The sequence below is a fragment of the Arthrobacter sp. AIWTK1 genome, assembly GCF_056680535.1.
Genome location: NZ_CM155287.1, coordinates 4,145,771 through 4,203,441 on the forward strand (window position 1 = coordinate 4,145,771; position 57,671 = coordinate 4,203,441).

At 66.5% G+C, this 57,671-nt stretch carries 47 protein-coding genes (2 of these 47 running past the window's edge); 21 read left to right on the forward strand and 26 right to left on the reverse strand.

Annotation, left to right across the window (positions count from 1 at the left end):
• On the reverse strand, window positions 1–393 hold the 5' end (the start) of the coding sequence (locus AC1MDG_RS19015; RefSeq protein ID WP_209752099.1) for a LysR family transcriptional regulator. 540 nt of this gene lie to the left of the window's left edge; only the first 393 of its 933 coding nucleotides appear in the window; the start codon lies at window positions 391–393; its stop codon lies beyond the left edge, outside the window.
• Window positions 394–550: 157 nt separating this feature from the next.
• Between AC1MDG_RS19015 and AC1MDG_RS19020 the strand changes: the two genes are divergently transcribed.
• From AC1MDG_RS19020 to AC1MDG_RS19040, 5 genes are all read left to right on the forward strand, one after another.
• On the forward strand, window positions 551–1,855 hold the full coding sequence (locus AC1MDG_RS19020; protein ID WP_479806038.1) for an aromatic ring-hydroxylating oxygenase subunit alpha: 1,305 nt from the start codon (window positions 551–553) through the stop codon (window positions 1,853–1,855).
• Window positions 1,852–3,267 carry a ferredoxin reductase gene (locus AC1MDG_RS19025; RefSeq protein ID WP_479806040.1) on the forward strand — a complete coding sequence of 472 codons (1,416 nt, stop codon included), beginning with the start codon at window positions 1,852–1,854 and terminating at the stop codon, window positions 3,265–3,267. The genes AC1MDG_RS19020 and AC1MDG_RS19025 overlap by 4 nt, the downstream gene beginning before the upstream one ends.
• A gap of 260 nt (window positions 3,268–3,527) precedes the next feature.
• Window positions 3,528–5,444, forward strand: coding sequence for a BCCT family transporter (locus tag AC1MDG_RS19030; protein WP_479806041.1), 1,917 nt, complete (start codon window positions 3,528–3,530; stop codon window positions 5,442–5,444).
• A gap of 9 nt (window positions 5,445–5,453) precedes the next feature.
• Complete coding sequence (purU, locus tag AC1MDG_RS19035; RefSeq protein WP_479806043.1) at window positions 5,454–6,383, forward strand: formyltetrahydrofolate deformylase; 930 nt, start codon at window positions 5,454–5,456, stop codon at window positions 6,381–6,383.
• 38 nt (window positions 6,384–6,421) lie between these two features.
• Complete coding sequence (locus AC1MDG_RS19040; protein WP_479806044.1) at window positions 6,422–8,929, forward strand: GcvT family protein; 2,508 nt, start codon at window positions 6,422–6,424, stop codon at window positions 8,927–8,929.
• A 126-nt stretch (window positions 8,930–9,055) separates the two neighbouring features.
• Here AC1MDG_RS19040 and AC1MDG_RS19045 read toward each other — a convergent pair whose 3' ends face one another.
• The gene (locus AC1MDG_RS19045) at window positions 9,056–9,343 is read right to left on the reverse strand and encodes a hypothetical protein (protein WP_479806045.1); all 288 of its coding nucleotides are present in this window, start codon (window positions 9,341–9,343) and stop codon (window positions 9,056–9,058) included.
• 166 nt (window positions 9,344–9,509) lie between these two features.
• On the opposite strand from AC1MDG_RS19045, the gene AC1MDG_RS19050 reads away from it, so the two are divergent.
• Entirely contained in the window at window positions 9,510–10,943 is a 1,434-nt protein-coding gene (locus AC1MDG_RS19050) for an alpha-amylase family protein (RefSeq protein ID WP_479806047.1), read from the forward strand.
• 37 nt (window positions 10,944–10,980) lie between these two features.
• Here AC1MDG_RS19050 and AC1MDG_RS19055 read toward each other — a convergent pair whose 3' ends face one another.
• The 6 genes from AC1MDG_RS19055 to betA all read right to left on the reverse strand — a co-directional run bounded on the left by AC1MDG_RS19055 (window position 10,981) and on the right by betA (window position 20,213).
• Window positions 10,981–13,380 carry an FdhF/YdeP family oxidoreductase gene (locus AC1MDG_RS19055; RefSeq protein WP_479806049.1) on the reverse strand — a complete coding sequence of 800 codons (2,400 nt, stop codon included), beginning with the start codon at window positions 13,378–13,380 and terminating at the stop codon, window positions 10,981–10,983.
• Window positions 13,377–13,997, reverse strand: a complete 621-nt coding sequence (locus AC1MDG_RS19060; RefSeq protein WP_479806050.1) for an MBL fold metallo-hydrolase — start codon at window positions 13,995–13,997, stop codon at window positions 13,377–13,379. Before AC1MDG_RS19060 ends, AC1MDG_RS19055 begins: the two co-directional genes overlap by 4 nt.
• Entirely contained in the window at window positions 13,994–15,130 is a 1,137-nt protein-coding gene (locus AC1MDG_RS19065) for an S-(hydroxymethyl)mycothiol dehydrogenase (protein ID WP_479806051.1), read from the reverse strand. Before AC1MDG_RS19065 ends, AC1MDG_RS19060 begins: the two co-directional genes overlap by 4 nt.
• A gap of 60 nt (window positions 15,131–15,190) precedes the next feature.
• Window positions 15,191–16,882: an APC family permease gene (locus AC1MDG_RS19070; protein ID WP_479806053.1), complete on the reverse strand. Its 1,692-nt coding sequence runs from the start codon at window positions 16,880–16,882 to the stop codon at window positions 15,191–15,193.
• Window positions 16,883–17,000: 118 nt separating this feature from the next.
• A complete protein-coding gene (locus AC1MDG_RS19075; protein WP_479806055.1) occupies window positions 17,001–18,500 on the reverse strand; it encodes an aldehyde dehydrogenase family protein in 1,500 nt (499 codons plus the stop codon).
• Window positions 18,501–18,509: 9 nt separating this feature from the next.
• Window positions 18,510–20,213, reverse strand: a complete 1,704-nt coding sequence (gene betA / locus AC1MDG_RS19080; RefSeq protein ID WP_479806056.1) for a choline dehydrogenase — start codon at window positions 20,211–20,213, stop codon at window positions 18,510–18,512.
• A 407-nt stretch (window positions 20,214–20,620) separates the two neighbouring features.
• On the opposite strand from betA, the gene AC1MDG_RS19085 reads away from it, so the two are divergent.
• The 3 genes from AC1MDG_RS19085 (at window position 20,621) to AC1MDG_RS19095 (ending at window position 24,230) form a co-directional block, all read left to right on the forward strand.
• Window positions 20,621–22,024, forward strand: a complete 1,404-nt coding sequence (locus tag AC1MDG_RS19085) for an MFS transporter (protein ID WP_479806058.1) — start codon at window positions 20,621–20,623, stop codon at window positions 22,022–22,024.
• A gap of 54 nt (window positions 22,025–22,078) precedes the next feature.
• Window positions 22,079–23,335: an aminopeptidase P family protein gene (locus tag AC1MDG_RS19090; protein ID WP_479806059.1), complete on the forward strand. Its 1,257-nt coding sequence runs from the start codon at window positions 22,079–22,081 to the stop codon at window positions 23,333–23,335.
• An 88-nt stretch (window positions 23,336–23,423) separates the two neighbouring features.
• Window positions 23,424–24,230: an IclR family transcriptional regulator gene (locus AC1MDG_RS19095; protein WP_479806061.1), complete on the forward strand. Its 807-nt coding sequence runs from the start codon at window positions 23,424–23,426 to the stop codon at window positions 24,228–24,230.
• Window positions 24,231–24,343: 113 nt separating this feature from the next.
• On the opposite strand, the gene AC1MDG_RS19100 is transcribed toward AC1MDG_RS19095, so the two are convergent.
• The 3 genes from AC1MDG_RS19100 to AC1MDG_RS19110 all read right to left on the reverse strand — a co-directional run bounded on the left by AC1MDG_RS19100 (window position 24,344) and on the right by AC1MDG_RS19110 (window position 29,543).
• Entirely contained in the window at window positions 24,344–25,552 is a 1,209-nt protein-coding gene (locus AC1MDG_RS19100) for an IS110 family RNA-guided transposase (RefSeq protein ID WP_479805105.1), read from the reverse strand.
• Between the two features lie 249 nt (window positions 25,553–25,801).
• Window positions 25,802–28,321 carry an OpgC domain-containing protein gene (gene opgC, locus AC1MDG_RS19105; RefSeq protein WP_479806063.1) on the reverse strand — a complete coding sequence of 840 codons (2,520 nt, stop codon included), beginning with the start codon at window positions 28,319–28,321 and terminating at the stop codon, window positions 25,802–25,804.
• Entirely contained in the window at window positions 28,308–29,543 is a 1,236-nt protein-coding gene (locus AC1MDG_RS19110; RefSeq protein WP_479806066.1) for a GAF domain-containing sensor histidine kinase, read from the reverse strand. The genes opgC and AC1MDG_RS19110 overlap by 14 nt, the downstream gene beginning before the upstream one ends.
• A gap of 281 nt (window positions 29,544–29,824) precedes the next feature.
• Here AC1MDG_RS19110 and uraD point away from each other — a divergent pair, with 281 nt between their 5' ends.
• From uraD to purM, 5 genes are read left to right on the forward strand one after another with little or no spacing between them, the layout of a single operon-like run.
• Window positions 29,825–30,322 carry a 2-oxo-4-hydroxy-4-carboxy-5-ureidoimidazoline decarboxylase gene (gene uraD / locus AC1MDG_RS19115; RefSeq protein ID WP_043484549.1) on the forward strand — a complete coding sequence of 166 codons (498 nt, stop codon included), beginning with the start codon at window positions 29,825–29,827 and terminating at the stop codon, window positions 30,320–30,322.
• Window positions 30,319–30,660 (forward strand): hydroxyisourate hydrolase, encoded by a 342-nt coding sequence (uraH, locus tag AC1MDG_RS19120; protein WP_479806068.1) that lies wholly within the window; start codon window positions 30,319–30,321, stop codon window positions 30,658–30,660. Before uraD ends, uraH begins: the two co-directional genes overlap by 4 nt.
• Before the next feature lie 51 nt (window positions 30,661–30,711).
• Window positions 30,712–31,062 carry a hypothetical protein gene (locus tag AC1MDG_RS19125; protein WP_479806070.1) on the forward strand — a complete coding sequence of 117 codons (351 nt, stop codon included), beginning with the start codon at window positions 30,712–30,714 and terminating at the stop codon, window positions 31,060–31,062.
• Window positions 31,063–31,109: 47 nt separating this feature from the next.
• On the forward strand, window positions 31,110–32,768 hold the full coding sequence (purF, locus tag AC1MDG_RS19130) for an amidophosphoribosyltransferase (protein WP_479806072.1): 1,659 nt from the start codon (window positions 31,110–31,112) through the stop codon (window positions 32,766–32,768).
• Complete coding sequence (gene purM / locus AC1MDG_RS19135) at window positions 32,765–33,922, forward strand: phosphoribosylformylglycinamidine cyclo-ligase (RefSeq protein WP_479806074.1); 1,158 nt, start codon at window positions 32,765–32,767, stop codon at window positions 33,920–33,922. Before purF ends, purM begins: the two co-directional genes overlap by 4 nt.
• A gap of 70 nt (window positions 33,923–33,992) precedes the next feature.
• On the opposite strand, the gene AC1MDG_RS19140 is transcribed toward purM, so the two are convergent.
• Together AC1MDG_RS19140 and AC1MDG_RS19145 are read right to left on the reverse strand one after the other, a co-directional pair.
• On the reverse strand, window positions 33,993–34,811 hold the full coding sequence (locus AC1MDG_RS19140; protein WP_479806076.1) for a VOC family protein: 819 nt from the start codon (window positions 34,809–34,811) through the stop codon (window positions 33,993–33,995).
• A gap of 215 nt (window positions 34,812–35,026) precedes the next feature.
• Complete coding sequence (locus AC1MDG_RS19145; protein ID WP_479809142.1) at window positions 35,027–35,260, reverse strand: DUF3073 domain-containing protein; 234 nt, start codon at window positions 35,258–35,260, stop codon at window positions 35,027–35,029.
• 292 nt (window positions 35,261–35,552) lie between these two features.
• On the opposite strand from AC1MDG_RS19145, the gene AC1MDG_RS19150 reads away from it, so the two are divergent.
• Window positions 35,553–36,245 carry a septum formation family protein gene (locus AC1MDG_RS19150; RefSeq protein WP_479806078.1) on the forward strand — a complete coding sequence of 231 codons (693 nt, stop codon included), beginning with the start codon at window positions 35,553–35,555 and terminating at the stop codon, window positions 36,243–36,245.
• 28 nt (window positions 36,246–36,273) lie between these two features.
• On the opposite strand, the gene clpB is transcribed toward AC1MDG_RS19150, so the two are convergent.
• Both clpB and AC1MDG_RS19160 read right to left on the reverse strand, forming a co-directional pair.
• Window positions 36,274–38,943: an ATP-dependent chaperone ClpB gene (clpB, locus tag AC1MDG_RS19155; RefSeq protein ID WP_479806080.1), complete on the reverse strand. Its 2,670-nt coding sequence runs from the start codon at window positions 38,941–38,943 to the stop codon at window positions 36,274–36,276.
• Window positions 38,944–39,111: 168 nt separating this feature from the next.
• Window positions 39,112–39,927 carry a S1 family peptidase gene (locus AC1MDG_RS19160; RefSeq protein ID WP_479806082.1) on the reverse strand — a complete coding sequence of 272 codons (816 nt, stop codon included), beginning with the start codon at window positions 39,925–39,927 and terminating at the stop codon, window positions 39,112–39,114.
• 261 nt (window positions 39,928–40,188) lie between these two features.
• Here AC1MDG_RS19160 and AC1MDG_RS19165 point away from each other — a divergent pair, with 261 nt between their 5' ends.
• Window positions 40,189–40,698, forward strand: a complete 510-nt coding sequence (locus AC1MDG_RS19165) for a carboxymuconolactone decarboxylase family protein (protein WP_043484796.1) — start codon at window positions 40,189–40,191, stop codon at window positions 40,696–40,698.
• On the opposite strand, the gene AC1MDG_RS19170 is transcribed toward AC1MDG_RS19165, so the two are convergent.
• The 7 genes from AC1MDG_RS19170 to AC1MDG_RS19200 all read right to left on the reverse strand — a co-directional run bounded on the left by AC1MDG_RS19170 (window position 40,695) and on the right by AC1MDG_RS19200 (window position 49,315).
• Window positions 40,695–42,278, reverse strand: coding sequence for a GMC family oxidoreductase (locus tag AC1MDG_RS19170; RefSeq protein ID WP_479806084.1), 1,584 nt, complete (start codon window positions 42,276–42,278; stop codon window positions 40,695–40,697). The genes AC1MDG_RS19165 and AC1MDG_RS19170 overlap by 4 nt on opposite strands.
• Window positions 42,279–42,282: 4 nt before the next feature.
• Entirely contained in the window at window positions 42,283–43,773 is a 1,491-nt protein-coding gene (locus AC1MDG_RS19175) for an aldehyde dehydrogenase family protein (RefSeq protein WP_479806086.1), read from the reverse strand.
• Window positions 43,770–45,953 (reverse strand): choline BCCT transporter BetT, encoded by a 2,184-nt coding sequence (gene betT, locus AC1MDG_RS19180; RefSeq protein WP_479806087.1) that lies wholly within the window; start codon window positions 45,951–45,953, stop codon window positions 43,770–43,772. Before betT ends, AC1MDG_RS19175 begins: the two co-directional genes overlap by 4 nt.
• A gap of 197 nt (window positions 45,954–46,150) precedes the next feature.
• The gene (locus tag AC1MDG_RS19185; RefSeq protein WP_479806089.1) at window positions 46,151–47,227 is read right to left on the reverse strand and encodes a sulfate/molybdate ABC transporter ATP-binding protein; all 1,077 of its coding nucleotides are present in this window, start codon (window positions 47,225–47,227) and stop codon (window positions 46,151–46,153) included.
• Window positions 47,224–48,093 (reverse strand): ABC transporter permease, encoded by an 870-nt coding sequence (locus AC1MDG_RS19190; protein WP_479806091.1) that lies wholly within the window; start codon window positions 48,091–48,093, stop codon window positions 47,224–47,226. The genes AC1MDG_RS19185 and AC1MDG_RS19190 overlap by 4 nt, the downstream gene beginning before the upstream one ends.
• A gap of 2 nt (window positions 48,094–48,095) precedes the next feature.
• Entirely contained in the window at window positions 48,096–48,908 is an 813-nt protein-coding gene (modA, locus tag AC1MDG_RS19195) for a molybdate ABC transporter substrate-binding protein (RefSeq protein WP_479806093.1), read from the reverse strand.
• Window positions 48,905–49,315 carry a TOBE domain-containing protein gene (locus AC1MDG_RS19200; protein ID WP_479806095.1) on the reverse strand — a complete coding sequence of 137 codons (411 nt, stop codon included), beginning with the start codon at window positions 49,313–49,315 and terminating at the stop codon, window positions 48,905–48,907. Before AC1MDG_RS19200 ends, modA begins: the two co-directional genes overlap by 4 nt.
• A gap of 169 nt (window positions 49,316–49,484) precedes the next feature.
• Between AC1MDG_RS19200 and AC1MDG_RS19205 the strand changes: the two genes are divergently transcribed.
• Window positions 49,485–50,819: an FAD-binding oxidoreductase gene (locus AC1MDG_RS19205; protein WP_479806096.1), complete on the forward strand. Its 1,335-nt coding sequence runs from the start codon at window positions 49,485–49,487 to the stop codon at window positions 50,817–50,819.
• A 42-nt stretch (window positions 50,820–50,861) separates the two neighbouring features.
• Here AC1MDG_RS19205 and AC1MDG_RS19210 read toward each other — a convergent pair whose 3' ends face one another.
• Both AC1MDG_RS19210 and AC1MDG_RS19215 read right to left on the reverse strand, forming a co-directional pair.
• Complete coding sequence (locus AC1MDG_RS19210) at window positions 50,862–51,224, reverse strand: HNH endonuclease (RefSeq protein WP_479809143.1); 363 nt, start codon at window positions 51,222–51,224, stop codon at window positions 50,862–50,864.
• Window positions 51,225–51,295: 71 nt separating this feature from the next.
• Window positions 51,296–52,066 carry a DUF222 domain-containing protein gene (locus AC1MDG_RS19215; RefSeq protein ID WP_479806098.1) on the reverse strand — a complete coding sequence of 257 codons (771 nt, stop codon included), beginning with the start codon at window positions 52,064–52,066 and terminating at the stop codon, window positions 51,296–51,298.
• A 671-nt stretch (window positions 52,067–52,737) separates the two neighbouring features.
• Between AC1MDG_RS19215 and AC1MDG_RS19220 the strand changes: the two genes are divergently transcribed.
• Together AC1MDG_RS19220 and AC1MDG_RS19225 are read left to right on the forward strand one after the other, a co-directional pair.
• Window positions 52,738–53,607, forward strand: coding sequence for a DUF4031 domain-containing protein (locus tag AC1MDG_RS19220; RefSeq protein ID WP_479806100.1), 870 nt, complete (start codon window positions 52,738–52,740; stop codon window positions 53,605–53,607).
• On the forward strand, window positions 53,604–54,356 hold the full coding sequence (locus AC1MDG_RS19225; RefSeq protein ID WP_479806101.1) for a 2-phosphosulfolactate phosphatase: 753 nt from the start codon (window positions 53,604–53,606) through the stop codon (window positions 54,354–54,356). The genes AC1MDG_RS19220 and AC1MDG_RS19225 overlap by 4 nt, the downstream gene beginning before the upstream one ends.
• On the opposite strand, the gene AC1MDG_RS19230 is transcribed toward AC1MDG_RS19225, so the two are convergent.
• Entirely contained in the window at window positions 54,353–54,754 is a 402-nt protein-coding gene (locus AC1MDG_RS19230) for a YccF domain-containing protein (protein WP_209742169.1), read from the reverse strand. The two genes, AC1MDG_RS19225 and AC1MDG_RS19230, sit on opposite strands and share 4 nt — an antisense overlap.
• Before the next feature lie 79 nt (window positions 54,755–54,833).
• On the reverse strand, window positions 54,834–56,228 hold the full coding sequence (locus AC1MDG_RS19235) for a TrkH family potassium uptake protein (RefSeq protein WP_479806103.1): 1,395 nt from the start codon (window positions 56,226–56,228) through the stop codon (window positions 54,834–54,836).
• Window positions 56,229–56,498: 270 nt separating this feature from the next.
• Between AC1MDG_RS19235 and AC1MDG_RS19240 the strand changes: the two genes are divergently transcribed.
• Entirely contained in the window at window positions 56,499–57,515 is a 1,017-nt protein-coding gene (locus AC1MDG_RS19240) for a magnesium and cobalt transport protein CorA (protein WP_390247989.1), read from the forward strand.
• Window positions 57,506–57,671, forward strand: partial view of a serine hydrolase domain-containing protein gene (locus tag AC1MDG_RS19245; protein ID WP_479806105.1) — the 5' portion only. 956 nt of this gene lie beyond the right edge of the window; 166 of the gene's 1,122 nt are visible here — the first part of the coding sequence; the start codon lies at window positions 57,506–57,508; its stop codon lies beyond the right edge, outside the window. The genes AC1MDG_RS19240 and AC1MDG_RS19245 overlap by 10 nt, the downstream gene beginning before the upstream one ends.

Below are 57,671 nucleotides of genomic sequence, written 5' to 3' on the forward strand. Positions count from 1 at the left end.
GCGGGCCGGATCAGCCTCAAGAACCTGCACCTCCAGCAGGGGGCGGGTTGAACGCAAAGTGGCAGCCAGCGGCGCGAGCAACTGGGCGGCCGCCGTGGAGAATCCCCCAAGCCCAAAACGGGACTGCACCTGGTCACCGGCCTCCATGGCCTCCGCGCGCAGGCTCTCCCATTCCGCGATGAGGGTGTCCGAGCCCGCCACGAGAAAGCGGCCCGTGGCAGTCAACCGCACACCCCGGCCGTCCTTCGTCAGCAGCTGCATTCCAAGCACGCGCTGGAGCTCCCGCAATTGCGCGGAGACAGCGGAGGGAGAATAACCCGTGAGCTCCGCGGTTGCGCCAATAGTGCCGCACCGGGCAAACACCCGAAGTGTTATGAGCCGTGGATCGATCATGCATCTATTCTGCATGGTTATCTTCAAAATCTTGCGCTTTTGTTGCAGCTCCTGTGACCCTAATCTCATCATTACAAGTACTTCGACCATGCCGTTAGCACCCGTCCACGCATGGCCGCCGCAACACCCACTACCCATGCCTCCCGGGAGGAAACCCATGACTGCTTCTGTGAACACGCCCCTCAATTCACGCGGAAAACTCGCTGCATCTTTGCCTGCCGAGCAGCTGGCAGAGATCACCGCGTTGTTTGAGTTCCGGCGCACCGGCTACTCCCTCGATGCCCCCTTCTACACCGATCGCTCGATCTTCAACATCGACATGGAGGCCATTTTCGGCCAGCACTGGATCTTTGCCGCCAGCACTGCCGAACTGCCGGAGCCGGGCGACTACGTCACCGTCGATTACGGGCCCTACTCCCTGATTGTGCTGCGCAACGACGACGGCGCCGTGAACGTCCTGCACAATGTATGCCGCCACCGCGGTGCGCGCGTTCTCACAGAAGCTGCAGGGTCAACCGGAAACCTGGTTTGCGGGTACCACTCCTGGACCTACTCTCCGGAGGGTAATTTGATCCATGCCTCCGCGCCGGGGGAAACGAAGTTCGACAAGAGCTGCTTCGGCCTCAAGCGCGCCCACGGCCGTGAGGTGGCCGGACTCATCTTCGTCTGCATTGCCGATGATGCGCCGACGGACTTCGACGAAACCGCAAAGATCTTTGAGCCCTACCTGGCGCCCCACGATCTCTCGAAGACAAAAATCGCCTACCAGCAGAACATCATCGAAGAGGGCAACTGGAAGCTCGTCATGGAGAACAACCGTGAGTGCTACCACTGCGACGGCCACCCTGAGCTCGCCTGCTCCCTCTTCCCCACCTGGGGCCTGACGGAGGGCCTGATCCCGCCCCATCTTGAGGAAGTGTGGAACCGGAACAAGGAGGCTCAGTCCTCCCTCGAGGAGCGTTGCCGCCGCTACGGCCTTCCCTACGAGGTGGTCGAGCAGCTTGACACGCGTATCGCGGGAATCCGTATCTCACGGGAATCACTCGATGGAGAGGGTGAGTCGTTCTCCGCGGACGGGCGGAGGCTTTCCAAGAAGCTGCTGGGTGATTTGCCCGACTTCCGCCTTGGCCGCTGCTCGATGCACCTGCAGCCCAACAGCTGGTTCCATTTCCTCGGCGACCACGTCATCACGTTCGGCGTCTTTCCCATCAACGAACACCAGAGCCTCGTACGCACCACCTGGTTGGTGGCTGACGACGCCGTGGAAGGCGTCGACTACGACCTGGAGAAGCTCACCTACACCTGGAAGCAAACGAACCTGCAGGACAAGGCGTTCGTGGAGCTGTGCCAGCAGGGTGCCGGCAGTCCCGCCTACGAGCCCGGTCCCTACATGAAGAGCGAATACCAGGTCGAGGCATTCATCAACTGGTACGTGCAGCGCGTGCAGGAGCACTTGGCATGATTGAACTCCTCACCGAAACGGCAATCCAGGAACCACAGCGTATTCGCGGTCTTGAGATGCCGTGGAACAGGGTGATGGGAAGCCCCGAGACACCCGCACGGGCAGCACGGGCGTTGGGTCCATGGCATCCCCAGGAGTTCATGGCCGAGTGCGTCGAGACCGTTCCCGAGGCCGGCGCCATGATGACCTTCGTGTTCCGCCGATGCGACGGTGCACCCCTGGCGTTCCGTGCCGGCCAGTACGTGAACGTCGCATTTCCTGTGAATGGCGAGGACCAGGAACCAGTGGACCGCAGCTACTCGCTGTCCAGTTCGCCCACCGAGCCGTGGACTTTCAGCATTACCGTCAAGTGCGACCCCACGGGATTGGTCTCACCCTGGGTGCACGAGAACGTCAAACCCGGCACCGTTCTTGAGATGCTGGGACCGGTGGGAGCATTCCACCTGCCCGATGCCGACCGACGGGCACGGTATCTCCTGCTTGCTGCCGGCGCAGGCATCACCCCCATCATGTCCATGGTGCGGACCATCCACTCCCTGCCCGGACACGCCGATGTTGTGGTGCTCTATCACGGCTCGGATGCTGGAGGCTTTGCCTTCCACCGGGAACTGGCCTATATCGCCTCCGTGGACTCGCGCGTCAAGGTCCACTACTCCCTGGGCGACCGCAGCGTACCGGAGGGGTGGGAAGGGCTCAGCGGAAGGCTGACGGCGGCCATGCTCGAGGAGGTGGCCCCCGATGCCAACGGCCGCCAGGTGTACGCATGCGGTCCCGAGGGTTACCTGAACACCGCCACCGAACTCCTCCAAAAGGTCGGCGTCGATGACACTTCCATATACATGGAGTTCTTCTCGGGAGACCGCCAGACGCTCCTTGAATACCAGGCGGAGGTGGCACTTGCAGCCGACGTCGCGGAGGAGATCGCCGAGGAGATCGCCGAATCCGCCGAGGACTACTTTGAAAGCCAGCCCGCCGCATTCGGGCTCTACGAGCCTGGCTACGACGCCGACGGGACTCTGCAGGCCTCGGGTCTGCCGCTGGAAATCAGCGACCCGGAGGCACCCGGCTCCGACCCCGCCGTCGACAGCCCGGGCCTGGAGCCGGAAGCCGGTTCCCCTGACGCCTCGAGCTTCGGCACGGTGGGGACAGGCAGCCTCACCATGTCCTTCATGCGTACCGGCATCAATGTCCGGATCGATCCCACCGAGCGCATCCTCGAGGTGGCCCAGCGTGCCGGCGTCAGGATTGGCGCGAACTGCAAGGAAGGCATGTGCGGCTCCTGCAAGGTCGTCAAGCTTTCAGGGGAGATCGAGATGAACCACCAGGGAGGGATCCGGGCGCGGGAAATCTCGGCGGGCAAGTTCCTGCCCTGCTGCTCCACGGCGCAGACGGACCTGGTTATCGATGCCTAGCCCCTGCCCCGGCCCACCGTCAAGGCGCAGCCGGATTCCCTGCAATAGGGCTTAAGACTTCAGAAAAACCTTGACAGGTGACTGTGATACGGGCCACTCTGTTGCTTATGGCGAGACGTGTTGCTCTTTACGGAACAACCACCGCGATGGAAGCACAGCTGACCTTGAACAATGAATGCCAGGAAGGCCCCGATCTTCCGCCCGGTTTGGGGACGCCGGAGTACAGCTTCAGCCCATGAATTCAAACCAAAGGACTTGACATGGCTTTGAACAGCGACATCCGCACGGATGCCCAACCCCCCGTTGAGCTGGAGGAGCCCAAGCTCGTCCCTGCACCCGAGAACTCTCCTTCCTCCCACGATTCACACGATGCCGAGGACACCGAACAGATCATGCAGGAACTCCGCCAGACCAAAGCCGAGCAGGCTGTGGCAGAGCGGCGGAACCGCAAACTCACCCTCGACAAGGCCACCTTCGGCATCACCGGGGTCCTGGCCCTGGCCTTCGTGGCGTGGGGCTTCATGGGCCGGGATAGCCTGGCCGCCACGTCAACAGCCGCCCTCGACTGGGTAATGGAGTACACCGGCTGGCTCTTTATGGTCCTGGCCTCGCTGTTCGTTGTTTTTGTGCTCTGGCTGGCCCTGGGCAAGTGGGGCAACATTCCCCTCGGCAAGGACGGCGAGAAGCCCGAGTTCCGGACCGTGTCATGGATTGCCATGATGTTTGCGGCCGGCATGGGCATCGGCCTGATGTTCTACGGTGTGGCCGAGCCGCTGTACCACTACATCTCCCCGCCGCCGGGAACGGTGGACGGACGGACGCCGGCAGCCATCCAGACGGCCATGGCAACCTCAATCTTCCACTGGACCCTGCACCCCTGGGCAATGTACGCCGTCGTCGGCATCGCCATGGCCTACGGCACCTACCGCCTGGGCCGCCGCCAGCTGATCTCGGCAGCGTTCACGTCGCTGTTCGGCATCAGGACGGTGGAAGGGCCGGTGGGCAAGTTCATCAACATCCTGGCGATCTTCGCCACGCTCTTCGGTACGGCCGCTTCCCTGGGCCTCGGCGCCCTCCAGATCGGCAGCGGCCTGACGTCGAACGGCTGGATCGGGGAAGTGGGAACACCCATCCTGGTGGCCATCGTTGCCGTCCTGACAGCCTGCTTCGTGGCCTCGGCGGTGTCCGGCATCAGCCGCGGCATCCAGTGGCTGTCCAACATCAACATGGTCCTGGCCGTGATCCTGGCGCTCATCGTTTTCCTCGCCGGGCCCACACTGTTTATCCTCAACCTCATTCCCGCAGCAGTCGGTGACTACGCCAGGGACCTGGCCGAGATGTCCTCCCGCACCGAAGCCGTGGGCGACGAGGCGCTCCGGGCCTGGATGTCCGGCTGGACCATCTTCTACTGGGCCTGGTGGGTGTCGTGGACGCCGTTTGTGGGCATGTTCATCGCCCGCATCAGCCGCGGCCGCACCATCCGCCAGTTCGTCACCGGCGTCCTGCTGGTCCCCAGCATCGTCAGCGTCATCTGGTTCGGTATCTTCGGCGGCACTGCGTTCCACGTCCAGGAGGAAGCGGACAAGGCGGGTACCCCCGGACTGGTGTCCATGGCCAGCGGGTCACCGTCCATCGACTTCGACGGCGCCCTGTTCGACCTCGTCCGGAACATGTCCATGCCTGCCTGGCTCACCGCAGCAGTGGTGGTTCTCGCCATGGTCCTGGTGGCCATCTTCTTCATCACCGGAGCCGATTCCGCATCGATCATCATGGCATCCCTGAGCTCCAACGGGTCCTCCGACCCGAAGCGCGGCCTGGTCATCTTCTGGGGCCTGCTCACCGGCGCAGTAGCCGCCGTCATGATGCTGGCCGGCGGTGATGAACCCTCGGAGGCGCTCTCCGGCCTGCAGCGGATCACCATCGTGGCGGCCCTGCCGTTTGTGCTGGTCATGCTGCTGCTGTGCTTCGCCCTGGTCAAGGACCTGCGCCGGGATCCGCTGTCCCTCCGGCGCCGACTGGCGGACTCCGTAGTGGAGCGCGCCATTCGCAGCGGCGTGGACCAGCACGGCGGCGTGCAGTTCGATCTCGTTACCAAGCATCAATGTGATCAGCGCTGTCCGGACGACGGCCGCTGCGCGGCTTCCCCCTCTGACACCCAAGCCCCTGCAAAGAATTAGGAGTAGACCATGACCACAGTCCTCGAAGGCCGCCCCACCGGTAACGCGACGGTGGAGGCCGGCGACGTTGCCGGCGTCCGCGGCACCGACACCGTACGGTATGTCCTTACCCTTGCGTGCCCGGAGCGCCCCGGAATCGTCCGGGCCATCACAGCATTCCTCGCTGATCGCGGCTTCGACATTGTTGAACACCAGCAGTTCGATGACCACATCAGCGGCAAGCTCTACCTGCGCACGGCCTTCACTCCGGGAGACAAGGAAGTTTCCGCGGAAGGCCTCAGCGCGGAGTTCGCCGCCATCGCCGATGAGTTCGACATGGAATTCGCCATCCACGATGGCCGCCCCCAGCGCCTGCTGGTGATGGTTTCAAAGTTCGGCCACTGCCTCAACGACCTCATCTTCCGCTGGCGCGCCGGCAGCCTGGGTGCGGAGATCGCCGTCGTGGTGTCCAACCACGAGGACCTTCGCCCCATGGCAGAAGCCGCCGGCCTGCAGTTCATCCACGTCCCGGTAACGGCCGCTACCAAGCCCGAAGCTGAAGCGCGCCTGCTGGAACTGGTGGCCGAGTACAACGCGGACCTGGTGGTCCTTGCACGCTACATGCAGGTCCTGTCCAACGAGCTGTGCGCCAGCCTCCGCGGCCGTGCCATCAACATCCACCATTCTTTCCTGCCCGGGTTCAAGGGTGCCAAGCCTTACCACCAGGCCTATGACCGCGGCGTGAAGCTCATCGGAGCCACCGCGCACTACGTCACCGCAGACCTGGACGAGGGCCCGATCATCGAGCAGGAAGTGTTCCGGGTGGACCACAGCCTGGACCCGAACGCACTGGTCACGGTAGGCAGGGACGCCGAATCCCAGGCGCTGTCCCGTGCAGTTAAGTGGCACTGCCAGCACCGGGTCCTGCTCAACAACACCCGCACCGTCGTCTTCCGCTAACGCCAACGCCTCATACGCAAAAACAGGAGAAACAACCCATGAGCGCATCACCACGCGTTGTCATTATCGGCGCCGGCATTGTCGGAACCAACCTTGCCGACGAACTCGCCACCCGCGGCTGGACCAACATCACGGTGGTGGAACAGGGCCCGCTGGAACTTGCCGGCGGCTCCACGTCGCACGCGCCGGGCCTGGTGTTCCAGAACAACCCGTCACGGACCATGACCGAATTCGCCACCTACACGGTCAACAAGTTCCTCTCCCTGAGCAAGGACGGGGAGTCCTGCTTCAACCAGGTAGGCGGCTTGGAACTGGCCACCACCCCCGAGCGCCTGGCCGACCTCAAGCGCAAGATGGGGGTGATGACCTCCTGGGGAGTCGAAAGCCGGATCGTCGACGCTGATGAATGCGAAAAGATCTACCCGCTGTTGAACACCGGTAAGCTCACCGGCGGCCGCGAGGTCCTGGGCGGCCTGCTCATCCCCACGGACGGGCTGGCCCTGGCTGCCCGTGCAGTGCAGCTGCTGATCGAGCGTTCCCGCGAGCGCGGCGTGACCTACCTCGGCTCCACCGCCGTGACCGGCATAGAACAGGCCGGCGGTAAGGTCACCGGCGTCGAAACGGCCGACGGCGTGATCCCGGCGGACATCGTGGTGTCATGCGCAGGTTTCTGGGGCCGTGAACTCGGCAAGATGGTGGGCCTGGAAGTCCCGTTGCTGCCGCTGGCCCACCAGTACGCCGTCAGCACCCCGCTGCCCGAACTCGAGGGCGTCAACGAGCTCCCCAAGGGCGCCAGCAAGCCCATCCTGCGCTACCAGGACAAGGACCTGTACTACCGCGAATGGGGCGACCGCATCGGCATCGGCAGCTACGCCCACCGCCCCATGCCGGTGGACATGTCCGCCTTGCCGAAAGTCTCCGCAGACGAAATGTCGGACCACCGGATGCCGTCGCGCCTGGAGTTCACCCTGGAAGACTTCCTGCCGGCCTGGGAGGACAGCCAGGACCTGCTGCCGGCGCTTCGCAGCTCCGAGATCCAGGACGGCTTCAACGGCATCTTCTCCTTCACCCCCGACGGCGGCCCGCTCATGGGCGAGGCGCCCGACCTCGAAGGCCTGTTCGTGGCCGAAGCCGTCTGGGTCACGCACTCGGCCGGCGTGGCCAAGGCCATGGCGGAACTGCTCGTCGAGGGCCGTTCCCGCACCGACCTTCACGGCTGCGAGCTCACCCGCTTCGAGAAGGTCCAGACCTCCGACGCCTATGTCAGCGAAACCTCCCAGCAGAACTTCGTGGAGATCTACGACGTGATGCACCCGCTGCAACCCAGGGAATCCCCGCGGGACCTGCGCGTCAGCCCGTTCAACGTCCGGCAGAAGGAACTGGGGGCGTTCTTCCTGGAATCCGCCGGCTGGGAGCGCCCGCACTGGTTCGAGGCCAACCGCGGCCTGCTCGAGGAGCTTCCCGCAGAATGGCAGGCGCCGGAGCGCGACGAGTGGTCCGCCATGTTCTCGTCCCCCATCTCGGCGGCCGAAGCGTGGAAGACGCGCACCGCCGTCGGACTTTTCGACATGACGCCGCTGAAGCGGCTGTCCGTTGTGGGGCCTGGGGCCCAGGCTCTGCTGCACCGGCTCAGCACCGGCAACATCGCCAAGAAGCCCGGCGCCGTCACGTACTGCCTGCTGCTGGAGCACGACGGCGGCATCCGCAGCGACGTGACCGTCGCCCGGCTCGCTGAGGAACAGTTCCAGCTTGGCGTGAACAGCAATGTGGACTTCGACTACCTCCGGGTCGAGGCCCGGAAGCAGTCCGCCGCGGATCCGGCCCGGTGGGTGCACGTCTCGGACATCACCGGCAGCACCTGCTGCATCGGGCTCTGGGGGCCGCTGGCACGCGAAGTCATGGGCAAGCTCAGCACGGACGACCTCTCCAACGAGGGCCTGAAGTACTTCCGCACCAAGGAAATCTCGGTGGGCGGGATCCCCGTCACAGCCATGCGGCTCTCCTACGTCGGCGAGCTCGGCTGGGAGCTGTACACCACCGCCGAGTACGGGCTGAAGCTGTGGGACCTGCTGTTCGAGGCCGGCCGGGAACACGGCATCGTCGCGGCCGGGCGCGGCGCGTTCAACAGCATGCGGCTCGAAAAGGGCTACCGGCTGTGGGGCACGGACATGACCTCGGAGCACCACCCGTACCAGGCAGGCCTGGGCTTCTCGATTGCCAAGGACAAGACCGGCTTCGTGGGTTGTGAGGCCCTCGCCGCGCGGAAGGAACAGACCGCGGACAAGGTGCTGCGGTGCCTGACCGTGGACGACGGCACGTCCCTGGTCCTGGGCAAGGAGCCGGTGTACGTCAACGGCGAAGCTGCCGGGTACGTCACCAGCGCCGCCTACGGCTACTCGGTCCGCAAACCCCTTGCGTACGCCTGGCTGCCTGCGTCGGTGTCCGAGGGCGACGCCGTGGAGGTCGAGTACTTCGGGCGGCGCATCGCGGCCACCGTCTCGGCCGAGCCACTGTTCGACCCCGGCATGGAGCGGCTGCGGGGCTGACGGCCGGCGGCCGGCGGCCGTCCTGACCCTCTTTTACGCCGGAACGACGGCGACACACCGACACGTTCGGAGTGTCGCCGTCGTTCTCGGTTTAAATCGGGTCAGGACGGCTTGCGGAAAAGGTGCTTAGCCCGCCGCGTAGGCGTCCGTTTCGCGCTGCAGGCGCCGGGTGATCAGCTCCACCCGGCGGGACATCAGGGTGCCCACCTGGAGCCGGTCGCCGGGCCAGCTGGAAGCCTCCCGTGAGTCCTCGAGCGCTTTGGCCAGGGCCCGGGAAAGGTAATAGACCTTCCAGGCGTGCTTCGCGTAGTGGATGGCCCGCCTCTTGTACCTGGGGGCTTCCCGCACCAGTCCGACGGCGGCCCGCGCCAGGGCTTCACCCAGCAGTTTTTCCCCGCTTTGAATTCTTTGCATGCGGACCTTCACCATCCCCGGTGCGCAAACTGACTCGTACTTGACCGTTCCCTTCGAGTGTGGCGAACGTAGCTCAGCGTCAGGTCAAAGAAGTGCAAGGATTTGCTCAAGGTCCGGCCAGGGAGCTGACCGAGTATGTTGGGAAGCTGAGGAAAGGTGGATCATCATGACGGAGCCGGACTGGGTCCAACACGCTATCTGGTGGCAGGTCTACCCCATCGGCTTCGTCGGGGCCGAGCAGACTGCCGCGGAGCTAGCGTCCAAAGAGCAGGGGCGGCCGGTGGTGCACCGGCTGGGCCAGCTGGTTCCCTGGCTGGACTACGTGGTGGAACTCGGAGCGTCAGGTCTCGCGCTGGGGCCTGTCTTCGCCTCGGAGACCCACGGTTACGACACCACGGACTACTTCCGCATCGACCCCCGGCTAGGCGACGACGCGGACTTTGACGAGCTCATCGCCCAGTGCCACGCCCGCGGACTGAAGGTCCTGCTCGACGGCGTCTTCAACCACGTGGGGCGCAGCTTCGGGGCGTTCCAGGCTGTGCTCAGCGACGGCCCGGAAGCCCCGTCCGCATCATGGTTCCGCCTTCAGTGGCCGGACTCCGGATGGACGCCGGGGACCGAGCCTGGCTACGAGGATTTCGAGGGCCACCATCATCTGGTGGCGCTCAACCACGACGAACCGGGAGTCGCCGCCCTGGTCACGGACGTGATGAAGCACTGGCTGGCCCGGGGAGCGGACGGCTGGCGGCTGGACGCGGCGTACACTGTGCCGCCGTCGTTCTGGGCACCGGTACTGGCAGAGGTGCGCCGCGACTATCCGGACTCCTACTTCGTGGGCGAGTACATCCACGGCGACTTCGCCGGCGAAGTGGAGCGGAGCAGCCTGGACTCGGTCACGCAGTACGAACTGTGGAAGGCCGTCTGGAGTTCACTCAACGACGCCAACTTCTACGAGCTCGCATCCGCGCTCGAGCGGCACAACGGGTTCCTCGACACCTTCGTGCCGCTCACGTTCGTGGGCAACCACGACGTCACCCGCCTGGCCAGCAAGCTGGCGAACCCGGACCAGCTGGCGCTGGCGCTCACCGTCCTGATGACCGTGGGCGGGACACCCTGCATCTACTACGGAGATGAGCAGGCCTTCCGCGGCATCAAGGAGGACCGCGCCGGCGGAGATGACGCGGTCCGTCCGGCGTTTCCGGCCGGACCCGCAGACCTGGCGGGCACCGGCTGGCCGGTCTATCACCTGCATCAGGAACTGATCAGCCTCCGACGGCGCCACGCCTGGCTGCACCGTGCCCGCACCACGGTCCTGACGCTCAGCAACGAGCACCTGGTCTACCAGGTCCGGGCCGCCAGCGGCGCAGGGGACGCCGGCGCGCTGACGGGCGGCGGTGGAGCCGAGGGCGGCGCGCTGACGGGCGGCGGTGGAGCCGAGGGCGGCGCGCTGACGGTCGCGCTGAACCTTTCCGGCACGCCTGCGGACCTGCCAGTGCCGGCAGGGTCGGGCACGCTAGTGGCCGGGCGGGCCCACCGGCATCCGGATCGGGACGCCGTGGGCCTGCCCGGCTACGGGTGGGCAGTGCTCGGAAACAGCTAGCGGTCTTGGCCGGGCCCTGTCCTAGCCGGCAGCCGTCCTAGCCGGCAGCCGCAGGCTGGGCTGCCACACCTTCATGGTGCGGCGCAGCTGCCTCGCTGCGTTCAGCCGGGGCGTCCGCTGCTGCTTCCGCTGGGTGCGGCACAAACCGGACGAACATGGCCTTGAACCCGGGGGTGTTGGATTCCCGGGCCACGTTCTCCTTGTGCACCAGGGCGTTGGCCTCCGGGAAGTACGCCGCGGCGCAGCCCTTGGCCGTCGGGTAGGCCACCAGCCGGAACTTGTCTGCCTGCCGGTCGTTCCCGCGGAATGTGCTCACCACGTCCACCAGGTCCCGGTCCTGGAAGCCGAGTTCGGCCAGGTCCTCCGGATGCACCAGGATCACCCGGCGGCCGTCCGAAATGCCGCGGTACCGGTCATCCACGCCGTAGAACGTGGTGTTGTACTGGTCGTGGCTGCGGATGGTCTGGAGCACCAGGTGGCCCTCCGGCGGGGTCAGGTACTCCAGCGGGCTGACCGTGAAGCGTCCGCGCCCGATGTCCGTTTTGAACGACCGGGTGTCCCGCGGAGGGTTAGGCAGCACAAAGCCGTTCTTGGTCCGGACGCGCTGGTTGAAGTCCTGGAAACCCGGGATGACGCGGGAGATGTGGTCCCGGACCACGTCGTAGTCCGCGGCCATGGCCTTCCAGTCCACCGGGTGGTCCGCGCCGAAGGTGGCGTCGGCCATCCGGGCGATGATCACCGGCTCAGCGAGCAGGTGCTCTGACACCGGGTGGAGCCTGCCCTGGGTGGAGTGGACCACGGACATGGAGTCCTCCACGGACAGGAACTGGGCGCCGGCCGGGTGCTTGTCGTCCTTGTCCGTCCGGCCCAGCGTGGGCAGGATGAGCGAGGTGCGGCCGTGAACCACGTGGGACCGGTTGGGCTTGGTGGACACGTGAACCGTCAGGCCGATGCGCTGCATCCCGGCCTCCAGGGTCTCGGTGTCGGAGCAGGCCAGGGAGAAGTTGCCGCCCATGGACACGAAAACGTCCACGTCGTCGCGTTCGAAGGCCTCCATCGCCTCCACGGCGTCGTAACCGTGGCCGCGCGGTGACTGGATTTTGAACTCCTTATCCAGTGCTTCGAGGAGCCATTCCTTCGGCTTCTCCCAGATGCCCATGGTCCGGTCGCCCTGGACGTTGGAGTGTCCGCGGACCGGGCAGGCCCCGGCGCCGGGCTTGCCGAAGTTGCCCTGCAGGAGCAGGACGTTGACCATTTCCTTGATGGTGTCCACCGAGTGCGGCTGCTGCGTGACGCCGAGTGCCCAGCAGAAGATGGTGGCCTTGGACCGGATCAGCATCCCGGCCACGTCCTCGATCTGCGTCCGGACCAGGCCGGTGGCCTTCTCGGTCTCGTCCCAGTCCAGTTCCCGGCGGGCGTCCCGGTAGGCGTCGAAGCCGTCCGTCTGCGCGTCAATGAAGGAACGGTCGACGACGGTACCCGGGTTCCGCTCTTCCTCCGCCAGGAGCAGGTGACCCAGGGCCTGGAACAGTGCCAGGTCCCCGCCCACCTTGATCTGCAGGTATTCGTCGGCCAGCGGGGTGCCGTGCCCCACCACCCCGGAGACGGTCTGCGGGTCCTTGAAGTTGAACAGGCCGGCCTCCGGCAGCGGGTTCACCGCCACCACCTTGCCGCCCTTGTCCTTGCACTCCTTCAGGGCAGACAGCATCCGGGGATGGTTGGTCCCGGGATTCTGCCCGACGACGAAGATGAGCTCCGAGTCGTGGATGTCATCCAGCGAGACGGTGCCCTTGCCGATGCCGATGGTCGGGTTCAGCGCTGACCCGGAGGATTCGTGGCACATGTTCGAGCAGTCCGGCAGGTTGTTGGTGCCCAGGGCCCGCGCGAACAGCTGGTACATGAACGCCGTCTCGTTGGCGGTACGCCCCGAGGTGTAGAAAACGCAGCGGTCCGGCGTGCTGGCCCGGATGTGTTCGCCGATCAGCTCGAACGCGTCCGCCCAGGAGATCGGCGAGTAGTGGGTCTCCCCTTCGCGGATCACCATCGGTTCCCTGAGCCTGCCCTGGTTTCCCAGCCAGTACTCGGTCTTACCCCTCAGCTCCGCGATGGAATGACGGGCCCAGAACTCGGCGCCGACCGTCCTGAGGGTGCTCTCCTCCGCCACGGCTTTGGCGCCGTTCTCGCAGAACTCCGCCGTCTTGCGCTTCTTGTCCGATTCCGGCCAGGCGCACCCGGGGCAGTCGAAGCCGCCGCGCTGGTTCAGCCGGAGCAGCGAATGGGCCGTCCGGGACACCCCGGCCTGCGCCACGGCGCGCTCCAGCGCCACCATCACCGCTTTGACGCCGGCCGCTTCCCGCTTCGGCGGGTGGACTTCGAGCTCGTCCTCGTTGATATCCGCAACCGGGGCCGGCTGCCTGCCGAACCTGGGAGTTTTCACTGATCTACCTCGGCCAGCGTCTCGCGTTCGGCCCCGATGGTGGTGTTGTCGCCGTGGCCGGTGCGGACCACCGTAGCGGCAGGCAGCGTCAGCAGCCGGTCGCGGATGGAGGCGAGGATGGTGGGGTAGTCACTGTAGGACCTGCCCGTGGCGCCCGGACCGCCGTTGAACAGCGTGTCTCCGGTGAACACCGTCCCCTCCTCCTCGAGCTGGAAGCACGTGGACCCCGGCGAGTGGCCCGGGGTGTGGAGGGCACGCAGGGTGGCTCCGCCCACCTGGAACACGTCTCCGTCCGCGAGGAAGCGGTCCGGCTTAACGTCCGGATAGACCTGCTCCCAGAGCACCATGTCGTCAGGGTGCAGGTAGATCGGCGCGTCCACGGCCTCGGCCACGGCACGCGCCGCGCCGATGTGGTCGTTGTGGGCGTGCGTGAGCAGGATGGCCAGGACCTTCCGGCCGCGGACCTGGCGGATGATCGCTTCCGCGTCATGCGGGGAGTCGATGATCACGCATTCGTCCTCGTTCCCCACGATCCAGACGTTGTTGTCCACATCCCAGGTGCCGCCGTCGAGCGAAAACGTCCCTGAGGTGACCAGGTTCTCGATGGTGACGCTCATACAGCTGCCGCTTCCGTGGCGGTCGCGCCTGCGGTTTCAGCGGCCGGGCGGATTTCCACCACGGAACGAAGCACTTTGCCTTCATGCATCTTGTCGAAAGCCTCGTCCACCTGGTCGATGGTGATGCGTTCGCTAACAAAGGCGTCGAGGTCCAGGTTGCCCAGCTTGTACTGCTGCACCAGCATCGGGAAGTCGCGGGAGGGCAGGCAGTCGCCGTACCAGGACGACTTCAGGGATCCGCCGCGGCCAAAAACATCCAGCAATGGCAGCTCGAGCTTCATGTCCGGCGTCGGGACGCCCACCAGCACCACGCGGCCGGCTAGGTCGCGTGCGTAGAACGCCTGCTTGTACGTTTCGGGGCGGCCCACCGCTTCAATCACGACGTCGGCACCGTTGCCGCCCGTCAGTGCCCGGATGGCCTCGATGGGATCTTCCTTGCTGGAATCCACGCCGTGGGTGGCGCCGAGGGACTTGGCCATTTCCACCTTGTTGGCGTCGATGTCCACCGCGATGATCGTGGTGGCGCCGGCGAGCTTTGCGCCCGCAATGGCGGCGATGCCCACGCCGCCGCAGCCGATCACGGCGACGGATTCGCCGCGCTTGACCTCACCAGTGTTGATGGCGGCGCCAATACCTGCCATTACGCCGCAGCCGAGGAGCCCGACGGCGGCCGGATCGGCGTCGTCGTCGACTTTGGTGCACTGCCCGGCGGCGACGAGCGTCTTCTCCGCGAACGCGCCGATGCCCAGCGCGGGCGAGAGTTCCGTGCCGTCTTCGAGGGTCATCTTCTGCGTCGCGTTATGCGTGTTGAAGCAGTACTGCGGCTGGCCCTTGGCGCAGGCGCGGCATTCGCCGCACACAGCCCGCCAGTTCAGGATCACGCGGTCGCCGGGGGCCACCTGGGTCACGTCCGGCCCGACGGCGCTGACCACGCCGGTGGCCTCATGGCCCAGCAGGATGGGGAAATCGTCCGTGATTCCGCCCTGCTTGTAGTGCAGGTCCGTGTGGCAGACGCCGCAGGTGAGGATATCCACCAATGCCTCGCCCGGTCCCGGATCCGGTACCAGGATGGTCTCCACCGAGACCGGAGCATTCTTTTCCTTAACGACGACGGCTTTTACTTTGTGAACCATGATTCTTGTGTTCCTTTCGTGAGCCCGGGGGGCTCGCTGGCAACGGCACCCATTGCCAATCTAGCTGACTCGTTGCGGTTCCAAATCTTCTTCCAGCGGCCCAAGGCCCTGATCGGCGCCCTGGCCGGGGGCCGAAACCCGGACCCGATCCGGGGCCGGAGCCGGGACGGCGGCCTGAGGTGCTGCCTGGGCTGCGGCGGGCACTGCAGCGTGCTCCGCCAGGACGCCCGTGCGGTGCCTGATCCTCAGACGGTAGAGCAACGCCCCGCCAATCGCGACTGCGCCGACGAAGATGACGCCGCCCCACTGGAGGTACCACTCGAACGGCGGCACGGAATTGTAGATCTCCGGGCGCGGCCAGATCAGGTTGAGCGTCATGGCGCCGCCCCACAATACGGCGAGGATATTAACAGGCATCCCCCATTTGCCCAGGCTGAAGCCGGGTTCCGAAATGCTGTTAGTACCTCCCGCGTCCGTAAGCGGCCATTTCTTCAGCAGCCGCTGCCGCAGCATCGGCACGGTGACCAGCAGGTAGGACAGGTAGATCAGGACGATGCTGATGCTGGACATGATGGTGAAGATTGCCGGTTGCGTGATGTTGACGATCAGCGGGACGACGGCCAGGATGCCGATGACGATGGCGGCCACCGTGGGGGTCTTGCGGACCGGGTCCACTTTGCCCAGCTGGCGGCTAAAGGGCAGGTTGTTGTCCCGCGCCATGGCGAACATCATCCGGATGGCGGCGGCGTGGACGGCCAGGGTGCACACCACGACGGCCACCACGATGCAGACCAGGAATGCCTTGCCGAACGGGCCGCCCAGCACGGACAGGACCACGTACTGCAGTCCACCGTCCGCAGCGCCCACCTTCGGGTCGCTCAGGTCCGGCGCAGCCAGCAGCCCGCCGAGGAGGATCAGGCCGCCGAGCACGAAGGACGCGGTGACGGCGCGCAGGATCGCCTTGGGGGCCGTGCGCTTCGGATCCTTGGTCTCCTCGCCCAGGGAACTCGCAGTGTCGAAGCCGTACATGACGTAGCCGGAGGCCATGGCGCCGATGAGGAACACCCCGAAGAATCCCAGGGGGTGCTCGTCGCCATAACCGGCAGTCTCGAAGAGGACTTCGGGACCGCGCACCACATGCCAGCCGAGGGCCAGGATGAGCAGCACGGCCGCGGCCAGTTCCACGAACACGCCGATGCTGTTGATCCGGGTCATCAGCTTGACGCCGAAGGCGTTGATGAGGGTGGAGATGCCGATCATGACGCTGGCCAGGATCACGCCGTTGACGGCAAAGTCATAGGGCCCTGTCCCGTCCCCGACGAACTGGAAGCCGGACCAGATTTGCGGCAGCGTGAGCTGCAACGCCAGGGCCACCGCACCGAGCGCCATGATGGAAGAGAGCAGGAGCAGCCAGCCGGCCAGCCAGGCCCAAGTTCCGGAGGACAGCCGCTTGGCCCAGTTGTAGACCGAGCCGGCCACCGGGTAGCGGCCCGCCAGTTCGGCGAAGCACAACGCCACCATCAGCTGGCCGGCGAAGACGAGGGGCCAGGACCAGGCGTAGGCGGGGCCGGCCATGGAGAAACCGAAGTAGAACAGTTGGAAAACGCCGGTGAGGATGGAGATGTAGCTGACTCCGGCGGCGAAGCTGGCGAACTTGCCGATGCTGCGGTCCAGGGTCTGGGCGTAGCCGAATTCGTCCATGCCGCTTGAGTCAACGCTTTTGGAGGGTTCTAACGTGGTGGGTTCTGACATCTGAGCTCCTAAGTCGAATAGCACGATGCTGCCGGCCCGCTGCCTGAAGGCGCAGGCGTAATCGACGGCCGGCGCGGACAAACTGCGCCAAACCGGTTTCCCCATAGGTGGTGCGTGGTTAGAGGTGGCCGAACCAGCGGCTGGGACCCGGCCGGGTGTTCTGCCAGACGTGCTTGGTTTCCCGGTACTCAGCCAGGCCGAGCACCCCGAGTTCCCGTCCGTTGCCGGACTGCCCGAAGCCGCCCCATTCGGCCTGCGGCACATAGGGATGGTAGTCGTTGATCCACACCGTGCCGTGCCGCAACTCCTGTGCCACGCGCTGGGCACGGGACCCGTCACCGGTCCACACCGCGCCGGCCAGGCCGTAGACGGTGTCGTTGGCCAGCCGGATAGCCTCGGCCTCGGTCCGGAAGGTTTCCACGGTGAGCACGGGCCCGAAGGATTCCTCCTGCACCACGCGCATGCTGCTGTTGCAGCCGTCCAGGATGGTGGGCGGGTAATAGCTTCCCCCGGCCAGCTCCGGCTGGCCGGGAATGGTCCCGCCGCACACCAGCCTGGCGCCTTCGGCGACGCCGGCCTGGACATAGGCGTGCACCTTGTCCCGGTGGGCGAACGAGATCAGCGGACCGGTCTCGGCCAGTTCGTCGAACGGACCGCCCAGGCGGATCTTGCGGGCCCGGCGGGCCACCTCCGCCACGAATTCCTCGTGGATGGACTCCTCGACGATCAGCCGCGCGCCCGCGGAGCAGACCTGCCCGGAGTGCAGGAAGACAGCGGTCAGGGCGAAGTCGACGGCGGCCTCCCGGTCGGCGTCGGCGAACACAATGTTAGGGTTCTTCCCTCCGAGCTCCAGGGCCACCCGTTTTACCGTGTCGGCCGCCGCCGCCATGATGCGCTTGCCGGTGGCCAGGCCGCCGGTGAAGGACACGAGGTCCACCCGGGGATCGGTGCTGAGGATGGCGCCGACCTCCGGGCCGGTGCCGGTGACCAGGTTGGCGACGCCTGCGGGCACCCCCGCCTCACGGAGCGTCTCCATGAGCAGCACGGCCGTGGACGGCGTCAGCTCGCTGGGCTTGAGCACAAAGGTGTTGCCCGCCAGAAGCGCCGGCGCCACTTTCCAGGACACCTGCAGCAGGGGGTAGTTCCACGGTGTTATCAGCCCGCAGACGCCCACCGGCATGTGCACTACCCTGCTGATCGCATCAGGGTTGCCGGTGTCGATCACCCGGCCCGCGTCCGTGCCCGCGATGCCGGCGTAGTAGCGGAAGCAGGCGGTGACATCGTCGATGTCGTATTCGGCCTCGACGTACCTCTTCCCGGTGTCCAGCGCTTCGGCCCTGGCGTACTCGGCCTTGTCGCGTTCCAGCAGCTCAGCGACCCGCTGCAGGACCCTCCCCCGCTCGCGTTCCGGCGTACGGGGCCACGCGCCGTCGTCGAACGCCTTGCGGGCGCTGGCCACCGCCGCTTCGGCGTCAGCCGCGGTGCCCTCGGTGACCACGGCGACGGCGGTTCCGTCGGCCGGGCAGCTGATGGTCCGGGTCCGGTCTCCCGACGACGGCGCCCACCCGCCGTCGACGTAGACGCCCCGGGTGAGCTCCACTTGGGTTTCGGTCGTCACGTTGCCTCCCTAGCCCTTCGCCGCTGCGGCAGCGGCCTGGTTCCGCACCAGCGGGCTGTGCCCGTGGCGGTAGAACTCGGCATGCTGCGGGGCCAGCGGGGCTGTGCCGGCAATCAGGTCGGCCGCCTTTTCGGCGAGCATCATCACCGGGGCGTAGATGTTGCCGTTGGTCACATAGGGCATGGCCGAGGCATCCACCACACGGAGGCCCTGGACGCCGTGCACGCCCATGTCGAGCGGGTTGACCACGGCCATCGGGTCCGATTCAGGCCCCATCTTCGCGGTGCAGGACGGATGCAGGGCTGTTTCGGCGTCGCGTGCCACCCAGTCGAGGATTTCGGCGTCGGTCTGGACGCCCCGGCCGGGGGAAAGTTCCCCGCCGTTGAAGGGACCCATGGCGGACTGGCCGAGGATGTCGCGGGCGATGTGGATGGCTTCCACCCATTCGCGGCGGTCCTGGTCGGTGGAGAGGTAGTTGAAAACCATGGAGGGGTGCACGGTGGGGTCAGTGGATTTGATCTTGAGGCTGCCGCGGGCGTCGGAGTACATGGGGCCGATGTGCACCTGGTAGCCGTGCTTCGCGTCGGCCTTCTGGCCGTCGTACCGCACGGCGACGGGCAGGAAGTGGAACATCAGGTTGGGGTACGCCACCTCGTCGTTGGAGCGGACGAACCCGCCGCCTTCGAAGTGGTTGGTGGCCGCGGGACCCTTGCGGCCCAGCAGCCACTGGAGGCCGATGAGCGGGTAGCGCCACAGGTCAAGGTTCGGCTGCATGGACACCGGCCGGGTGCAGGCGTGCTGGATGTAGACCTCAAGGTGGTCCTGCAGGTTCTCCCCCACGCCGGGGAGGTGGACCACGGGTTTGATGCCGAGGGACTTCAGGTGCGCGGCGTCCCCGATGCCCGAAAGCTGCAGCAGCTGGGGGGTATTGATGGCTCCGCCGGACAGGATCACCTCGCCGGCGTTCACCACGTGCGTCGTGCCGTTGCGGCGGTAGGTGACGCCGGTGGCAACGTTGCCCTTGAAGTTCACCTTCGTGACCAGGGCACGGGTGAGGACCGTCAGGTTGGGCCGTTTGGCCTCGGGGCGGAGGTAGGCCCGGGACGCGGAGAGCCGCTGCCCCTTGTGCACGTTCCGGTCAAAGGCCGCGAAGCCTTCCTGGCGGTAGCCGTTTACATCGTCCGTCAGCGGGAAGCCCGCTTCCTGTGCCGCCTTGAAGAAGGCCTGGAACAGCGGGTTGGTGGCGGGCCCGCGCTCCAGGACCAAGGGTCCCGAGTGGCCGCGGAGGTCATCCTCCGGATCCGCCGCCAGGGCGTTTTCCATCCGGTTGAAGTACGGCAGGCAGTGCGCGAAATCCCAGGTTTCCATCCCGTCGTCGGCTCCCCAGCGTTCATAATCCAGCGGGTTGCCGCGCTGGAAGATCATGCCGTTGATGGAGCTGGAGCCGCCCAGGACCTTGCCGCGGGCATGGGCCACCCGGCGTCCCCCCATATGCGGCTCCGGATCCGACTGGTAGCGCCAGTCATAGAAAGGGTTCCCGCTGGGGAAGGTCAGGGCAGCAGGCATCTGGATGAACAGATCCCAGGGGTAGTCGCTTCGTCCCGCTTCCAGGACCAGGACACTGCGCGTGCCCCCTGCGCTCAGGCGGTTGGCCAGCACGGAACCGGCACTTCCCCCACCGACGATGACGTAGTCGTAGCTGGTCTCTGTCATTCTGCAAAGTCTCCTTGTACGTCGTGAGGACCCGGCGTCGCCGTTCCATCGAGAAGCAATCCTGTGCATCGCGGATTCGGATCCGGCCGTATTGCGTATTACACAACACGATGCACATAGCGCGTACTGGAAAATATGACAGCCGTCACAGGGGGTGTCAATAGATCGCCGGAGTACTACGCGGCGGCCTTGGGCGGACTGGAAAATAAGGGGTCGCAGGGCGCAACTCGGTTCCTTTTGACGCAACGGATCAGCCAGGCATTGCGCAGCTACAGGGCGGGAGACAGTAAATAGCCGGTCAAATTTCATGCGTTTGAAACAAGAAGGTATTGACTGTGTTACATGTCACGTCTAGTCTTGTGCAACAGCGTTGCGCTGAATGCAACCACAAACACTTTGGTGGATACATGAGTAACGACACTTCCTCTCCTGCTCTTGCGGGAGGACCGGGCGCGGAGCAGGATGGCGTGCATGAAGGCCGCCGCGCCGGCCGCAGCACGTTGAGCGGCCAGAATTTCCAACCTGCTGACAACGGTGTCAGCAAGGAAACGCGCCGCAGAGTCATCGCGGCCAGCTTCATCGGCAACTTCGTTGAATGGTTCGACTACGCCGTTTACGGCTACCTGGCCGTTACGATCGCGACGGTTTTCTTCCCTGAATCAGATCCCCAGACCGGGCTTCTGCTGACTTTCGCCCTGTTCGCGATTTCATTCCTGGTGCGTCCGCTCGGCGGGTTCGTCTGGGGCCATATCGGTGACAGGGTGGGCCGGCGGACCGCTCTCTCGCTGTCAATCCTGATCATGTCCGGAGCGACTTTCTGCATTGCTCTCATTCCGGGCTACGACACCATCGGCATCTGGGCTCCGATCCTGCTGCTGATCATCAGGGTCGTGCAGGGCTTCTCAGCCTCAGGGGAATACGCCGGAGCATCGGCGTTCCTGGTCGAATACGCCCCCGCTAACAAGCGGGGCGTCTACGCCGCGGTGGTTCCTGCGAGCACCGCAGCGGGCTTGCTCCTTGGTTCCCTGTTGGCGGGTCTGCTGACAGTCCTGCTCAGTTCCGACTCGATGCAGAGCTGGGGTTGGCGCCTGCCGTTCCTGCTGGCTGCCCCGATGGGACTGATCGGACGCTACATCCGTACCAAGCTGGAAGACACCCCGGTGTTCCGCGAAATGGCAGCGGAGGACGAGGCTGTCAAGGCACCTGTTTCCAGCCTGTTCCGGAACCACTGGCGGCAGCTGCTGCAGGCCGTCGGGGCTGTACTGCTCAACGCCGTCGGCTTCTATGTGATCCTCAGCTACATGCCCACCTATCTGTCCTCAGAGCTGGGCCTGGGCGCAACCGAGTCCTTCCTGGCCACCACCATCGCGCTGGTCACGTACATCGGGTTCATCTTCCTCACCGGGATGCTCTCGGACCGTTACGGCCGCAAGAAGGTGCTCATCAGTGCATCCGTCGCCTTCATCGTGCTGACGGTGCCGGCGTTCGCCCTCCTGGGAACCGGGAACTTCCTGATCATCGTCCTGGTCCAGATCCTGCTGGGTGCGATGCTCACCCTCAACGACGGCACGCTCCCCAGCTTCCTGGCCGAAATGTTCCCCACGCGTGTCCGCTACAGCGGCTTCGCGGTCAGCTTCAACCTCTCCAACGCCCTTTTCGGCGGCACAGCCCCGTTCATGGCAACACTCCTGATCGCTGCCACCGCAAGCGATCTGGCGCCGGCCTGGTACCTCGTCGCCGCGGCAGTGATCTCCCTGATCGCCGTTTCGCTGTCCAGGGAAACCTGCAAAGAACCGCTGCGCCACGAATAGCCAAACTTCTTCCACTCACCTCAAGTAACTGCACCACAGAAAGGCATCACCACCATGACCACCACAACATCCGAGAACGCAACGTCCGTCGCCGAACTGGAGCGCACCAAGGTTCTGAAAAACGGCGACAAGGTGAAGCTCACCTTCTCCGACACTGAGTTTGAGCGCCGCCTCGCCGGCCTGCGCCGCATCATGGCAGAGAAGGATCTGGACGCCGTCGTCCTGACCAGCTACCACTCCATCAAGTACTACTCCGACTTCCTTTTCACCACCTTCGGCCGTTCCTACGCCATGGTGGTCACCAAGGATGACACCGTCACCGTCACCGCCAACATCGACGCCGGCATGCCCTGGCGCCGCAGCTACGGCGACAACATCGTGTACACGGACTGGCGCCGGGACAACTACATCTTCGCCATCCAGGAAGTCCTGCGCACCCGCGGCATCAACCCGCGCCGCCTCGGCGTCGAGGACGACTCGCTGCCGCTGGATAACCGCAACAAGATCCAGGCCGCTTTCCCGTCGGCAACTCTCGTGGACGTGGCCCAGGCGGCCATGCGCCAGCGGATGATCAAGTCCGCCGAGGAGATCGAGGTCATCAAGCACGGGGCGCGCATCGGCGACCTCGGCGGCGAGGCCATCCGCAACGCCATCACCGCAGGCATCACCGAGTACGAGGTCGCCCTGATCGGCACGGAAGCCATGGTCCACGAGATTGCCCGGACTTTCCCGGATTCCGAGATCCGCGACACCTGGGTCTGGTTCCAGTCCGGCATCAACACAGACGGCGCACACAACTGGGCCACCACCCGCAAGATCCAGGAACACGACATCCTGTCGCTGAACTGCTTCCCCATGACCTCCGGCTACTACACAGCCCTGGAGCGCACCCTGTTCTACGGCGAACCGGACGCCCGCTCGCTGGAACTGTGGAACATCAACGTCGAGGTCCACAAGCGCGGCCTCGAACTCATCAAGCCCGGCGCCGTTTGCAAGGACATCGCCGCCGAGCTCAACGAGATCTACGTCGGCTACGGACTGCTCGCCAACCGCACCTTCGGCTACGGCCACTCCTTCGGTGTCCTGAGCCACTACTACGGCCGCGAAGCCGGCCTGGAGCTCCGCGAGGACATCGACACGGTCCTGGAGCCGGGCATGGTGGTTTCCATGGAGCCGATGATCACGGTCATGGACGGCCAGCCCGGTGCCGGCGGCTACCGCGAGCACGACATCCTGGTGGTCGGCGAGGACGGCGCGGAGAACATCACCAAGTTCCCGTTCGGTCCGGAATACAACATCATCGGGGCCTAACAGCACCGCAGTTGCCACACCCTGAAAGCGGCGCCACGTCCTTCGTGGCGCCGCTTTCAGGCTCACATACGGAATGATGGTGGGCACCATGACCTCTGCAGAAGCTCCCGAAACCAGCAGTAACGGCGACGCCAAGGGCACGTCCGTCATCGTCAACGCCATCGCGGTGCTTCGAAGTTTTACCGCGGACGAGCCCCTGCTCGGCGTCACCGAGATCGCCAACCGCGTGGGCCTGCACAAGAGCACCGTCTCCCGCATCCTGGCCACGTTCGAGCAGGAACACCTGGTGGAACGGGATCCGGAGACCCGCAGGTTCCGCCTGGGCCTGGGCCTCATTGCCGTCGCCGGGCCGCTGCTGGCTGAACTCGAAGAGCGCCGCGTGGCCTACCCCGTGCTGCGCGAACTGACGGAGCAGACCGGCGAAACCAGCGCCCTCATGGTGTGGAACGGCTCCGAGTCGATGTGCGTGGAGCAGATCGCCAGCCATCACCAGATCAAGCACACCACTCCGCTGGGCGCCCGGTACAAGGACGCCCTCAGCGCTTCCGTGCAGGTCTTCCTCGCCGCCGAGCCTGCCGAGCGGGTACGGATGTTGCTCCGCAGCGGCGAAATTGCCTATCCGGGCCTGGACGACACCAGCCTCGAGGCCTACCTGATCCGGCTCGGCGACGTCGCCCGTCGCGGCTGGGCCACCAACTACGGCGAGTCGTCACTGGACGAAGTAGGCCTGGCCGCCCCCGTGTTCGACCACCGCGGCGACATCGTGGCGGCGGTCCTCATCCCGGCACCCCGCTTCCGGGTCTCCCCGGACACGCTGCAACGCCTCGGGGAATCCTGCAAGGCAGCCGCGGACCGCGTCACAGCCCGACTGGGCGGCGTCTCCCCCGCGCGCTAACCCGCCTTTCCACACCCGACGCTCTCTCACTTCAACCACATCCGGGATGCCCCTGAGGTGAGAGAGCGTCCCAAAATAAGCGGCCTAAAGTGAGAGTGTCCCTATGTTTTTTGTCAAGCTGCTGCGGGTGATTTTGCCTGGTAGAGGGAGCCGTCGCGGAGCATGGCGTAGAGGGTGTCGCAGCGGCGTCGGGCAAGGGCGATGAGGGCTTGGTTGTGGCGTTTGCCTTCGGCTCGTTTGCGGTCGTAGTAGGCGCGGGAGAGCGGGTCTTTGAGGGCTGCGAATGCGGAGAGGTAGAGGGTGCGTTTGAGGACTTTGTTGCCTCTTCGGGAGGCGCGGTCGCCTCGGATGGAGGACCCGGAGCGCCATGTCACCGGAGTCAGGCCGGCGTAGGAGGCCAGGTGCCCGGCGGTGGGGAAGTCTTTGCCGGCGACTTCGGTGAGGATCCGTGCTGCGGTCCTGATGCCGACGGCCGGCAAAGACATCAGGACCTGGTGAAGAGGGTGGGCCTCCACGAGGTCTTCGACCTGGGTGTAGACGGTGGCGCGGCCTTCGTGGATCCTGGCGAGCATGCCGGCCAGTTCAGGCAGGACGATGGTTGCGGCGTTCGTGCCGATAACGGTCACGCTCTGTTGGCCCAGGGCCTCGATGATGTCATCGGCGAGGCGTTCGCCCATCCGGGGCGCGAGCTTGGTCAGCCGGTTCCCGATCCGGCGCCGTCCGGCGTGGCGAAGCGCTTCGGGTGTGGGCCAGGTCCGTAGCAGATCCAGGACCGCGGGGTGGTCCAGCCGGGGTCCCAGGACGCGTTCGAGTGCCGGGTGGATCTGCGTCAGCAGGCCACGGATCCGGTTCGAGGTGGCGGTGGCCTGTTTGGCCAGGTCATCATCGAAACCGCAGAGCATGGTCAGCTCGGCGGTCTGCTCGTCTGCGAGCTGGACCGAGCGCAGAGTATGGGGCATGGTGCGGGCGGCGTCGGCGATGATAAACGCATCCCGCGCGTCCGTTTTTGCTTCCCCGGGGTGCAGGTCCGCGATCCGGCGCATCGCCAAACCCGGAAGGTAGCCGATCAGCGTCCCTGCGGCCTGGGCCACGGCAACCGGGAGCGCGCCGATCGTCGCGGGCTGGTCGACCACCACGAGGATTCGGCCGTGGTGTTCAAGCTCGGCCAGGATCTCCCGGATCCGGGTCTCGTCGTTGGGCAGGGCCCGGTCCAGCAACTTCTTCCCGGTCCGGTCCAAGGCAACAGCATGATGCTCGCCCTTGCCGACATCCAATCCGATGAACACTTCAACGTTTTCGTGGTTCCTGATCACCTGGCGCACCTCCCGGTCCTGGACACTGACTTTCGTGCCAGCCTGACCCTCGGTGTCAGAGCCCCGCACCCACGTTACGCACGACGTTCCCAAACTGTCCTGCCCCTATTAGCGGTCACCCTGCCACCCGCCCGGACCCCGGTGACAACACTCTCAGGATCATCCAACGACAGAGCGTGATAATCATGCCGGGGCCGGTCCGGCAAGCACACCCACATCCTGCAACAGAACTGGGCTACGAAAAAGGTAACGTGAGCGTCAGGTGGGGATGATGCGGAACAGGAACTTGGTCCGGACCATCACCCACAGCAGCGCCACGATCAGAGCGTAGGCCGCAGTATTCAGCCAGATGTTTTCCTGCTGCAGTGCCGGGATGTTGGCCACCACGGCGATCAGGACCACGTGCATGATGAAGACGTACAGCGTGGCCTGCCCCAGCGGGATCAGCAGCCAGCCCACAGCACGTTCAATCGGCTTCCAGTAGGCGGTGAGGAGCGCGTAGGCCGTCACCAGGAGGGTGAGCACATTCAGGAGCCGGCCCGGTTCCAGGTAGGTCCGCCCGAAGAACTGGTCATAGACGGCACGGTAATTCGCGTCGGAGGTCAGGGCGAGGCGCACGTCGTATTGGTTGGCGAGGTACGGGTTTGCCCAGGACATCAGTGCAAAGGCCACGGTGATAGCGGCACAGACGCCCACCACCCACCGGTGCGCGGACAGCCAGGCCACGATGGTCCGCCGGTAGTAGCCGCCCACCAGGCCCAGCACGAACAGGACCTGCCACACCATCAGCGGGAAGGAATCCTCGAACTGCGACGGCAGGATACGGAACCGGAACACGGTGCCGGCGATGTACAGCGCGGTGGTGGCCGCCAGCACCCACAGCACCTTGCCCCGGGCCAGCGCCAGCAGGATCAGCGGACTGACCAGGAGCATGATCACGTAGAGCCCCATCACGTTGAACTGCCATGGCCCGAACTGCAGGAGCAGCACCGCAGGGATGACGGCCCCGGACACCGGGAACTGCAACAGGCCCTGCATGCCGCTGTAGAGGTCGTAGGTCCTGCCCGCTCCCGACCTGCCGGCGCCGCCGGTGCCCTGGTCCGTGAACGTGGTCAGCACATCCGAGTTGAAGAGCGGAATGAGGCTGAGGAGGAACACCAGGGCAACAACTGCCAGCGCCGTGACGTACAGCTTGCCTGCCCGCCTGCCGGTCTTCTGCGCGACCTCGCCGATGTTGCCTTGGGCCTTCGGTCCGTAGACCATCCCCAGCACCAGCCCGGACAGCAGCACGAACAGCTCGGCGCCGGACACAAACCCGACGGCTTCCTGGGTGAACAGCTGGAAGAGGGACGTCATGCCCACGTGGTTCACCACCACGAACAGGATGGCCACCCCGCGCATCAGGTCCACCCGGGAATCGCGCGAGGACTTGTCCGAATACATCCAGCCCTTTGCCGGGCGCAATCGCACCGGCAGGAACCACAGCAGGAGCGCGCCCGCCAGCACCGCCGCCGCCACGATCGCCGCCGGAACACCGGACAGCGTATTGCCGGGCACCCCGCCCAGCCACTGCACGGTGCCGGTGACCGGCCCGGTGACCAGCGCGGACTCCTTGACGGCCGCGGCGGCGGCATCTGCCACGTCCGCGTTCCGGGTGAGCCGCCAGTCAATGATGGTGTTGCCGGCGTCTCCCACTTCTGTCTTCTCGTCCCAGACGACGGCGGCGATCCGCTCCAGTTTGCCCGGCGCGGCCTCGCCGAGCACCTGCTTCCACCAGCCGGACTTGATGTCGGCTTCCGACGGGCCGCCCGCCGACGGGCTGAAATACGCCGCCGTCTGGAGCAGCAGCGGTTTGTCCCGCTTAACTGCGTAGGACGCGTAGAAGTTGGAATCACCGCCGTCGGAATCGCCAGCGGTTGCGGCCCCCCGGGAAGTCCCTGTCAGCAGGGAGGCCAGCTCCCCGTTCTTGGGCAGCGCGTTCACGGCGGCTCCCCCGCCCGTGTCGTCGTGCAGTGCAGTCAGGCCTGCCCAGTCAACGACGTCGTCTCCCGGGTAGTAGGGAGCGTACGCGGCGTCCGCGCCGTTCCAAGCGCCGTCGGAATTCGTGTCCAGTGCGGCGAACCCGGGGGTGCCGGGCGCCGGGGCGTCGCGGTTCCTGGTGAACGGGTAATCCCGTGCCTGGAACGGCTGCCACACCATCACCGCGTTTGATTCCGATGCGAACGCCTGGGCCACGGCCCGGTACGCCGGCACGTAGTGTCCGGGTTGCTGGCCCCAAGGCACCCAGCTTGAGTTCATGTCCGGCGCGAAGCGGATCAGCAGCTTACCGGGGAAGCCCTTCGCGAGTTCCTGGAGTTGTCCGGCAAAATCCGCAGCGCCGGCCGCGGTCACCTCCGCGAGCGGGATTGTGGGATTCAGGGTGAGCAGCGCGTGGGCCCCGGAGGCGGCGCTCTGGGCCAGGAACTCCCGCAAGTAGCCTTTCTCGCCGTCTTTGATGGGAAAGGACACGTCGTGGCCGAGGACAGCCGGAGTGGCCTGCAGCCGCGCGGCGAACCCTGCGGCGTCGTCCTCGCCCCATTCCAGCACGCCGCCCAGGAGCGGCTTTCCGGATGATGCACCGAGGTCCTCACCGCTGTTAAGGTTCGACGCCGGGACGGCGGCCTGCGCTGCCACGCCGGCTGGCACTGCCACAGCGGCCTGCGCGGCTCCGGCCGGCAGGAAGAGCACCAGCGCGAGCACGAGAAGCGCCGCCCTCAGGGTGGTTTTATGCGGATTCACGCTGGCCGCCTTTCGGGAAGAGGGCCGAGACAGTTGTTCCGCCGCCCGGTGTTTCGGTGAGGGAGAGTTCTCCGCCGTGCGCCTGCACGATCCGCACGCACGTGGCCAGTCCCAGCCCCGACCCGGGGGCGTCGCCGGGACGATGCAGCCGGACCAGTGGCTCAAGGACCCTCTCGCGGTCCGCGGCGCCGATGCCCTTGCCGTTGTCCGACACGCGGAGGGTGACGCCGCGCTCGTCGGCCAACGCAGAGACGCTGACCTTGAGGTCCTGGCCGGCGCGGCGGTAGTTGGATGCATTGCCGAGGAGGTTCTGCAGCAGGGTCCTCAGCTGTGCAGGGTCTGCCATCAGTTCCGCGTCCTCGCAGTCCAGTTCGGTGTTGCCGCCGAATCCTTGGCCCAGGTCGCTGACCGCCGCCGCGACCGCGCCCTTCAGGGACACCGGCCGGGGACGCAGCGCGCCGCCCACCCGGGAGTAGCTGAGGACGTCGTCGAGCATGGAGAGCATCCGGCGCCCGCTGCCGCCGATGCGCTGCAGGTAGCCGGCCGCCGGACTGTCCGGACGGATGTCATCGTCGTCCTCGCTCAGCTCTACATAGCCAAGGATCGTGGTGAGCGGGATGCGCAGGTCATGGCTGACCCGTCCGGCGAATTCGGCGAGCTTGCGGTTGCTGCGCCCCAGTTCTTCCAGTGCATGCTGGAGCTGCAGGGTGCGATGCTGCAACTCCAGTACTTCCACCACCTGCGCCGCCAGGACATCCAGCATGGCCGTCTCTTCGGCGGAGATGGTGGCCGGAGCATCGGAAAAGACGCAGAGGGAGCCCAGCGCGAAGCCGGAGCTGGTCCGCAGCGGCGACGACGCATAGAACCGGACGCTGGCGATCTCTCCGGTCACAAACGGATGGTCCGCAAATCTCGGGTCCACGGAAGCGTCAGGCACCACGGTGGTACCGCCCTGCTGGAAGACCTTGGCGCACATCGAGTCCTCCCGTGCGCACAGTCCGGGCTTCAGGCCCGCGGCCGCAAGCTGGACCTGCTGGCCGGGAGTGATGATGTTGACGACGCTGAACGGGACGCCGCACAGCTTCGCGGCAAGGTCCACCAGGAAGTTCAGGGCACGCGCGGTGCTGGCATCCGGGCTTTCCCCTAGAAGGCCGTATTCCCCCAACAGGGAGCGCCGGTCCAGGGCAGCGCTCACAAGGCTGCGCCCATCTGCTTGAGCCACGTGCGTCCCTCCCACATCCAGGACAGCCGGCCAAGCGCCGCAGTCCCACCGCAGGAGTCTAGCGGAGCTGATTGCCGCCGGCCGGGGTGGGGTAGTCTCTTGACACCAGCCGCGAATTTCGGGTTGACTATTACGCATGCTGAAATAACAGTTCCATGATGCGGAATGTAGAGGGGCGTAGCAGCCATGAATTGGCCTGCGGCATCCACTACACCGGGGCACTCCCTTTTCCGCATAGCCGACGCCATGGATGCCAGCATTTGCACGAGGGATGAACAAGCATGCAGCTTGCCGTATTCAACGGGGCGGACCGCGCGGAAGTCACCGCGGCACTTCGCCCCTGCATCGACGTCCAGCGCTGGGTTGACCAGATCGCGGATGCACGACCCTTTGCCAGCAGCAAGGCCCTGCTGGACTTCGCCCGCGACGCCGCGGCCCCGTTCACTCCGGACGAGGTGGAGTCTGCCATGGCCCACCACCCGCGGATCGGGGAACGGCCCACGGCTTCCACCACCGAGGCGTCCATGTCCCGCTCGGAACAGGCCGGAGTGGATCCCGCGGACCAGGACATCACCAAGGCACTGGCCGAGGGTAACCGTGCCTACGAGGAAAAGTTCGGCCGGGTGTTCCTGATCCGGGCCGCCGGACGCACTGCGCCGGAAATTCTTGCCGCGCTGCACGAGCGCCTTAACCACACCCGCCAAGAAGAAGACGCCATAGTGGCCCAGCAGTTGCGCGAAATAGCGCTGCTCCGGCTCGAAGGAGTGATCAGCGAATGACCGTTTCACAGGTGACCACCCACATCCTGGACACCGGCGCCGGGCGCCCGGCTGCCGGCGTCGCCGTCGGGCTTTACGCGCGCGACGGCGGCGCCTGGAACCTCGTTGCGTCGGGCACCACCGATGCTGACGGCCGGGCGAAGGACCTCGGCCCGGAGCTTCTCCCCGCCGGGACGTACCGGCTGAACTTCGCCACGGGAGCCTACTACGAGGGCCTGGGCACCGCCACGTTCTTCCCGGAAGTGGACCTGGTGTTCACCGTGTCCGACGCCGGCGAGCACTACCATGTGCCGCTGCTCCTGAGCCCGTTCGCCTACTCGACGTACCGCGGCAGCTAGGCACTGGCGGGGCGGCCAACCCATTCAATCCCGGGCAGTAGGCTAGAAGGCATGGCTTCTGAAGACACCCCCGCCGAGAGGCGCGAAATCACCGTGCGCCGGGCACCCAAATACGTGCCGTTCCTCATACTTGGCGGACTCGTGGGCATCATCGTGGCGGCGGTCGTCGCGTTTGCGTTGCCCGGAGACCCGAGCTACGAACCCAGCTCCGTCTTCGGCTTCTTCCTGGTCCTGTTCGGCGCCGGCGGCGTGATTTTGGGCGCCATTGTGGCGCTCCTGCTGGACCGGCTCAGCGTCCGCCGCGCCGAGCACGCCGTCGTCGAGGCCGTCCCGGAAGAGGCCCCGGGCAACGAAACGGACGAAGGCGATGCCGGCGGCGCCGCGGCCGGCCGTCAGTCATAAACGGGCGGCCGGAAAAGTCCTACCCCATCACGTGAGATAATCGACCAGTGGCACGCGGCGATGGAAAACTTTCTCATGATCTTCTCCCTGGCGAAAAAGGCCCCCAGGACGCTTGCGGCGTCTTCGGGGTCTGGGCACCAGGTGAAGAAGTAGCAAAACTCACCTATTACGGGCTGTATGCATTGCAGCACCGCGGTCAGGAGTCGGCTGGCATAGCAACCAGTGACGGCAAGCGGATCAACGTCTATAAGGACATGGGGCTCGTGTCCCAGGTCTTCGACGAGACAACGCTGAACACCCTGACCGGGCACCTGGCCGTCGGCCACTGCCGCTATTCCACTACCGGCGCCAGCCACTGGGCCAACGCCCAGCCCACGCTTGGCGCCACCGCCACGGGCACCGTGGCACTGGCCCACAACGGCAACCTCACCAACACCGCCGAGCTCAATGCCATGATCATTGAGCGCAACGGCGGCCAGCTCAGCGGCGAAATGAAGCAGGGCAACACCTCGGACACCGCCCTGGTCACGGCGCTGCTGGAGGGCGAAGAGGGCAAATCCCTCGAACAGACCGCCATTGAGCTGCTGCCCAAGATCAAGGGCGGCTTCTGCTTCGTCTTTATGGACGAGGGCACCCTCTACGCGGCCCGTGACACCTACGGCATCCGCCCGCTGGTCCTCGGCCGGCTGGAGCGCGGCTGGGTGGTGGCCTCCGAGCAGTCGGCCCTGGCCACCGTGGGCGCCAGCTTCATCCGCGAAATCGAACCCGGCGAATTCATCGCCATTGACGAAGAGGGCGTGCGGTCCCAGCGCTTTGCGGACCCGACGCCGGCAGGCTGCGTTTTCGAGTACGTCTACCTTGCGCGTCCGGACGCCGCCATTGCGGGGCGCTCCGTGTACGAGTCCCGCGTGGAGATGGGCCGCCAGCTGGCCCGCGAGAACACCCAGGAAGCGGACATCGTCATCCCGGTCCCCGAGTCCGGAACCCCCGCCGCCGTGGGGTACGCCGAGGAATCCGGCATCCCGTTCGCCCATGGCTTCGTCAAGAACTCCTACGTTGGCCGCACGTTCATCCAGCCCTCGCAGACGCTGCGCCAGCTGGGCATCCGGCTCAAGCTCAACGCCCTCGAGTCCGTGATCCGCGGCAAGCGCGTTGTGGTGGTGGATGACTCGATCGTCCGCGGCAACACCCAGCGCGCCATCGTGCGGATGCTCCGCGAAGCCGGGGCCGCCGCGGTGCACGTGAAGATCTCCTCCCCGCCGGTGCAGTGGCCGTGCTTCTACGGCATCGACTTCGCGTCCCGCGCCGAATTGATCGCCAACGGCGCCACCATTGAGGAAATCTCCCAGGCCATCGGCGCCGATTCTCTGGCGTACATCTCGGAAGACGGCATGATCGGCGCCACCCAGCAGCCGCGCGAACGCCTCTGCACGGCCTGCTTCACCGGCAAGTACCCCATCGAACTTCCGGGTTCGGACAAGCTGGGCAAGAACCTGCTGGAGCGCACGGACCTCGGCGGCCTGCCCGCAGCAGGGTCCGCCGCCTCGGCCGGCCCCGCTGCCGAAGCCTCCGTGGCTGTTGACTCCGAAGAGGACCCGGCCGGGAAGCCCGGCGCCACGGGCTGCGATCCGGGACCGGACGCCGAGTTCGAGAACCTGCTGACCGACGCCGACCGTCTGACCGCTGACAAGAAAGAGTCCGTATGACTTCCGCATCCTCGTCCGCCCGTAACTCACAGAACGCCGCCGGGATCACGTACGCCTCTGCCGGGGTTGACGTCGAAGCGGGCGACCGCGCCGTCGAACTGATGAAGGACGCCGTCAAGGCAACCCACAATTCATCGGTGATCGGCGGAGTGGGCGGCTTTGCCGGCCTCTACGACGTCTCGAAGCTCCTCACCTTCAAGCGGCCGCTGCTCGCAACCTCCACGGACGGCGTGGGCACCAAGGTGGCCATTGCGCAGGCCATGGACATCCACGACACCATCGGCTTCGACCTGGTGGGCATGGTGGTGGACGACATCGTCGTGGTGGGAGCCGAGCCGCTCTACATGACCGACTACATCGCCTGCGGCAAGGTTGTGCCGGAGCGCATCGCGGACATTGTCCGCGGCATCGCGGCAGCCTGTTCCGTGGCCGGCACCGCCCTGGTGGGCGGCGAGACCGCAGAGCACCCGGGCCTGCTGGGTGAAAACGAGTACGACGTCGCCGGTGCCGCCACCGGCGTTGTCGAGGCCGACGCCCTGCTGGGTCCGGACCGCGTCCGCGCCGGCGACGTCGTGATCGGCATGGCGTCCTCCGGCCTGCACTCCAACGGCTACTCCCTGGTCCGCCGCGTCATCAACCACGCCGGCTGGGCCCTGGACCGTCAGGTCTCCGAACTCGGACGCACGCTGGGCGAGGAACTGCTCGAGCCCACCCGCGTCTACGCCGCCGACTGCCTGGACCTGGCCCGCACTTTCCCGCTGACGGCCGGCGCGTCCGTGCATGGCTTCAGCCACGTCACCGGCGGCGGCCTCGCGGCCAACCTGGCCCGCGTCCTCCCGCAGGGCCTCATCGCCACGGTGGACCGCGCCACCTGGGAACTTCCGGCCATCTTCAAGCTGGTATCGGAACTGGGCAACGTCCCGCTGGCCGACCTCGAGCGCACCCTGAACCTCGGCGTGGGCATGGTGGCCATCGTCTCCCCCGAGGCCGCCGACGCCGCAGTGAACCGCCTCAACGACCGCGGCCTGCCGTCCTGGATCATGGGCACCGTGGAAGAGAACTCGGACTCGATCGTGAAGACCGGCCCGGACTACGTCCAGGGTGCCAAGGGTGTTGACGGCGGCGCAGTCCGCCTGGTGAACGCTTACGCCTAAACTCTCATCGAGTGCTCCGTAGCGGCCCTTTAGCGAGTTGAAAAGGGCGGTTACGGAGCACTCGATCTGCTTAAACCTCCAGCAGGCTGAAGATCCCGCCCTGCGGGTCCCTCAGCGTGGCGACGCTTCCGGCGTCCTCATCATCACTGCCGTCATCCTCCGGTTCAACGAGCACGACGGCGCCCGCGGCCACTGCTGCGGCCACTGCCTCCGGGATGCTGGAGACACCGAAATAGACCTGCCAGCCGGCCTGCGCCTGGTCCTCCGGTTCCTCCCCGTCGCCGGCGTCGTCGTCCTGCGGCAGCGGTGCGATTCCGGCCACCTCCGCGCCGTGCACCATCAGCGTGGTGTACGTTCCGCCGTCGTCCTGCGGGTATTCGGTGACCTCGTGCCCGAACAGCTGCTGGAAGAAGGCGACGGCGGCCTGCGGTTCGGGGGTCAGCAGCTCGGCCCAGGCAAGCGCCCCGGGCTCGTTGTACCTGGAGGTGCCGGCGTGCGTCCCCGGCTGCCACACGCCGGTGGTTCCGCCGCCGGGCGGCGCCACGAACACCATCACGCCGGTATCCGCCACGTCCTCGGGACCGAACTCCAGGGTGCCGCCCGCGTGCGGGGTCTCCTCGGCTATGGCTCCGGCGTCTCCGGCGGCGAAGTAGATGTTCCACTGCGCGGCGGTTCCGGAAGCTTCCTGGAGGGGATTCTGCGGCGCGATGACCGTGATGAGGTCATCCCCGAGGTAAGCCTTCGAATAGCTCCGCCCGTCCGGGGTGGGGAGGTCCTCGTAGCGCCACCCGAACACGTTTGCATAGAACGACTTAGCTGCTTCCACATCCTTGGCCTGGAGGTCCGTCCAACAGATCTCACCCGCATTGAAAGTGCTGCGCTCGGTCATAAAATTGTTTCCCTTCGACCCGGACAGTGTAGGCACACAGCAGAAAGGCCCGTCAGGGCACACCGGAAGCCGGCGCGCCCTGACGGGCCTGATATCTGGGTTCAGCACCCGGGGTGCTGGAAAAGAAGAGCCGAAAGATCGTACGGATCACTGTGGTGAATAGTACGACGGCGGCACGCCACCGGGTGCCCTACGGCAGGTCCAGTGGGCGACAACTAACCGATTCGACGGGTGTCAACCTCGTCGTCGTCTTCTTCCAAATCGTCCGCGTACTTATCCACATAAGCCGAATAATCCGGCTCAATCGGCTCACTCGAGAAACGGCTCGGTGCACGACCCTCGGAGCTCTTGAGCTCACGCTGAAGAGCAGAGTAGTCAGTGTTCGGGGAATAGTACTTAATATCCCGAGCCTGCTTGGTAGCTTTTGCCTTTTGACGGCCGCGCCCCATGGCGTGACCCCCTTTTGTACTCGGACCGGAGGTGGTCACCATTGGCGTTAGTGAGGCCCCGGAATGTTTGGTCAATTTGTCGTACACCTAGATTACATGCTTTCAGCGGTAACTGCTCCCCGGAACGGGCCCCCGGGGGACCGCAGCCACGTTTACGCAGGTCCAAGCCTCCTCCGGTCCCCGGTTTTTCTTCGGTAGAGTCGTTTGAGCGACTCCACGCCAGCGGCCGCAGCCACCGTCTCACGCGGGGAACCCGCGGAGAAACAGGACGCCGGGAAGGGTGAATCTTCACGTGAACGACGAGAACGCAACGGGCACCAGCGCCATGAACCGCACGACATCCGCGGACGGCTCAACGCCGCCGGTGGTCCCGCCTCCGCCTGCCCGGCCCCCGACCAGCAGCCTTCCAGTCCAGCCGCCTGCCGCGACACACAAACCCGCCCAGGACGCGGCCGAGCCGAATCGGACCCTGTCCAAGGTCGGTTTCGTGGTGGGCGGACTTGTAGTCTTGGGGCTGCTCATCTGGTGGCTGGCCTCCCTTATTGCGGGTGCCAACGAGCAGGACGCCAACCAGCCCCCGGCCCCGGTTGCCACGGAGACGTCGCAGTCCCCGCAGCCAACCAGGAGCCAGCTTCCCCAGGACGGCGTGAGCGCCCTGGACTACCAGCTGGGCGACTGCTTCGAGAACTTCGATCCCGAAGCGACGGAATCACGGGTGGTGGCCTGCACCACCGGCCACTCGGCACAACTTGTTGCCCTGTACCGGTATCCGGAATCGGACTCCTACCCGGGCATCGCAGCACTGCGGCAGAAGGGCCGCGAGATCTGCCAGGACGCCGGCCTCACCGACGCCGTGGCAAACTACGTCCTCATGCAGCGCAACGCCTACCCGAGCGACACCAGCTGGGAGAAGGGCGACCGGCGGATGGACTGCTACGTCACAGCGGACAAGGGCAACATCATCATGGAATCGCTGATCCCGTAGCCCTTCCGCCGCGTAGCCTTTCCTCCGCCTAGCCCTTCCGCCGTACAGACAGGCCGCTGCCGGCGAGCGCGCCGCCGTCGGGCCCTTCCTGTTCCGCCAGGCTGGCCACGGTGAGTTCGTCGACGTCGGCCGCGGTGTCCACCAGCACGGTGTCACCGTCGGCGATGTCGCCGGCGAGGATGGCCTTGGCCAGCCGGTCGCCGATTTCGCGCTGCACCAGCCGGCGCAGCGGCCGGGCGCCGTAGGCGGGGTCGAAGCCCGTCAGGGCCAGCCAGGCGCGGGCGCCTTCGGTCACTTCCAGGTCGAGCCGGCGGTCGCGCAGCCTCCTGCCGAGTTCAGCCACCTGGAGTTCCACGATCCGGGCCAGCTCTTCGACGTCCAGGGCATCGAACAGCACCACTTCGTCCAGCCGGTTCAGGAATTCGGGCTTGAACGATGCGTGCACCGTGGCCATGACGGCGCAGCGCTTGGCTTCGGCATCCAGGGTCTGGTCCACCAGGAACTGGCTGCCCAGGTTGGAAGTCAGCACCAGGATCACGTTGCGGAAGTCCACGGTGCGGCCCTGGCCGTCGGTAAGGCGGCCGTCGTCGAGCACCTGCAGCAGGATGTCGAACACCTCGGGGTGGGCTTTCTCCACCTCGTCCAGCAGCACCACGGAGTACGGACGACGGCGGACGGCTTCAGTCAGCTGGCCGCCTTCCTCGTATCCCACGTAGCCAGGAGGCGCACCGACCAGCCGGGCGACGGAGTGCTTCTCGCCGTACTCGGACATGTCGATCCGCACCATGGCGCGCTCGTCGTCGAACAGGAATTCCGCCAGGGCCTTCGCCAGCTCGGTCTTGCCGACGCCGGTGGGTCCCAGGAACAGGAACGAGCCGGTGGGCCGGTGCGGATCGCTGATTCCCGCACGGGCCCGGCGGACGGCGTCGGACACGGCCGCCACAGCCTTCTTCTGGCCGATCAGCCGCCTTCCCAGTTCCTCTTCCATGTGCAGCAGCTTCTGGCTTTCGCCCTGCAGCATGCGCCCGGCCGGGATGCCGGTCCAGGCGGAGATCACCTCGGCGATGTCCCCCGCGGTGACTTCGTCGGCCACCATGAGCTCCTGCTTGGCGCCACCTCCGGCAACCCGCGCGGCCTCCGCCTCGGCGGCGGCGGACAGCTCACGTTCCAGCGCGGGAAGTTCGCCGTACAGGATGCGGGAGGCGGCAGCCAGGTCGCCTTCGCGCTGGTGCTTCTCAGCGGCCGAGCGCAGTTCATCGATCCGGGCTTTAAGGTCACCGACATGGTTCAGGCCGGCCTTCTCAGCTTCCCAGCGGGCGTTGAGTGCCGACAACGCTTCCTTCTTGTCCGCCATGTCCGCCCGCAGCGCGGCCAGGCGTTCCACGGAAGCGGCGTCCTTCTCGTTGGCGAGGGCGAGCTCTTCCATGGTCAGCCGGTCCACCTGGCGCCGAAGCTGGTCGATCTCCTCCGGAGCGGAATCAATTTCCATGCGCAGCCGGGACGCCGCCTCATCCACAAGGTCGATCGCCTTGTCCGGCAGCTGCCGGCCGGAGATGTAGCGGTTGGAAAGGGTTGCTGCAGCAACGAGGGCGGAGTCGGCGATGGAGACCTTGTGATGGGCTTCGTAGCGTTCCTTCAGCCCGCGGAGGATGCCGATGGTGTCGTCCACGCTGGGCTCGCCCACGAACACCTGCTGGAAGCGGCGTTCCAGGGCGGGGTCCTTCTCGATGTTCTCGCGGTATTCGTCCAGCGTGGTGGCGCCGATCAGGCGCAGCTCGCCGCGGGCCAGCATGGGCTTGAGCATGTTGCCGGCGTCCATGGAGCTGTCCCCGGAGGCGCCCGCGCCCACCACGGTGTGGAGCTCGTCGATGAAGGTCACGATCTGCCCCTCGGAGCTCTTGATCTCCTCTAGGACGGCCTTGAGCCGCTCCTCGAACTCGCCGCGGTACTTGGCACCGGCCACCATCGAGGCGAGGTCCAGGGCGATGAGGGTCTTGCCGCGCAAGCTCTCCGGGACGTCATTGGCGACGATCCGCTGGGCAAGGCCTTCGACGACGGCGGTCTTGCCGACGCCGGGCTCGCCGATGATCACCGGGTTGTTCTTGGTGCGGCGGCTCAGCACCTGGATGATGCGGCGGATCTCGGCGTCGCGGCCGATCACCGGGTCCAGCTTGCCGGACCGGGCGATCGCGGTGAGGTCAGTGCCGAACTTCTCCAGCGCCTGGAAGGTGTTCTCGGGGTCGGCATTGGTGACCTTGCGGTCCCCGCGGACACCCGGCAGGGCGGCGAGCAGGGCCTCGTGGGAGGCAGCGGCGTCGCGCATCAGCTTGCCAACGGCGTCACTGCCGGCGGAGAGGCCCAGCAACAGGTGCTCGGTGGAGACGTAGGTATCCCCCAGCTTGTCCGCCTCGTTCTGGGCATTCTTGATCGCCTGCAGGGCAGCGCGGGACAGCTGGGCCTGCTGAACGGACGTACCGGAGGAGGCCGGCAGGGACTTGATGGCGGTGCTCGCCTGGACGCTGACGGCGTCCGGATCGGCCCCGGTGGCGCGGAGGAGCGCGACGGCCACGCCTTCGCGCTGGTCCATCAGCGCCTTGAGCAGATGGGCAGGCTCAACCTGGGGGTTTCCTGCCGTGGAAGCGTTCATGGCTGCTGCCGAAAGAGCCTCCTGGCTCTTGGTGGTGAACTTGGCGTCCAAAGAGAGCTCCTTTCGGGATAGATCAACTCTTAAAGTTGAGTGTACATGACTCAACTTTGCAGACGGGCCCTACGGTCCATGTTTGCCGACGGCGAAATGGCTGTCTAGGGGCAATCGGCCCCCGTGCGGCGCGCCGCATCAGGCGCCGGGATTCAGGACGCTTGGCGATCAGGACGGGGCGACGCCCGTGATGACTGCGATCCAGCCCAGATGGCGCGAGACGGCGGCATGCTCGTTATAGAAGCCGGAAAAACCGGAGGGGCCGCCGTCCGGCAGGACGCTCGACGTCGACAGCACGCCAACCAGCTTGCCGGCCACAACGAGGGGACCTCCGGAGTCCCCTGATAGCGGGTGCCCCGTCCGGGATTGCGTCCTGACCGACAAGCCGCCAACAGCGTCCGAGCCCTGACCCGATACGGTCACACCGGCAGCCTTGATCTGGTAGGCCATGGCCCCCGACCCCTCGGCTTGGTCGCCCCAGCCAAACACCCGCGCGTCCGAGCCGGGCGCAGGGAAGGTCCGGGACAGGCTGGCATATTGTCCGGCGTGCGGGGCGGAGAGCTTGAGCAGCAGCACGTCGCCCGCCGGCGAGGGATACCGGGCAGCAACTGTCCGCACCATGCCCCCGACCCCCAGGTAGGGGGTGCCGAGGCGGACGGACTGAAGTCTGGCAGAGTCGCAGTGCCTGGCAGTAATCACCCACTCCGCTGAAATCTGGCTGCCGGCGCAACCAACCCTGGCGCCGGCGGCGTCGTAGGCGATCTGGACGGCGAAAGGGACGTCAGATATGGCAACAGCCTCGCCGCCGGCAATGTCCGTGGCCGCGGGACCCGGGTCCTGCGGACCGGAAGCCGGAAAAGTGGAGGCCGGCGGACCGGGCACTGCCGAACCGAATGCCGGCGCCGAGGGCAGCCCCAGGAGAAGCGCGACGGCGAAGATCACCCGTGGAGCGCGGCGACCCTGGAACTTCAGGCGACAACGCATTTTCACATGGTAGGACTGCGGCCCGGGAAACGTTAGCCCCGCAGGGGGCATGCAGGAGGGCGGCTCCCCCAAGGAACCGCCCTCCGGCTGGCATGCGAGCCTGCGCACAGCATGCGCACGGCCCGACACGCAGGAACTTTCTTGGTGGACCGCCGCCCGCGCGGGGCGGACAGGCGGTCCGATGAAGACACTACAGAGATTTCACGTACATGTCACGAACATGACAAGATCGGTCATACCGCCATGGGTATTCTGGGAGCCATGGACCAGACTCATGAAGCGGGCAACCCCACCACCCAGCACATCTTCATCGACAAGGAAAGCCCCGCCGTCTGGCGCGCGCTCAACGGACTCGGCCTGAAGGCGAGGGAAGCCGCCGACGAAGCCGGCATCGGCAGGGCGCTGACCGAGCTGCTCAACGTCCGCATCTCGCAAATCAACGGCTGCGCCTACTGCCTGAACATGCACGTTGCGGATGCCCTCAAGAAGGGCGAAACCACCCAGCGCCTCGCCGTGCTGGCCGCCTGGCGGGACACCGCTTTATTCACGGACAAGGAACGGGCGGCGCTGGCCTTGGCCGAGTCCATCACCACCCTTCCTGACGCCCACACGCGTGAACGGGAGGACGCCTACGCGCGGCAGCACCTGAGCGCGGCCGAATACTCGGCGGTGAGCTGGCTGGTGATCACCATGAACGCGTTCAACCGCGTGTCCATCACCAGCCAGCACCCCGTGCGTCGCGACGCCAAGGATGAATCCGGGACGCGTTAGGAAGCCTGTGCCCGCGCGGCTTTCACCAGCTCCGCGCAGCGCTCCCCGATCATCATGGTGGTGATGTTCGGGTTCACCGTGGTCAGCTCCGGCATCACCGAGGCATCCGCAACGCGCAATCCGGTCACGCCCTTGACCCGCAGTTCAGGATCCAGCGGGGACATCGCATCGTCCGTCGCGCCCATCCTGACGGTTCCCGCCGGGTGGTAGACCGTGTTGTGGGTCTTGCGGATGTAGTCCGTGATTTCCGCATCGCTCTGGATGGCCTCACCGGGATAGAGCTCCTTGCCCGCCCATTCGGCCATGGCCGGCTGGGCCACGATCTCCCGGGCCTTGCGGATGCCGGCAATCATCACACGCATGTCGTGCGGGTCGGTGAAGTACCGCGGATCCACCTTTGGCTTGTCCCGGTAGTCTCGGCTGCGGAGCCGGACCGTCCCGCGTGACCTGGCGTGCGTGACGTTCGGCGTCAGGCAGAAGCCGTTGTCCGTCGTCGGGAAGCCCTGGCGCAGGGTGTGCATGTCGAAGGGCACTGAACCGTAGTGGAACATCAGGTCCGGCCGGTCCAGGCCTTCTTCGGTGGTGGTGAAGATCCCGATTTCCCACCACTGGGTGGACGTCTCCGGCATGGGCTTCCTGGCTTCCCACTGGATGACGCCTTCGGGGTGGTCCTGCAGGTGTTCGCCCACTCCAGGGGAATCGGAGCGGACCGGGATGCCGAACTCTTCCAGCTGCGCGGCCGGACCGATCCCGGAAAGCATCAGCAGCTTGGGCGAATCAATGGCGCCGGCGGACAGGATCACCTCGGACCGCGCATTGAGGGTGTGGGTCTTCCCGAAGGAATTGTCCACGACGTCTACGCCGGTGCAGCGGTTGTCCGCCGTGAACTTGAGCTCGCGGGCCCGGAGCCCGGTCAGCAGGGTGAAGTTCGGCCGGTCCACCACGGGGTGGATGTAGGACACGGACGACGACGATCGGGTGCCGTCTGCGCGGCGGTTGATCTGGAAGAAGTTGGCGCCGTTGATCACGGTTTCGTCGGAGTTGAAGCGCACGCGGGGAATCCCGGTTTCCTCACAGGCGTCCAGCAGGGCGCGGCCGCAGGGGTCCTCCGCCGGGACGTTCATCAGGTGGACCGGGCCGCTGTCGCCGTGGTGAGGCGCGTCCGGGCCGGCGTCCTCGTTGGTCTCCAGGTGCCTGTACAGGCGGTAGGCGGTCTTGGCGTTCCAGCCGGCGGCGCCGAACTTCTGCTCCCACTCGTCGATGTCCTCGCGGGGCGCCCAGAAGGCGATGCACGAGTTGTGGCTGGAGCAGCCGCCCATCACCTTGGCGCGGGCGTGGCGCATGAAGGAGTTGCCGATTTCCTGCTCCTCGATGGGGTAATCCCAGTCGTAGCCGGATTCCAGCAGTTCCATCCACCGGTCCAACTGCAGGATGGCATCCACGCCGCGGTCGTCCGGTCCCGCCTCCACGAGGGCCACTTCCACCGAAGGGTCCTCGCTCAACCGGGAGGCCACGGCCGCACCCGCGGACCCGCCGCCGATGACGATGTAGTCGAAACCAGTCTTGCCCAGTGCTGTCATGCGCTCAGTTCCCTTCTGAGGTGCGGTCCGCGAACCAGCCCGTCACCTGCGGATCAATGTTGTGATAGACGTGCTTGGCTTCCTGGTATTCGGCCAGGCCCGTGGGGCCCAGTTCGCGTCCGACGCCGGACTGGCCGAAGCCGCCCCACTCCGCCTGCGGCAGGTAGGGGTGGAAATCGTTGATCCAGATGGTGCCGTGGCGCAGCTTGCGGGCCACCCGCTGGCTCTTGCCGGCGTCCTGGGACCAGACGGCGCCGGCCAGGCCGTAGTGGGTGTCATTGCCCAGCCGGACGGCTCCTTCTTCGGTGCTGAAGGTTTCCACGGTGACCACCGGGCCGAAGGCTTCGTCCTTGAGCACGGACATGCCGCTGGTGACCTGGTCCAGGACGGTGGGCAGGTAGTAGTAGCCCTTCTTGAGCTCGCCGTCGCCCCACTTTCCGCCGCAGCGCAGGCGTGCGCCCTCGGCGATGCCCTTTTCCACGTAGGCGGTCACCTTGTCGCGGTGGGCCGCGGAGATCAGCGGTCCCGTCTCGGCGTCGGGATCAAAGGGGCCGCCCAGGCGGATCTGCTCCGCACGGCGGACCAGCTCGTCCACGAACCGTTGCGCAATGGATTCCTCGATGATGAGGCGCGAGCCTGCGGAGCAGACCTGGCCGGAGTGCACGAAGGCGGCGTTGAGGGCGTTGTCCAGGGCGGCGTCGAAGTCGGCGTCAGCGAAGATGATGTTGGGGTTCTTGCCGCCCAGCTCCAGCGCCACCTTCTTGACTGTTGCGGCCGCCGAAGCGGCGATGGTCTTGCCGGTTTCCAGTCCGCCGGTGAAGGAGACCAGGTCAACGTCCGGGTTGCCGGAGAGCACGGAACCCACGGTCTTGCCGTCGCCCAGGACGAGGTTGGCGACGCCGGCGGGCAGTCCCAGTTCTTCCAGGACCTGCATCATCAGGATGGCGGTGTGGGGCGTCAGTTCGCTGGGCTTGAGCACGAAGCTGCAGCCTGCCGCGAGCGCCGGGGCGATCTTCCAGGCGGCCTGCAGCAGCGGGTAGTTCCAGGGGGCGATCAGCGCGCAGACGCCCACGGGCTCGTATTCGATCCGGCTGACCACGGTGCTGCTGCCGGCATCCACCAGCCGTCCGGAGTCCTGGCCGGCGATCTTGCCGAAGTACTCGAAGCAGTTGGCGATGTCGTCCATGTCGATTTCGCTCTCCACCAGGCGCTTGCCGGTGTCCAGCGTTTCGGCGCGGGCGAACTCGTCCTTGCGCTCCCGCAGCCTTGCGGCGACGCGCAGCAGGAAGGACCCGCGTTCCAGGGGCGGAACGCCGGCCCATTCGCCGCCGTCGAACGCCGCCCGCGCTGCTGCCACGGCGCGGACCGCGTCATACGCGTTCGCCTCGGACACGACGCCGGCCAGCTCGCCGTCGGCCGGGCAATGGATCTCCCGGGTGCCGCCGTCGGACGCTGCACTCCAGGTGCCGCCGATGAATAGCGTTGCGGTGGTCATTTCGCTGCCTCCTGCGTTTCGAAGTCTGATTCCCAATTGTCTTTGGCCACCTGGTCCTCGACCAGGACGGTGTTGCCCGGCGCTGCACGGTTCAGGTGCAGGAACTCCAGGTGCTGTTCGTAGTGGTCCAGGACATCCGTGATGACCTGTTCCTTGGTGTACCCCATGAGGTCGTAGCCGTGGCTGCCCTCCAGGGAGAACACTTCCATCCGGTAGTAGTGGTCGTCCGGGTCGGCCCGCCTGGTGGCGTAGGACGGCGTCTCGTACTGCACCGGGTAGATCTGGTACTTGAAGGGCCGCTCCTCCCCCATGGCAAGCTGCAGGTCCACGCTGTCGATCCCGCAGGACTCCACGGTGGACACCGAAAGCACGGTCTCGGCGCCCTGGGCCTTCAGTTCCTCACTGACCTCCCGCAGCGCCGGCACGGCAACGGCTTCGACGAACCGCGTGGTCTGCCGGCGGCCGGGATAGCTCATGGCCCGCGTGAGGCGCTGGCGCCAGCTGCGGCCGCCGCGCGGATCGCCCGCACGGCCGGTGATGATGCCCGGCAGGCTGGCGCGGTAGCTGTCGTTGAGCGAGTTTTCCACCCGCAGCGCCTTGTACAGCCCCAGCATGATGAACACAAGGAGCAGGGACAACGGCAGGCCCATCACAATCGTGGCGTTCTGCAGGGTGGCCACGCCGCCCACCATCAGCATGGCGAGGGTCAGCAGGCCGGTGGCAACCGCCCAGAACACGCGCATCCATTCGGGACCGTCGGCGTCGGCGTCCTTCAGATGCGAGGTGAAGTTGGCCATCACCAGTGCCCCCGAATCCGCGGAGGTCACGTAGAACAGCAGCCCTGTGAAGGTGGCGACGGCGGCCGTCACCGGTACGCCGGGGTACTCGGCGAGCAGGCTGTAGAAGCCGCGTTCGGGGTAGCTCATGGCGGCCTCGCCAAAAGCGGCGTTGCCGTTCATGATCAGGTCGATGCTGGAGTTCCCGAACACGGAGATCCACAGCAGGATGAAGAGGAACGGCACGGTCATGGTGCCGAGCACGAACTGGCGGATGGTCCGGCCGCGGGAGATGCGCGCCAGGAACAGGCCCACGAACGGCGCCCAGGCGATCCACCAGGCCCAGAAGAACAGGGTCCAGGCATTCAGCCAGTCGGTGGGCCGGTCGTAGGCGAAGGTGTCCAGGGTCATGGCCGGGAAGCGGCTCATGACGTCGCCGACGTTCTGCACAATGCCGTCCAGCAGGAAGCTGGTCTTGCCGGTCACCAGCACGAACAGCATCAGGGCCACGGCCAGGATCACGTTGAGTTCGGACAGCCGCCGGATGCCCTTCTCGACGCCGGACACCACTGAGACGGTGGCCATCACCACGGACAGGGCGATCAGGCCGATCTGCACGGCGAGGTTCTCCGGGATGCCGAACATGAAGTTCAGGCCGTAGTTGAGCTGGACCACGCCAATGCCCAGCGAGGTGGCGATGCCGAAGATGGTGCCGAGCAGGGCGGCGATGTCCACGGCATGCCCCAGCGGGCCCTCGATCTTCTTGCCGAAGATCGGGTAGAGCGCGGAGCGGATGCTCAGCGGCAGGTTGTGGCGGTAGGCGAAGTAGCCCAGGGCCAGCCCCATCAGCGCGTAGAGGGCCCAGCCGGTGAGGCCGTAGTGGAACAGGGTCCAGACCAGCGCCTGCCGCGCGGCCTCCGCGGTGCCGCCTTCACCCTGCGGCGGGGCAAGGTACTGGCTGACCGGTTCGGACACGGAGAAGAACATCAGGTCGATGCCGATGCCGGCGGCGAACAGCATGGCAGCCCAGGTGAACATGCCGAACTGGGGCTTGGAATGGTCCGGGCCCAGCTTGGTCTTGCCCACCCGTGACAGCGCGGCCACGAGGACGAAAACCACCACAGCCGTGACGATCAGGAAGTAGTACCAGCCCATGTTGGTGGACACCCAGCCCACCATGGAGCCGATGACGGCCTCGGCGTTGTCCTTGGCGAGGATGGCCCAGAGTGCGATTCCCACCACGCCCGTCGCCGAGCCGAAAAAGACGGTTTTGTTGACCCGCGTGGTGCGTTCCGGTGCGGCGTCCGGCGCCGGGGATGCGCCTGGTGGTGAGTCGGTGCCCGCGGCGGGCGATGCGACTGTTGCCCCGGCTGCGTCCGGGCGCGCTGTGGAGTTGTGGCTCATTGGTCCCATTTCAGTTTTTGAGGCTGCGGTCCAGACGCCGGGTCTCCCGGCCGCGCTGTTGCGCGCGGAAGCGGGGGCCAGGCGTCGTGTTGAGTCTGGCTTGGCTTTCGACGCTACCAACGCGGTCCGGCGCAACCCCAAGTTTTATGAGACTACTCACGCGTTTGGTGCCGTTTGCGGCGGTTTGTGGGAGTTTGCTAGGCAGGGTAAACGGCCACCGCGGCCGCCTTGATCACGAAGTAGACAGTCATTCCCGGCGCCAGTCCCAAGTCCGCGGAGGCGGCGGGAGTGATATCGGCGGACATCCCGCCGGCCCGGACCCGGATCTGGTCTCCATGCTGCTCCAGGTCCGTGACGGTGACGGCGAACGAGTTCCGCGGACTGCCGTGCGCGTCCGTCAGGAACACGGAAACGGCCGACGGCGGGAAGGCTGCTACGCCGGGCTGCCCGGCCGTGCCGGCGGGCCCGGTACCGTCCGGGAGGGCTTCCTCGTCCTGGTGCCCGGCCACCTCGGTGCCCTCTGCAGTCCGGATCCCGGTGGCGGTGAGGATTCCGGAAATGAGGTTGACCCCGGCCAGCCCGGCAGCGAACCGGCTCCGGGGCCGCTGCAGCACCTGCCGGGTGGGCCCTTCCTCGGCGATCCTGCCCTCCTCGAGGACGATCACCCGGTCGGCCAGCATCAGGGCGTCCAGGACGTCGTGGGTGATGATGATGGCGCGGCGCCCGGCCAGGACCTTCTTCAGGAGCCTACGGAGCAGCGGTGCGGCGTGGATGTCCAGGGCTGCCATGGGCTCGTCCAGCAGCAGCACCTCGGGGTTGGCAGCGAGCGCCCGTGCGACGGCCACGCGCTGGGCCTGGCCGCCCGAGAGTTCCGCAGGGCGCCGGGCTTCGAGGTCCGCTGCATCCACCGCGGCCAGCCACGTCCGGGCCGACTCGCGGGCCGCCTTCCTTGCCGTCCCGGTGCTGCGAGGCCCGAAGGCCACGTTTTCCAGGGCGCTGAGGTGCGGGAACAGCAGCGGTTCCTGCGCGAGCAGGGCTGTGCCACGGTGGTGTGGGGCAGTCCAGGCGGTGGCGCCGCCGTCGAGGTCGAACAGCACTTTTCCGTCGATTTCGGCCCGGCCGGTATCCGGCCGCAGCAGCCCGGCGATCACGTTGAGGAGGGTCGATTTCCCGGCCCCGTTGGGGCCAAGCACCGCAACGGTTTCACCCGGCGCAAGGCTCAGGCCGACGTCGAACCCGCGGGCACCCACGGTTGCCTGCATGTGGAAGGTCACCGGGCACCGTCCATTCGTGTGCCGTCCACTCGGCCGCCGTCCGCGCTGCCCGTCCGGGCACTGCGCTGGCCGCGGTGCGTCGGGCGCCGGTACGTGAGTCCCACCACCGTCACCGCCACGGCCACCAGAACAAGGGAAAGCGCGACGGCGGCATCGGCGTCCGTTTCCCGCTGCAGGTAGATTTCCAGCGGCAGCGTCCGGGTCACCCCCTGCAGGCTCCCCGCGAAGGTGAGCGTCGCACCGAATTCACCCAGGCTCCGGGCGAAGGACAGCACGGCACCGGAGGCCAGGCCGGGCAGTACCAGCGGCACGGTGACGCGCCGCAGCACGGTGGTGGGCCGGGCACCGAGGGTGGCCGCCACGGCCTCGTACCGTCCGCCGGCTGTGCGCAGCGCGCCTTCCAGGCTCACCACCAGGAACGGCAGTGCCACGAAGGTCTGCGCGAGCACCACCGCCGTCGTCGAAAACGCGATCTGGATCCCGGCAGCCTCCAGGCTGCGGCCCAGCAGGCCCTGGCGGCCGAAGGTGTACAGGAGGGCGATGCCGCCCACCACCGGCGGCAGCACCAGCGGCAGCAGCACGAAGGCGCGAAGCAGCCGCTGGCCACGGAAGCTCGAGCGGGCCAGCACCAGGGCAAGCGGCACACCGAAGACGATGCACAAGGCGGTGCTCGCGGCCGAGGTCCGCAGGCTGAGCCCCAGGGCCGTCAGGGAGGATTCGGACGTGACCAGCGGGATGAACTGGGGCCAGTTGACCCTCGCCGCCATAGCGGCCAGCGGCAGCAGGACGAACAGTCCACCGGCAGCAGCAATCGCGTAAATCCAGCGCGGGATGCCGTGGTACCCGCCCACGTTGGCCTGGTCCATCCTTAAGGGGTCCCGAAACCGGCGTCGGCGAGGGCTTTCCTGCCGTCGGCGCCGGCCACCATGGCGATGAACGCTACGGCCAGCTCCTTGTTCCTGCTGGCGCCGACGGTGGCGATGGGATAGGTGTTGACGGCCTTGCCGGCTTCGGCGAACGGGATGCCCTTCGCCTTGTTGCCGGCGGCCTTGACGTCGGTGACGTACACCAGGCCGGCGTCGGCCTCGCCCGATGTCACCTTGCCCAGGACGTCGGTCACGGACGATTCCTCACTGACCGGGGCAAGCGTGACGCCGGCGGCCTTTTCCACCGTGTCCGCCGCTGCCCCGCAGGGTACCTGGCTGGCGCAGACCACCACTTTGACGCCGGGCCTGGCGAGGTCCCCGAAGGAACCGATGGACGCCGGGTTGGACGGCGGGACGGCGATCTGCAGGACGTTGGTGGCGAAGTTCCTGGCTGTGCCGTCGAGGAGTCCGGCGTCGGCGAGCTTGGCCATGTTCCCGGTGTCCGCCGAGGCAAACACGTCGGCGGGCGCTCCCTGGCTGATCTGCGTGGCCAGGCCCGAGGAACCGGCGAAGCTGAGTGTCACCTTGGCGCCCGGGTTCTTCTTTTCAAACTCGTCCGCGAGCGTGGTGAACGTGGCTTTGAGGGATGCCGCCGCAAAAACCGTGACCGTCCCGGAGAGCTGGCCGGCGGTGTCCGACGACGCACCGACCGAAGGGCCGGCCGAAGTCGACGCCGATGATGCGCAGGCAGTCAGGCCGGCGGTGAGCGCAACCGCTGTCAGCAGTGCTGCGAGGCGCGGCTTCCCGGCGTTCACACGATGCTCTTTCCCTGCGGAGTTTCAATGATCACAGTGGTGGCCTTAACCACGGCCGTAGCCACGGAACCCAGCTCCAGGCCGAGATCCCGCACGGCTTCGCTGCTCATCAGTGACACCACGCGGAACGGCCCGCACTGCAGTTCAACCTGGGCCATGACCTTGTCCGCAGTGATTCCCGTGACCAGGCCGACGAACCGGTTGCGGGCCGAACTGCCCACCCGGGTGGGGTCCTCCGGAAGCTGCGCCTGCTCGCGGGCCAGGGTGGCCAGCTCGAAACCATCCACGGCCAGCCGACCGGACTCGTCCTTCACCGGGGTGAGGCTTCCGTTCTCGGTCCAGCGGCGGACGGTATCGTCGCTGACGCCGAGGAACCGGGCTGCTTCAGCAATGCGAATGGTGGGCATTTATCCAGCCTATTTCCTCATATGCGGTTTTGAAAAGATGATTCATCCGCAGATCAGGTTGTTTTGCTGGTTGGCGCCCGTCCCTACACCCGCAGGCGGTAGCCCGCCGGCCACCGCGGCAGTACGATTTTTTGTGGGGGCGAAGCCGCCGGCGCCGAGGAGCGTTGCCATGAAATGGATCAGGCCTGACAGTCCGGATTACAACGAATCCCGGAAGCTTTTCAACGCAATGATCGACCGGCGTCCGGCCGTCATTGCCCAATGCAGCACCCCCGCCGATGTTGTCCAGGCCCTGCAGCATGCCCGCGACAACGAACTGCCCGTGGCCGTCCGGGCCGGCGGCCATTCGGTGGCCGGGATGTCCATGAACGACGGCGGCCTGGTGGTGGACGTGCGTCCGATGAAATCGGTCAGTGTGGAGCCGGGAAGCCGCACAGTCACCGCCGGAGCCGGCCTCACGTGCGGAGAGTTTGACCGTGCGACGCAGGAACACGGACTGGCGCTGACGGGCGGCCGCGTCTCCACTACCGGCCTGGCCGGCTTCACGCTGGGCGGCGGCTCCGGCTGGCTGGAGCGGGCGTTCGGCTTTGCCTGCGACGACCTGGTCGCGGTGGACCTGGTCACTGCCGGCGGGGACCTGGTGACGGCCAGCGCAAAGGAGAATCCCGAACTGTTCTGGGCCCTGCACGGCGGGGGCGGCAACTTCGGCGTGGCTACCTCCTTCACGTTCGGGCTCCACGAGCTGGGCCCGAAGGTCCATGCCGGTTTTATGCTCTGGCCAGGCGACGCAGCCACCGACATCAGCCGTGGCTTCCGCGAACTTGCCCTGGCCGCGCCCAACGAGGAATGTGCAACCCTCATCTACCTGACGGCCCCGCCTGAGCCGTTTGTTCCCCCTGAGATGGTGGGCAAGATGGCTGTTGCTGTGGTGTACATCTATGCGGGCGACGCCGATGAAGGCGCGGAACGGGCCAAGCCGTACCGCGCGCTCGACCCTGCCGTGGACCTGCTGGGAGACACCAATTACGCCGACTTCCAGTGCTCGCTGGACGATCCTCCGGGCATGTACAACTACTGGAGCGCCGACTACCACAATGAACTGTCCGACGACGCCCTGGACGTCATCATCGATTCTGCGCGCAGGCTGCCTGGCCAGCACTCCCAGCAGCTGATTGCGCACTGGGGAGGTGCGGTGGGCGGACCGGCCGCGGGGGCCACTCCACTGCTGAACCGCAACGCGAGCTGGGTCAGCCACCCGTTCGGATTGGGCGAAACACCGGAGGAGGGCGAGGAAGCCAGGGCGTGGGTGAAGCATTTCCGCCACGACATCGCGCCCTACGCCACGGGCGGAGTGTGGCTGAACTTCATCGGCGACGAAGGCCAGGCCCGCGTCCGCGCGGCCTTCGGAAACGAGAACTTCGACCGGTTGTCCCGGGTGAAGCGCGACTTCGACCCGGACAACATATTCCGCGGCAACCAGAACATTCCGCCGGCCCCTGTCTAGGCGTGCCGATCACAGGCGACGGTGACATCTGACGCCCGGTATTCAGGTTTTAAAGTAGCGGTTTCGTTGGGGTTTTTGGCGTGGGTCGATGTGGGGTGGCGGGATGAACCAGGGGATCCCGGTTTTGACCTGGATGGTCCACTGTTCCTTGTGGATCAGGTGGTGGTGGGAGCAGAGCAGGGTGCCGTTCTCTGTGCTGGTGGTTCCCCCGTGTGACCAGTAGGTGATGTGGTGGGCTTCGCACCAGGGTGCGAGGATGGTGCAGTTCGGGAAGGCGCAGCCTTGGTCGCGGGCGGTGATGGCTTTGCGGATGTGGGGCGGGAAGATCCTTGTGGTGCGGCCGATATCCAGGATGCGGCCCTCGCTGCCGAGCAGGACCGGGATGATGTCCGCGTCGCAGGCGATCTTGCGGACGGTGGACGCAGTAACGGGGCCCGTGAAGGTGAAAGATGCGGTGCCGGGGAGGCCTCGGGAGCCTAGGGTGCCGCTGCCGGGGGTGCCGGTTGGCCGGTGCCGGGGGTTCCGAGGCGTTCGAGGAGGTCGCGGTAGTCGATGGTGACCATGACCTGGGGCCGCAGACCGCCCGCAGCGGGGAGGTTTCCGGTGGCGAGGGCGGTTTTGGCGGCGCCGACGAGCCCGTCCAGGAGTTGCTGGGGCCGGGTCCGCCCGTCCAGATCACCGCCATTGGCGGTTCCGTCGTTGCCTTCAGCCATTCCGGGGCGGGTGCGGGGGTTGGTGGCGATGTTCATCACGGTCAGGAGGGGTTCGTACTGGTCCTGGGTGGCGAAGATTTCCAGGTGGTGCAGTCCGCGCCGGGTTTTCCGGATGAAGGCGCCCTGCCGGTGCCGCAGTTCCTCCTCGGAGGGTTCTGTGCCGTCCTGGTCGATCGCGTCAACCAGCTGCCGGGCAATCCTGGCCACGAAATCGGTGTCGTTCTCCGCGGCTGTGCGGGTCAGGGTGTGTTCCATCCGGGCCATGGTGTCCTCGGGGGCGTGGTGCCGGACCCGGTCCAGGGCGAGGGTGATGATGGTCGCGGAACGGGAACCCACCGACCCGGACGCCACCGCCGCGGCCAGCACAGGCCGCTCCGGAGGTTCGGGGTGGCCGGTGATCCCGGTCCGTGGCAACACTGCCTCGGCCAGGGCGAGGCGGCGTCGGGCCTCGGCGGCGCCGATCCGCAACCGGGCGCGGAGGAACTCGGTGGTGTTCCGGCACCCGTCATCCGCCGGATCCGGATCGTTGGACATTCCCACCCCGGTGCTCGTCCCGGGAACCGCGGCGGCGTCTGTGCCTCGATCGCTGGCGCCCGGGCTGCCGTCGGCCCGATCACTCTCGCCAAGCCCGCCATCCCCTTGACTGGGAGTGCCGGTAGCCCAGCCGATCGGCCCGTGGACGCCGTCTCGCCGCCCCACCCGGTCGTCCAGCCGGCAGCAGAGCCCGAGCCAGCCCGCGCATCAGCGGAAGCCTCCCGCCGCGCCCGGTCCACAGCCCCGGCAGCAACCACCTGCAGATATTCAAGGGTCCGGGAAATCTCCTCGACTGTGGCCGCGAAGTCAGCAGCCGCACGGAAGCGCATCACCGCAGCGTCCGCCACCGCCGTCGAACTCAAAGACACCAGCAGCGCAAGGCACCCGGCCAGATCACCGGCACCACCGCCGTCGAACGCTGAAGCCCCAGCCGGCTGCGGCCCCGCGGGAACACTCCACAAACCGCGAACCGACCCGGGCGAAGCAGCTGACGCGGGCGAAGCAGCGGCGGGCAGCTTAGCCCACCGCAACGCCCCTCCTGCTGCAAGTTCCCCCATAACTTCCATGGGATAACTCTGCCAAAGGGCACCGACATTTAAGGCCCACGGCATTTAAGGCCCGTTGCCGAGGCTCTGGCAACCCCGGGCACGCCCGGCACTAGACTTTCCCCCATGGCCGTCTACCTGGATCCGCCGCTCTGGCCAGCCCACGGAACCCACTTTTCGCACCTGATCTCGGACTCCTCCCTCGACGAGCTGCACCGCTTCGCGGCGGCCGCCGGCATCCCGGAGCGGGCGTTCGACGGCGACCATTACGACGTCTCCGAGGCCAGGTACGAGTCCCTGGTGGAGGCGGGCGCCATCCCCGTGGAGGCCAGGATCCTGGTCCGCAAGCTGATTGCCTGCGGGCTCCGCATCCCTGCCCGCCAGCGCGGCAAGGCCCTCAAGGTGCCGCTGCTGAACCGCTGGAACGCCGTGCTGCCCGGCCACGACGCCCTCTTCCTGGACCTGCTGGACCGGTGGGGCGAGGACCACCGAAAGTACCACGGCCGCACCCACCTGCTGTCCGTCCTCGAGGCCCTGGACCTGCTCACCGAGCCGGCCGACCCGCCACGCACCGTGGTCCTCGCTGCGTGGTTCCACGACGCCGTCTACCGCGGGATCGCCGGGCAGGACGAGGAGGAATCGGCCCGGCTGGCCGAAGACAGGCTCCTGCACGCCGGCCTGTCCGAGGATGAGGCATATGAGGTGGGGCGGCTGGTCCGGCTCACTGCCGACCACCGCCCGGAGCCGGGGGACGACGACGGCGCCCTCCTCTGCGACGCGGACCTTTCGGTTCTCGGCGGCGAACCCAAGGCCTACGGCCGCTACCTCAGCGCCGTCCGCGAAGACTTCGCGCACATCGGCGACGCTGACTTCGCGGCGGGACGGGCCGCCGTCGTCCGTCACCTGCTGGACCTGGACCCGCTGTTCAACACGGCCCGCGGACGTGAGCTCTGGCTGGATGCTGCCCGGCGCAACCTGGCGGGCGAGCTCGCGTGAGCGAGGTTCAGGCCGCGCACCGGCAGCTGCCGTTTACGGTCCGCTTTGAATGGGGGTACGACGGCGCCACGGCGGTAGCGCCCGGGGCCGAACTGGCGGTGGTGGTGGACGTCCTGTGCTTCACCACCTGTGTGAGCGTCGCGGTGGACCGCGGCGCCGACGTGTTTCCCTACCGCTGGGACGACGGCACTGCCGCTGATTTTGCCGCGGAAGAGGAGGCGGTGCTGGCCGGCCGGCGCGGCGGCACCGGGGTGAGCCTATCCCCCGCCAGCCTCCGCTCCGCGCCGACTCTCGACAGGGTGGTGCTTCCGTCGCCCAACGGCTCTACGCTGGCCCACTCCCTGGCGGGAACGGTGCCGCGCGTGGCGGCGGTGTGCCTTCGGAACGCCCGCGCCACCGCCGAGTGGGCGGCCCGGAACCTTCCGCCTGCAGCGGTGATCGCCGTTGTCGCGGCGGGCGAAAGATGGCCCGACGGCGGGCTCCGGCCCGCGCTGGAGGACCAGTTAGGCGCGGGTGCTTTCCTGGCCGCGCTCCCGGAGCACCGCCAGACCGGCTTTTCCCCCGAGGCCCGGTGGGCCATGGACGCCTTCACTGCCGCGGAGCCGCGGCTTGGTGAGACGCTGCTGGAATGCTCCAGCGGCCGGGAGCTCGTTTTCGGCAGTTACCAGGAGGACGTGGAGATTGCCGCGGAACTCAACGGGAGCGCCGCCGTCGCACTTCTCGACGGCGGCGCATTCCGCCGGGTTTAGCGGTAGCTGGTGACGAACGGCCGGTCGGAGGGCACAATCTGCTTGCCGAGCGGCATCAGCGAAACCGGGATGAGTTTCAGGTTGGCGATGGCCAGCGGGATCCCGACGATGGTGATGGCCATGGCGAACGCGGTCACCACGTGGCCGATCGCGATCCAGATGCCTGCCACCACCAGCCAGATCACGTTGCCCAGCAGCGAGAACACGCCGTTGCCGCCCGGCTTGTCCACCACCATGCGGCCAAAGGGCCACAGCGTGTAGGACGCAATCCGGAAGGAAGCGATGCCCCAGGGAATGGTCACGATGAGCAGGCAGCAGATGATCCCCGCGAAGAAGTACCCGAGCGCCAGCCAGAGTCCCCCGCAAACCAGCCAAATGATATTGAGCAATGTCTTCATACGGCCATTGTCCCCCGCGCAGGAGTGATCAGGCGTCGGGGATTGCCCTGACCCGGCCCTGAATTCCGGGCAGGCGGCGTCAGCCGATGATCGGCCGCTCTTCGGGCAAATGGTAGAGCCTCGGATGGGCGGACAATGCCAGTGCCGAGGCCACGGTGATGGTCCCGATGCGGCCGATGAACATCAGGGCCATCAGGACCCACTCCGCGCTGGCCGGCAGGTGATAAGTGATGCCGGTGCTGACCCCCACTGTGGCGAAAGCGGAGATGGATTCGAAGAGCACTTTTTCGAGGCTGTAGTCCGTCAACATCAGGAGCAGCAGCGTTCCCGCGATCACCGCGGCGACGCCCAGCAAGGCAACAGAAAGGGCCTGGCGCTGGGCCGAAGAGCTGATGGACCGGTGGGCGATGGTGACCTGCTCGCGGCCGCGGACTTCGTTCCAGATGGCGAATCCCAGGATCAGGAAGGTGGTGATTTTGATGCCACCCGCGGTCCCGGCACTGCCGCCGCCAATGAACATGAGGATGTTGGTCACCATCAGGGTCTCCGGTGTGGCGGCACCGTAGTCGATGCTGTTGAAGCCCGCGGTCCGGGGAAACACCCCGCCGGCCAGCGCCCCGAGGAACTTCCCGCCGGTGCTGAACGACCCCAAGGTTTCAGGACGGTTCCATTCGAAGGCTGCGAAGAGCACGAAACCGGCAGCCAGAAGGATGAGCGTGCCGAAAACGGTCAGGCGGACGTGCACGGTCCAGGCCTTGATCGTCCAGCCGTCCCGCATCAGGGCGATGATCACGGGGAAGCCAAGGCCGCCGGTCACCACTGCCGCGCAGATCGGAATAATGATCCAGGGGTCTTCGGCCAGCCCGACGAGGTTGTCGCTGTACAGCGAAAAGCCGGCGTTGTTGAAGGCGGATACTGCATGGAAGATGCCGTGCCAGAGCGCCGTGGCCGGGTTGGCGTCGTATCCGATCCAGAACCGCAGCGTCAGGACCACTGCCGTGCTGCCCTCGATGGTGGCCATGATCCTGGCGACCCGCACCAGGACGGTCCGGACATCACCGAAGTTCAAGGTGTGGGTCTCGGACTGGGCCACAAGCTGCCCGCGGAGGCCGAGGTTCTTGCGGACCAGCAGCGCGAGCAGGGTTGCCAGCGTCATGATGCCGAAGCCGCCCACCTGGATCAGCCCGAGGATGACCGCCTGGCCGAAGGGTGTCCAGAACGTGGCGGTGTCCACGGTGATCAGCCCGGTCACGCACACGGCGGAGACCGAGGTGAACAGGGCGGGCATTGCTACGTCGGAGTCCGTGGGGTAATGCGAGGCGGGAAGCAGGAGCAGTCCGGCTCCCAGCATGATCACGGCAAGGAATGCGACCGGTACCGACCTGACCGGGTGCAGGAGCAGGCGCCTGATGCGGCTGTCCCGGGGCCGGATGTCCGTACCCACTCTTACCGGCCCGCTCGGCGGTGCCGCCATTGGAAATCCTCTCATCGGCGTCTCATCGGCGTCTCATCGGCGTCTCATCGGCGGGCATGCATAGCGTCCCCGGCACCGTGCCCTGACCGTGCCCGCAGTTCGACGCATCACGGAGCGTAGCACCGCGCGTTTCCGGCGGGACCCGGTCTTTACGAAATCCTTACGCTGCACTTTCACGGCTTCGCGGCAGCCGGGGAGCATACTGTTGGCAGCGTCCCGGCGAAGGGCTAACGTCACAGCAAGGGGGCGGTCCGCAGAGGGAGGCGCAGCGTGACGATTGTTGACAATGCCGTCTATGTGGATGGCCGCCGGACCACCGACCCGGAAGGGCTTGAAGAGACGTACTTCCTGCTGCGGCAGCGGGAGGGGATGGCCTGGATCGGGCTGTACCGGCCGGACTCGCAGGAACTGCGTTCCGTGGCAGACGAGTTCGAACTCAGCCATTTAGCCGTGGAGGACGCCCTGACCGGGCACCAGCGGGCAAAACTTGAGCACTACGGCGAGACCCTGTTCCTGGTGCTGCGCCCGGCGCGCTATCTCGACGACGTCGAAAAGGTCGAGTTCGGCGAAATCCACGTGTTCGTAGGCACGGACTTTGTGGTCACCGTCCGCCATGCCGAGTCCCCCGACCTTGCCCGCGTCCGCCGCAGGATGGAATCCCAGCCCGAGTTCCTGGCGCTGGGACCGGACGCAGTGCTGTACGCCATCCTTGACCAGGTGGTGGATGAATACGAGCCGGTGGCCGCCGGGCTGGAAAATGACATCGACGAAATCGAGGATGACCTCTTCGGCGGCGATCCGGACGTGTCACGCCGGATCTATGAGCTCTCCCGCCAGGTCATCATGTTCCAGCGCGGAACCAGTCCCCTTGCCGGGATCCTGCAGGCCCTGCTCACCGGCACACCCGAGCACCGGCCCGGCCCCGAACTGCAGGACCACCTGCGCGACGTCCTGGACCACGTCCTGCGGCTAGGCGAGCGGACCGCCTCCTTCAGGGCCTTGCTGCAGAACGCGCTAACCGTCAACGCCGCACTGGTGGCCCAGCGGCAGAACGATGAGATGCGGCGCCTGACGGAATCCAGCTTCGCGCAGAGCGAGCAGGTCAAACGCATCTCCTCGTGGGCCGCCATCCTCTTCGCCCCAACCCTGGTAGGCACTATCTACGGGATGAATTTCCGCACCATGCCCGAGCTCGACTGGGTCTTTGGCTACCCCATGGCGCTGGGCCTGATGGCGGTCATGGGCGTGATCCTGTACGCGGCCTTCAGGCACAACAAATGGATCTGACCGCGTTCCGGTGGGCCCTCACCGACACTGCAGCCAAGGCCCGCGTGCCGGGAATGTCCGTGGCCGTCGTGTCACGGGAACGCGTTCTCTATTCGGGCGGGACCGGCTATGCGGACCTCCATGCCCTGTCCCCCGCAGCTGCGGAAACTGTCTATC

Coding starts and splice junctions, on each gene's coding strand:
- AC1MDG_RS19020 (WP_479806038.1), top strand. CDS start 551: ATGACTGCTTCTGTGAACACGCCCCTCAATTCACGCGGAAAACTCGCT.
- AC1MDG_RS19025 (WP_479806040.1), top strand. CDS start 1,852: ATGATTGAACTCCTCACCGAAACGGCAATCCAGGAACCACAGCGTATT.
- AC1MDG_RS19030 (WP_479806041.1), top strand. CDS start 3,528: ATGGCTTTGAACAGCGACATCCGCACGGATGCCCAACCCCCCGTTGAG.
- purU (WP_479806043.1), top strand. CDS start 5,454: ATGACCACAGTCCTCGAAGGCCGCCCCACCGGTAACGCGACGGTGGAG.
- AC1MDG_RS19040 (WP_479806044.1), top strand. CDS start 6,422: ATGAGCGCATCACCACGCGTTGTCATTATCGGCGCCGGCATTGTCGGA.
- AC1MDG_RS19045 (WP_479806045.1), bottom strand. CDS start 9,343: ATGCAAAGAATTCAAAGCGGGGAAAAACTGCTGGGTGAAGCCCTGGCG.
- AC1MDG_RS19050 (WP_479806047.1), top strand. CDS start 9,510: ATGACGGAGCCGGACTGGGTCCAACACGCTATCTGGTGGCAGGTCTAC.
- AC1MDG_RS19060 (WP_479806050.1), bottom strand. CDS start 13,997: ATGAGCGTCACCATCGAGAACCTGGTCACCTCAGGGACGTTTTCGCTC.
- AC1MDG_RS19065 (WP_479806051.1), bottom strand. CDS start 15,130: ATGGTTCACAAAGTAAAAGCCGTCGTCGTTAAGGAAAAGAATGCTCCG.
- AC1MDG_RS19070 (WP_479806053.1), bottom strand. CDS start 16,882: ATGTCAGAACCCACCACGTTAGAACCCTCCAAAAGCGTTGACTCAAGC.
- betA (WP_479806056.1), bottom strand. CDS start 20,213: ATGACAGAGACCAGCTACGACTACGTCATCGTCGGTGGGGGAAGTGCC.
- AC1MDG_RS19085 (WP_479806058.1), top strand. CDS start 20,621: ATGAGTAACGACACTTCCTCTCCTGCTCTTGCGGGAGGACCGGGCGCG.
- AC1MDG_RS19090 (WP_479806059.1), top strand. CDS start 22,079: ATGACCACCACAACATCCGAGAACGCAACGTCCGTCGCCGAACTGGAG.
- AC1MDG_RS19095 (WP_479806061.1), top strand. CDS start 23,424: ATGACCTCTGCAGAAGCTCCCGAAACCAGCAGTAACGGCGACGCCAAG.
- uraD (WP_043484549.1), top strand. CDS start 29,825: ATGCAGCTTGCCGTATTCAACGGGGCGGACCGCGCGGAAGTCACCGCG.
- uraH (WP_479806068.1), top strand. CDS start 30,319: ATGACCGTTTCACAGGTGACCACCCACATCCTGGACACCGGCGCCGGG.
- AC1MDG_RS19125 (WP_479806070.1), top strand. CDS start 30,712: ATGGCTTCTGAAGACACCCCCGCCGAGAGGCGCGAAATCACCGTGCGC.
- purM (WP_479806074.1), top strand. CDS start 32,765: ATGACTTCCGCATCCTCGTCCGCCCGTAACTCACAGAACGCCGCCGGG.
- AC1MDG_RS19140 (WP_479806076.1), bottom strand. CDS start 34,811: ATGACCGAGCGCAGCACTTTCAATGCGGGTGAGATCTGTTGGACGGAC.
- AC1MDG_RS19145 (WP_479809142.1), bottom strand. CDS start 35,260: ATGGGGCGCGGCCGTCAAAAGGCAAAAGCTACCAAGCAGGCTCGGGAT.
- AC1MDG_RS19160 (WP_479806082.1), bottom strand. CDS start 39,927: ATGCGTTGTCGCCTGAAGTTCCAGGGTCGCCGCGCTCCACGGGTGATC.
- AC1MDG_RS19165 (WP_043484796.1), top strand. CDS start 40,189: ATGGACCAGACTCATGAAGCGGGCAACCCCACCACCCAGCACATCTTC.
- AC1MDG_RS19170 (WP_479806084.1), bottom strand. CDS start 42,278: ATGACAGCACTGGGCAAGACTGGTTTCGACTACATCGTCATCGGCGGC.
- AC1MDG_RS19175 (WP_479806086.1), bottom strand. CDS start 43,773: ATGACCACCGCAACGCTATTCATCGGCGGCACCTGGAGTGCAGCGTCC.
- betT (WP_479806087.1), bottom strand. CDS start 45,953: ATGAGCCACAACTCCACAGCGCGCCCGGACGCAGCCGGGGCAACAGTC.
- AC1MDG_RS19190 (WP_479806091.1), bottom strand. CDS start 48,093: ATGGACCAGGCCAACGTGGGCGGGTACCACGGCATCCCGCGCTGGATT.
- AC1MDG_RS19200 (WP_479806095.1), bottom strand. CDS start 49,315: ATGCCCACCATTCGCATTGCTGAAGCAGCCCGGTTCCTCGGCGTCAGC.
- AC1MDG_RS19205 (WP_479806096.1), top strand. CDS start 49,485: ATGAAATGGATCAGGCCTGACAGTCCGGATTACAACGAATCCCGGAAG.
- AC1MDG_RS19215 (WP_479806098.1), bottom strand. CDS start 52,066: ATGTCCAACGATCCGGATCCGGCGGATGACGGGTGCCGGAACACCACC.
- AC1MDG_RS19220 (WP_479806100.1), top strand. CDS start 52,738: ATGGCCGTCTACCTGGATCCGCCGCTCTGGCCAGCCCACGGAACCCAC.
- AC1MDG_RS19230 (WP_209742169.1), bottom strand. CDS start 54,754: ATGAAGACATTGCTCAATATCATTTGGCTGGTTTGCGGGGGACTCTGG.
- AC1MDG_RS19235 (WP_479806103.1), bottom strand. CDS start 56,228: ATGGCGGCACCGCCGAGCGGGCCGGTAAGAGTGGGTACGGACATCCGG.